The organism is Thermostichus sp. MS-CIW-34 (assembly GCF_054060435.1).
On sequence record NZ_JBSSDE010000027.1, the window covers coordinates 1 to 42991 of the forward strand.

The window sequence follows — 42991 nt, forward strand, 5'->3', positions numbered from 1 at the left end:
ACCAGCCTAGAGGTTCGGGCCTGTTTTGTTCTCTGGTAGAGCAGAGCAGGCTCAGGGCTACTGAAAGCCCGCTCCGTACCGCTTAGCGGTCGGAGTCGGGTAGTTTACAGGTTTAGGCGTATCGACAGGGGCCATCCCCTGTGACAGGATGCGAACAGGATATCGAGGCCGATATTCTCCTGGACTCTGTTTAGCCTTTCTCTGGGCTTGTTGCCTGTGTAGTCTGTCTGTACTCTATCTTTTTCTTGGATGGTCTCATGAGCGATAACTTGTATTCCTGGTTTCCCCGGGCCTTGGTGATTGGCGCTGCGGTTGTGGGGTTGTCGAGCTTGCCTGCAAGGGCTCAGCAAATTACGGATCCCAGCCCAGCTCAAGCGGCCACCAATGTTGAACCTACCTCGCCAATCTCGGCTTCTTTTCGCAGCCAAGATGGCGTCAGCGTGCGTCCGGAAACGGTGAGGGTTTTCCTGGATGGCCAAGACGTCACTTCCCAGTCGGTGATTACCCGCGATTTCTTCACCTATCGCCCTGCCCAACCCCTGCCGCCGGGGCGCCGGGAAGTTCTGCTGGAGTTCACCAATACCCAGGGGGTGACCCGCCGCGTGACCTGGAGCTTCACCGTGGGTAGCCCTGTCCGCGCTTCCATCGACCTGGTGGATCACAATGCCGGCAGTCGCCCCTTGGCAGCCGGGGAAATCCTGCTGGTTACCGTCAAAGGCACTCCTTCCAGCCGGGTGACGGTTTACCTCATCCAAGATGGACGGCAAGTGCAAACCTTGCCGGCTCAGGAAGTTTCCAGCGGCACCTATGTAGTGAACGCCCTAATCGAGGCGAAAGATACCACCCGGGAAGGGATCGTCGTCGCCCGCCTGGAAAATGGTGGCCAAGTGCGCTTCATGACCGCCGAACAACCGGCCCGCCTGATCGAAGGGGCCACCGGGGGCATCCAGCGGCTGACCACCCAAGAGGTTTCCGCCACGGTCAGCGCCCCTGGCCCACTCTTGCCTCAGATCACCAACCTGCGGGATGGGGATCGGGTTTCCGGCTCTTCGTTTACGCTGCAGGGCACTACAGCTCCCAATGCTTCGGTGCGGGTGAATGTAACGGCTTCGACCTCTCTGGGGGGCATCATCAGCGCCCAACAGACCGTGACCAACCAAACGGTGCAGGCAGATGCCCAGGGCCGTTTCACCATCACCGTTCGGCCTCCCATTCCGGCCTCTGGCACGGTGTATCAGGTGAATCTCACGGCCACTTCCGGCAACCAAACCAGCCCAACGGTAACCCTGCGCCTTACCCAGCAGTAGGGGTTCAAGGGATCCCAATCCATCCCGATAGCCTTCCCCCCACCCATCAAGGGATCTGGGCAGCCTTCCATGTCCAGCAGTTCAGACTTCCCTCTCTCCCCTGGGAGAAGGGCTGGGGGTGAAGGCTCTATCATCTTCAATTCCCAGGGATCCCTTGCCGGCTTGTAGGGGAGTTTTGGATAGAGGAGACTGCATTTGCCAGCGCCACAGGAGCCCGGCCACGATCAGGGTGGGCAAAACGATCATCCCGACCACCACTGGCATTTGCTCCGGCAAGGCCAAGTAAGGGCCACCATACTTGATGGCTGTGCTGATCCCGGCAGCAGCCAGCGTCAATTTTAGGGCAAACCAGACTGTTTTTTGATTCATGACTTATGGTCACTAAATTCACGATGGGCTGGGGTTGCTGACCATGGCAGTGAGAATGCCGGCAATGGTTTCTAGCTCCTCAGGTACCCGATACAGCGTTAAGTCTTGTTTGATCATCTGCTGATGGACAAGAATTTGTCCGAACTGCCAGATAGACCCCATCGTCACTGCACCGTAGATCTGAGCCTGCTGCTCCACCTGCGCCAGGGCAATCATTTCTACAGCCATTTGCACAAAGGCCCGCGTTAGATCGTCCTTTTTGGCTTCAACCACCAGCAGGATGTTCTTCCCTCGCAACAGATAATCGAGGCTGCCCTTCAACCAATTGTTGACCATCAGGGGATACTCCAGCCGCAAAGGAACTCGACAATGGAGAGCCACTTCGGTCAGCACAGGAGCCACCAGCAATTCCCGCCGCGCTGTTTCGCTGGTGAGGCTAACCAAAGGTAACAATTGTCGGATCCGATCTTTCAAAACTGGGGTTTGCGGCGGCGCAGGGGCAACAGGCCATGTCCACTCCCCAATTTCCAGTTGATAGCCAAACTGAGCCAAGATTTCATCCGGCTCGTAGGGCATCTCAAAATAAGAGCGAAAAGTATAGGATTCGTCTTCTTTAAGAATGGAGATGTTCAGCATCGGGTTCAGGAGAAACCACGCTCAGTCCGGCACAGCTAGGGCTGCTTCAATCCGCTCTTTCAGGGTGGTCACCACTTGTTCAATGGGAATTTCCGTGGCTTGGCCGCTGGCCCGCTCGCTGAGTTCCACCTTGCCTTGTTTGAGGCTGCGCCCCGTGGTGAGGCGATAGGGGATCCCGATCAGATCCGCATCTTTGAATTTCACCCCGGCCCGCTCGTCCCGGTCATCCCAGAGGGTCTCGATGCCGGCAGCAGCGAGATCTTGCACCAGTTTTTCCGCCACGCTCATCTGCTCGGGGTCGGAGATGTTGGGCACCACCACCACTACGTGATAGGGGGCAATGGCCACGGGCCAGATGATGCCATTGGCATCGTGGGATTGCTCCACCGCCGCCTGGGCCAAGCGGGATACCCCAATGCCATAACAGCCCATCCAGAGGGGCTGCTCGGATCCCTGTTCGTCGGTAAAGGTGGCCCGCATCGGCAGTGAGAACTTGAGACCCAACTGGAAGATATGGCCGATCTCGATGCCACGGGCCGTTTCCAGGATCTGGTCGGGGTTGAGTACAGAACGATCCCCCGCTTGCGCTTTGCGCACATCCACCACTTCCGGCAGGGGATATTGCTCGCCCCAGTTGGCCCCCACCACGTGCTGCCCCACGTGGTTGCTGCCGGTTACGAAGTTCTGCAGCAGAGCTGCCGTCTGGTCGGCCAAGCGCAGGATCTGGGGGGCAAGGTTTTTTTGCCGGCCCAGACAGCTATCCGGCAAGTCGGGGGCAATGTAGCCCACCGGGATGGGATCCCCCTGCCAACTGTTTTGGATCTCGGCATCGGCCAAGGCGAGCTTGAGCAATTTGCTGGCTTGGTAGCGCTCTGCCAGGCGGCTGAGGTGGTTGGCCAGTTTGACCTCATTGACTTCTTGATCCCCACGGATGCTGAGTAGCACTGCCACCCGCAGGCCGTTGTCGTAGAGGGCTTGGTAGAGGACGTTTTTAACGATCAGGGTAGAGGAGATTTTTAGGAAAGCGGCCAGCTTCTCGATGGTTTCGGTTCCCGGCGTATCCAGAACCTGGAAGGCGGTGTAGGGAGACTCTGCCGCTGGCGGCGGGATGGAGACGGCCTTTTCCACATTGGCAGCATAGGAGCCATCGGGCGTGTAGAGGATCTCATCTTCTCCGGCAGAGGCCAGCACCATAAACTCCTGCGAGGCCGCCGATGGCCCCCCGATCGCCCCGGCATCAGCATCCACCACGCGAAACTCCAGCCCACAGCGCCTGAGGATGCGGCTATAGGCTCGGTACATATCCTGGTAGGTCTGGCGCAGGCTTTCCTCGTTGGCATGGAAGGAGTAGGCGTCTTTCATGATGAACTCCCGCCCTCGCATCAGGCCAAAGCGGGGTCGAATCTCATCCCGGAACTTGGTCTGGATCTGGTAGAGCGTCTGCGGCAACTGGCGATAGGAGCGGATGAGATCCCGGGCCAGCAAGGTGATCACCTCCTCATGGGTGGGGCCTAGGGCCTGCTCACGTCCCTGGCGATCCTTAAGGGCAAACATGATCCCTTCCGCCTGGGTGTACACCTCCCAGCGGCCCGACTCCCGCCAGATCTCTGCCGGCTGCAGCTGGGGCAAAAGACACTCCTGAGCGCCGATGGCGTTCATCTCCTCCCGGACAATCTCCGAGATCTTTTGCAGCACCCGCCAGAGGAGCGGCAGATAGGTGTAGATCCCTGGGGAGAGCCGCCGGATAAAGCAGCCCCGCAGCAGCAATTTGTGGCTGGGCAGCTCGGCCTCAACGGGATCCTCCCGCAGCGTTACAAACAGCATCTGGCTCAGTCTCTGGCTCTGTTGCATCCATTCCCCCCTCTGAGGACTCCGTCCCGCTCGCACGATCAGCTCAAATTTTCCCTCCCTGTCTGGGATCCTCTGCCCGAGAACACAGGCCTGACCGGCAGGCCAACCTGAAGTGCCTTGATGAAGCTAGACAGAGGCCAGCGTCCGCCGCTTGGTGACCATCTGGTACACCTCGATGATGTCGCCTTCCTGCCAGGATTGGAACTTGTCGATGCCGATCCCACACTCGAAGCCCGCAGCCACTTCCCGCACATCGTCCTTGAAGCGCTTCAGGGAGTCTAGACGTCCCTCGTAAACTACCTCCCCTCTGCGGCGAACTCGCACCAGAGCATTGCGCTGCACCTTGCCCGAGAGCACATAGCTGCCGGCAACCGCACCGCGCCCGATGGGGATCACCAGGCGCACTTCCGCTTGGCCCAGCGGCTCCTCCACTTCTTCCGGCTCCAGCAAGCCCTCCATGGCCGCCCGCAGATCGTCCAGCAGGTTGTAGATGATGTCGTACTCCCGCACGTCCACACCCTTGTCATCGGCAGCCTGGCGGGCGCCGGGGGCCAGGGTAGTGTTGAAGCCGAGGATGATGGCGTCGCTGGCCGCAGCCAAATCCACGTCGGTTTCCGTGATCTCGCCAGGAGCCGCCAGCAGAACCCGCAACTGGACTTCCTCTTGGGGCAAATCCCGCAGCGCTGTCTGAATGGCCTCGGCGGATCCCTGGACATCCGTCTTGATGATCAAGTTCAACTCCTTGAGCTGACCTTCTTGGGCTTTGGCGGAAACGCTACCCAAGCTCACGCGACGAGACAGCAGCGCCTGTTGCAGACGGGTTTGCCGCAGCACCTCCGCCCGCTCTTGGGCAATGCGACGGGCCTCTTTTTCGTCGGTGTAAACCTGAAACTCATCCCCGGCTGCCGGGACTTCATCCAAGCCCAGCAGTTGTACCGCCGAAGACGGCCCAGCTTCCTGCAACCGCTGGCCGCGATCGTCCATCATCGCTTTGACCCGGCCCAGAACGGCCCCGGCCACCAGGGTGTCTCCGACCCGCAGAGTGCCATTTTGCACCAAGAGGGTAGCCACCGGCCCGCGAGCTTTGTCCAGGTGGGCCTCGATCACCGTGCCGCGAGCGGGACGATTGGGGTTGGCCTGCAGCTCCGCCACATCGGCCACCAATAGGATCATCTCCAGCAGAGCATCCAGGTTACGGCGGGTGAGAGCGCTCACCTCCACCATGGGCGTGTCGCCACCCCACTCCTCTGGCAATAGGCCGTGCTCTGCCAACTGCTGCTTGATGCGCTCTGGCTGGCTGCCGGGCTTGTCGATCTTGTTAATGGCCACGATGATCGGCACCTGAGCCGCCCGCGCATGGCTGATCGCTTCCAGAGTTTGCGGTTGTACCCCATCGTCGGCGGCCACCACCAAAACCGCAATGTCGGTGACGCGGGCTCCCCGGGCGCGCATGGCGGTAAAAGCCTGGTGGCCAGGAGTATCCAGGAAAACGATGCGCCGCTTCTGGCCTTCAAAGTTCACATCCACATGGTAGGCACCGATGCGCTGGGTGATCCCGCCAGCCTCTCCCTGCGCCACTTTGGTGTCGCGGATGGCATCGAGGAGGGTGGTTTTGCCGTGATCCACATGGCCCATGATGGTCACCACCGGCGGACGCGAGACCAGATGGTCGATGTCCTCCACGTCCAGCATTTCGGTTTTTTTGGCCTCGGGTTCTGCCTCGGGTCGGCGAATCTCATAGCCCAACTCTTTGGCCACCGACTCGGCCAGCGACTCATCCAAGACCTGGTTGATGGTCACCATCACCCCTTTGAAAAAGAGGGTTTTGATGATCTCAGTTTCGGCCACGCGCAGGCGATGGGCCAATTCCTGAACGGTGAGGCTGCCATCCAAGAGCAACACCTTCTCTTCGGGCAAGGGCTCTGTCCCGCTGGCGCGATCGGCAGCACCAGCCTCAGCGGAGGTAGGTTGCTGCTGCGAACGAGCAGCAGGGCGGGGGCGGGCGGTGGGAGCAGCCGTTGCCACGGGTGGGCGATAGGAAGGAGGCTTGGCGGTGGGGCGAGCCAAGGGCTTGAGGGCGTTTAGCTCAGCCTGCTTGACCGCTGAAATGATGGTCATGGGATCCAAATCCAAACCATCTCCATCTCCTTCCCCCCGTCTCCGACTGCGTTTGCGTTTGGCTTGGACGCGGGCAGCCCGCCGACTGAGAGCTTGTAGCTCGTCGTCCTCTTCTTCTTCCGTTTTGCGCTTGACCTTGGGTGGGGTAGGTCTTACAGGAGCCTCTACCAACACCGGGCTGGGACGTTCCCCAGGGATCCTCTCTGGCAAGGGAGAGGCAGCATCTGGGTCAGGGGGAGCCGGCTTGGCCACAGGACGGGTAGGGGGCCCCACCAATTCCATCCGCCGCTGCGGACGAGGAGCTTCACCGACTTTGCCGCTGCTGGAACGGTTTTCCTCAGTCACCGGAGAACGCGTGCCAGGGCGAACAGGTGCGCCCACCAGTTGTGGACGGGGGCGCTGCGCAGGTGGAGGAGAAGGAGCTTTTTCTTCCGCAGGCTGAGGAACGCGGGCGTGGCTGGGGGATGGTGCTTCTGAGGGGCTGGGGCGACTGGGCTCGGGAGCTTTTTGCGGCGGTTCAGGCCGCTCTGCCGGCGGTTTTGTCCCGGAGGTAGCTCGTTGAGGGGGCGAGAGTACGATTGGGCGCTTGGCCACAGGACTGGGCTCCGAGCCGCTGGCTTTGGCCGCGGCAGACTCAGAGGGAGTGGGAGGGGTTGCCGGTTGAGAAACAGTCTCCGGCTTTTGGGTGGCCTCAGACGAGCGGACAGGAGGGCTAACTTGCCGCCGCGGTGGGCCTATGAGCTGAGCACCACCGCTGGCAGATCCTTTTTCGGGGGAGACTCGCTCAGGTCGAGACAGCGAGGGCTTGGCAGCCGGCGGAGTTTCAGCAGTCTTGGCTTCGCCAACTGGGGCTTGCTGCTGAACGGGCGTGGGCCGACGAATGCCGACGATCGCGCTAGCGGTGCCGGGAACTTTCTGCTGAGGGCGCTCACCGACTTTGGCTTCAGCAGGAGGCTCCGGCGGCAGGCTTTCAGATGGGAGTTTGGGCCGGGGTCGAGGAGGTTTCACAATGTGGGGGGCGCCCAGCTTGCTGCGCACCAACTCAGCTTGCTCCGGAGAAATGGTGCTGCTGTGGGTTTTGAAAGGGATCCCCAGTTGCTCACAAACCTCCAGCACATCCCGACTGTCACGCCCCATCTCACGGGCAATATCATAAATTCGAACTTTATCGGTCATTCGTCTGCTAGCCTCTGCTCCTTTACTTCTCGTCAGTTTTACTATCCAAACTCAATGGGAACCAAGTTATTGGGTTGAGCCGAACCTTTCGGGCTTGCGGGGGCTTCCTCCGGCGCATCGAGAACAGCTCGGCAATCCTCCGGGGATCCGGCCTGAAGGGAACCCAGGTCTGAAGCTGCTCTGGCAACATCCGCAGGGGACATCCAGTAGGGCAGCCAGGGAAAGAATAGATGGAAACAGCGCCTCCAGAATAACCTCTCTGCAGCTCCTCCAGCCTGACCTCAGTTTTCCGGCCAACTCCCATTCTGACAGTTGAGAGGGGCTGTCGTGTAGTTCGCAACCTGATGAACCTAAAAGGGCGTTTAAATATCTTACCTATGTTTGGGAATACCTCTGAGGCTCAGGCTTTTGGAGGAGATGCCCCTGGCAATCCTGCTCAAGAGAATCCAGCAGCCGTTGAAACAACGAGTCAGGCACCGGTGCCTTGAGAGCTCTGCTGATTTGCTGCTTGCGCCGGGCTGCTTGCAGACATTCCAGCCGCCGACAGACATAGGCAGAGCGCCCCATACCCCCACCCAAAAGCACTTGGTGGGAATCAAATTGTCTGACCAGCCGCCACAGTTGTGAGCGAGGAAACAACTGGCGACACCCTACACAACGACGCAGCGGATCGGCACCCGGCAAGAGACTCTATCCTGCTGGTACACTACAAGCAAGCCCTATCTAGCCTACTCCAAATCCAGCGCCCGCGATCGCATAAACTCAAAGAAATACTCCACCAACTGGGGATCCCGCCACCCTCTGGCTGTTTCTTCCCGCAAAATGTCTATAGCCTCTTGAGCAGTGAAAGCTCGCTTGTAAGGTCGCTCCGAGGTGAGGGCGTCGTAGATGTCGATGATCTGGAAGATACGGGCCACCAGAGGGATCTCTTCCCCCTTGAGGCCGTCGGGATAACCGCTGCCATCCCAACGCTCGTGGTGGTGACGGATGAGGGGCAACACCTCTTTCATGGTGCGTAGCGGGCGGCAGATTTGCTCCCCGATCAAGACATGGGATTTCATCACCTCCCACTCTTCCGGCGTATGCTTGCCTGTTTTACCCAAAATGGCATCGGGTATGCCCACTTTGCCGATGTCGTGCAGGTAACCTCCCCACGTCAGCACCTTGATCAGGGGACGGGGCAGATGCAAAAACTCGCCGAAGCTCTTGGCCATTTGTGCCAGGCGCTCACAGTGATCCCCGGTGGTGGGATCCCGGCTTTCCACACTGCGGGCAATGGCGAACAAAACCTGGGCAGCATGATCCAAGTCTTCATTGAGGTGCTTTTGGCGAACGAGGGAACGCACCCGCGCCAACAATTCCGACTCGTCAAAGGGCTTGCTCAAGAAATCATCTGCCCCAGCTTCAATACCGCGCACGCGATTTTTGCGATCGCTGGCCGCTGTAATCAGCACCACCGGGATCAAACGCGTCTCGTCATTGGCTTTGATGCGCCGACAGACCTCGAACCCATCCAACCCCGGCATCATCACATCCAGCAAGATCAGATCCGGCTGGAAGGTTTTCAACATCTGCAGGGCTTGATTGCCGTTTTCGGCCTCGCTGACCCGGTAGCCAATGCTCTCCAGCAGATCCCCCAGCAGCAGGCGGCTGTTGGGCTGATCATCCACGACCAAAAGGTGACCAGCCTCAGCCTGATCCGCAAAAGGTGTGACAGGGATCCCAGCCGTTACGGGCATCTTGGGCATCTCGAGTTTGGCAAGTTGGGCGCAGGAGGAGCCGGTCACCGCACAATTCCAGTTGCAACACTTCTACAGTAATCCCATCAGAGAAAAAAGAGCATCAGGCTTTACACTGAGCTGCTCTAAGAAAGGGAAGGGGTTTTTCCCACCAATCCAGAACTTTGTGAGCACTTGTACAGAGCCTAGATATCCTGGAAGCCTCTTTCTGTTTAGTCTGATACAGATGCTTCGGAGAGTGGATGCCCCAGTCAACTCCCCAGGCTCCTACGTCAGCTTGCCAGTTGAGTGTCGGGCCCGGTATTTGGCCCCCGGAGTACCGGAGAGTGCTGGGTTCTCTATGAATGCAAAATGAATGCAAAGGCCGAGAATTACGGCCCATCAAGAAATTAAGGGGCACAGCAGCAACACTTCTCTGGGAGAGGGGCTGGGGCTGATGGTCTGTTGAGAACGGGCTTGGAGTGGATGCACCTGAACTGGATGGATCCAATCCTAACTTGGGACTCTCGAATCGATTACTTGTTGAGAAAGTCCCCCAGATTGAGGATGGCGTTTTGCTCGCTGACGATGGCTTGGATGTCGTCGGGCAAGTTGCGGACATACTCGAGCTGGATGACGTTCGGGTTGCTGCGCAGCGCTTCCCCTTTGAGGGCGATGGCTTGGGCCTCACCGCTGGCTTTGACAATCATTCGTTGTTTGATGAGTTGAGCCTGCTCTACGCGAAACACTTCTCTTTGCTTCTCTTGCTCGGCAATTTGTTTGGCTTCGATGGCCGACTGAAACTCTTTGGAAAATTCCACATTGCGCAAGAGCAAGCTCTGCAGCACCAGCCCTTCTGGCTGCATTAGGCGAGAGAGCTCAGCGGCAATTTGTTCTTGGATTTCAGCTCGTTGCTCAGAATAAACGCCAATGGCCGAATAGCGGGCGATAACATTGCGCACCACGGCTTGGGAGGCGGGGCGAATAATTTTGTTCAGGTAATCGGGGCCTACATTGCGATGGATTTCGGGAACCCGATCCGGATCCAGGCGATAGCGCACCGAAACATCCAGATCCACCCGTTGCCCATCGGCAGTGAGAGCGGTGAGGGTATCGTCGGCTTTGACGCTGCGCTCTTCACTTCGGCTGGTCATGTTGTAGGTTTGGGTGCGCACATCGTAAAGGGTGGGGAACTGCAGCACCGGAATCAGCAGATGGATCCCCTCGCGGCGGGGAGTCATTTCCACTCCCGTGAGGCGGTTGAAGATGACGGCTTCGTAGCCGGGTTGGACAACCAGCAGACAACGGGGCAGGAGGGTCAGCAGCGCCAAAAGCAGGCCCAGCAGAGGCAGAAAGCGCGAAGTCTTGCGGTCAAGACTAAATGGTCTAGGGCGTCGCATGCGCATGGGCAAGGGCTCCGGGATCCAAGAGCTTTTTTATCTTAAGGGGTGTGCTGGCTAGCTCAGCACCCAGCGCTGCAGGGCAATGCCCAGCAGCAGGCCAAGGCCGCCGAAGCGTACCACCTGCCAAAAGGTAGCGGGGACAGGATTAAACACCTCTAGCACATAAGCCTGCAGGCGTTGCTCCAGTTGACTGGCTTCAGCTTGGATTTCGGCCCATTGTTCAGGGGAAAGCTGGGCTACGCGCTCCAATTCTCTGAGGTCGGCAAGACGAGCCTGGAGACTCTGGAGTTTTTCCTGCAGAGCCTCGAGAGGATCAAAGGGATCGGGATTGGCCGTCACGGCTGGGCTTTTGTGGGGGGGTAGGCTTGGGGAGAACGGGATCCGGCAAATCCGGTTTGGATCTCGTTGAAGGGTTTGGCTTTGATCACCCCTGGGGGAACGGGATCCAACTTGAAGAGGGCGCGAATAGCGTTTTCCACCTCGGTGATGGGGCGGTTGCCGACGGATTGATAGACGATATTTCCCTCTGGGTCGAAGAGGAGGGTTTGAGGCACTTGTCCGGTGTAGTATTGGCCGCGCTCGTCGCCGGGCAGGAGGGAATCGACGGAATAGGGGATGAAATAGACCCCCAGCCCGTAGCGAACCTGCAGGTTGGCAATGGTGGCGGCGTATTTTTTGCAATCGCTACTGTCATCGATGTAGTACACGAGGAGGGCCGGGATCCCTTGCTCTTTCGCCTGCTTCAAGGAAACGCGGGGGGGGATCATGCCGCCATTGGCCCCGTAGAGGGCAAAGATGTTGCCATCGTAACGGTCGTCGTTGAGCAGGGCGCTGGCGGGAGGGGAAAACCAACCTGTCAAAGCGATGAGCAGAGCCACCAGGAAGATACGAAGCAACAGCATGATCTCATCCTCTTCTGAGAAGGGATCCTCGGCGATCCATCTTTAGAAGTAGGGAACACCCTCATTGTGCCATCTGGCGCTGACGCTGCCCCGTTGCCGTTCAACACTGACGCAACCAAGAGCAGCTACAGCCTCAAGCAGCAAAATGAATGCGCAGGTAGTCTTCTTCCATCTTGGCGCGGGCCGGGGTCATGGCCGCTAAAGTCTGGGGCAGAACCAAGTTGCGGCGGTGGTTGCCGATGCGGATGTTCAGCTCATCCCCGGTTTTGGTCAATTCCACCTGCTCTTTCGGGATCCCGGGCAAGTAAAGATCCAGCCGGTACTGGCCGTTGTCGGTTACCACATTCAGGGTTTGCTCGGCATAGAGCACGTCCGCCGGGTTGCGATCCCCCCAGAGGTCTTTTTTCAGGCGGGCTAGGGCGTCCCATCCCACCAACTCCTCGGAGTACAGCGGGATCTCGAAGACCGGCAGGGGGGCAAAGTTTTCGTGGATTTCCTGGCGATATTTCTGTTGGGCTGCCTTCCAGGCGGCAAAGTAGGGATCCACCACTCCATCGGGCAAGATGCGGTTGGCAATCACCAAATCGGTGGCCACCCCGTAAAGGCTGAGGTAGGCGTGGGCCCGCAGCGATTCTTTGATCACCATCTTTTCGGGGTTAGTGACCAGCCGCACTGAGGTGATGCGGTTGTTGGTGAGGATGCGCTCCAGCCGCTCAATCTTCTGATAGAACTCATAAGGAGCATCCAGCACCTGGTCATTCGGCAGCGGGATCCCGGTCAGCCCCTTCACAATCGGCTCGGCAATAGGACGCAGCATTTGCGCCAGCCCCTGCAGGGGTTTGTAGAACCTGCGCATGTACCAGCCAGAAACATCCGGCAGGCTCAAGAGGCGCAGGGCCGTGCCTGTAGGGGCCGAGTCGATGATCAACACATCGAACTTGCCTTCGTCGTAATGGCGATTCACCCGCACTAGGGCAAAGATCTCATCCATCCCTGGCAAAATCGCCAGCTCCTGTGCCTGCACCCCATCTAGCCCTCGCGCCTGCAACACCTGGGTAATGTAGGTTTTGACGGATCCCCAATTCAGCTCCAGTTCGTTGAGGGCGTCCAGCTCCGCCCCCCAAAGGTTAGGTTTGACCTCGACCGGCTCATGGCCCAAGGGCTGATCGAAGCTATCGGCCAAAGAGTGGGCCGGATCTGTGCTCAGCACCAAAGTTTTCAGGCCAATCTCGGCACAACGCCAGCCGGTCGCCGCCGCCATCGAGGTTTTGCCGACTCCACCCTTGCCGGTCATGAGGATGATGCGTTGCATGAGAGTGCCATTTACATTCTTTTACATCCCTAGCCTAACCGATTTGCTGTGCTCTTCGAGAGGCAGCCAAGGGGCTGAGGTGCAGCCAGCGGGTAAACTATTCATTTGATTACCAAATGATTGCCAAAAAGCTGATGGCAATCATGGCCAAGAAGTCAAGCCTGTTGCAGGCATGTGGGAGGTATGTGATGATCTGTCGCTGGCGGAGTGTGTTGCTGGTTGCCATCCTGACATTGGGGCTGTGGCTGGGATCCCTTTCTGTGCAAGCGGCTGCTGGCCTGCCCCGAGAGCTGCAACAACTGGAGCAACAGGTAGAGCGGCTGCAAAGCCTGGTGGAGGCGGAGGACTGGTTGGAGATCCGCTCCTACATCCACGGGCCGATGGGACTCACTCGTAAGACCTTGACCGGCCTGGCGGCTACCCTGCCAGATAAACAAAAGCGGGAAGTGCTGCGCCTGGCTAAGGAGATGGGCCGCAGCTTAGAACAACTAGACTTTGCCGCCAAAGCCTATGACCAACCCGAGGTGGAGGCAGCCCAGGCCAAGGTGAAAAAGACCTTGCAGGCGCTGGAGGCTGTGTTTTCCTAGTGAGGATCCCTTCTCTCTTTGGCGACTTTGGCGATATGGTGGTTTCAAGTTAGGGTGAGACGCCTAGGCCACTGATCGCGCCAGCAGGACGGAGTCCTTGAAAAGCCTTCTGGCCCTGCGCATTCAAGGTTTTGGGTGCGGATGCAGGGCCCTAGTTTGAATCGAAAACGCAGTCATTTCAAGTAGTGTAGTCATTTTTTAAACAGGTAATGAAACATTTCTGTCGCATTGGTCTCTAACTCCCCTCTCCCTCTGGGAGAGGAGCTGGGGGTGGTCGCGGCAGCGGCGCGGAGCGTTTGGGGAGTGTCTCAATCTAGTTTGAAATGACTGTAATTTACAAACAGGCTGTAACGGCTGCTACTTACAGCGGATGTTGCATCAGCCAGAAGCCGGCGAAAGACTGGGCCCTGAGATCGGTTTGAATGGCAAGAAAGTGGAGCCCCTGGGCCTGCTGCTGGCGCTGGGCAAAGACTTCTGCCTCTGTTCGCAGTGTTTCATCTCTCAATTGTGCAAACAGATAACAATCGTTGAGGCCCGCCTCGAGCAGTAGCCGTCCGTCTGCCACACTCAAGTAGGCGGGTTCCATACCGCTCATCCAGGCTGCCATCGGCAAAGCCCGCTGCGAGGTAATCACCAAGCCGGGAATGAGGGTGCTCCGCACCACTGGTGCCAATGTGTCGGGCGTCAAAGTGTCCCAGGCAACCGGAAAAAGCTCGCCAAATTCTATCGGCCAGGCGTCGGCTTCCCGCAGATCCTCAGCTCGCAAGGTCACGAAGGCCCAGCGTTCTCCCTGCAACTTGTCCGGCAGACGGATGGGATCCGGCGGATCCGGATCCACAGGAGGTTCGGGGCTGTAGGTAAACTGAGTCTCTTGAGGGTAAACCTGCTCTGCCCGTTCTCGCATCCAAGCTTTGAGGGTGTAAACGCGACGACTGGGCAGCATCGGGATCCCAACCGCATCGCAGGCCCGTTGCAGGATGGAACTCATGCGGGCTCGAAACACACGAATGGCCGAGGGAGGCTGGGGAGCCGCTTCGAGGTAGCTCCGCAACTGTCGTGCCACCCAGGTGCTATTCACCTCTTGGTTACTGCAATACTGCGCTTGGCGAAACCGGCCGGTGGGATCGCATACCAACAGCTCCCAAACCCTTCGGTTCTGCTCATCCCGCAGGGGGACGGCGTTGAAATCCATCTGCCAGATAGGGCCGCGCGCGGGGCCAGAACGCAGGGGTTGAGTGGCCAAAGGTTCCTCCTGTTTGCACTACATGCCACTTGAGCGGGCCGGGGATCGTTCGCGCGAGCGGTGGGAAGCACTGTCCCCGACCAAGGCCAACTCCCGCTCCCCAAAAATGGCGGAAGCGTGGCGGTAGTACTTAAACTCCAGCAGGTTGTAGAAGGGATCCTGCAAAAAGAAGGTGCCGTGTTCCAAGGGGGTGTCAACAAAGCGCCAACGCGGCTCCTGATAAAAGGGCAAGGCTCGCTCCAGGGCACGGTCGGCCAGCGCCTGCCAATCCCCTTGGGTAGGGAAGATCAGGCCAAAATGACGAGGGTAGATGCCCCGCTGGGGCGTCAGCTCTTCGTGGGTGAGGTGGGCCACCAGTTGATGGCCGTACAGGTTAAAAATAACGGCAGCAGAGGTTTCTCGACCGATCTCACAGCCCAAGCCATCGCCGTAGTAGGCCTTGGCCAAGGCAATATCGGCAACTGGAAAGGCCAGATGAAAGCGGATGGGTTCCATAACGTCGCTCCTAAAAAGCCACCAAAAGTGCCCCACCAGCCAACATCAGAGCCAGCACCCCGAGCTGTGGGGCTTTTCCCCGGCTAATGGGATCCCCGCTCTTTTCAAGGTAGGCGATCTTAGAGCTGCTGCAAGGTGGGATCCCTTCCCGAGCCCGAGATAGACTATACGCCTTTGCGCAGGAGTGCCAACTGCTCGGATGCTATAACACTAGCTGGGGTGTTACCCCCGTGGCCCAGTCTGCAACAGACAACTCGGTGTGTTGAGAGCGTTGAAGAAAGGAAAGGGCAATCTTGGCTATGACCAGCATCTGGATTGAGCAGCGCCGCCGCGAGGATGAATCTCGCAACTTTTTTTGGATGGTGGCGCTGTCGCTGCTGCTGCACGTGCTGGTGCTGCTGGGATTGCTCCACTTGGGGCGGCTTTGGCTCACTCGCGAGCCAGAACAAGAAGCCATTGAGTTTATCCTTCTGGATCCAGAAGAGCTGCAGCCCCCAGAGGAAGCAGATCTGGTTTCAGAAGTTGATTCCCGCGATGGGGGTGAGCGGGTAGAAGCCCCTCCGTCTCAAGGCAGTCCACCTCAATCTCAGGCCGCCCCTCCCCAGGAGGCCCCTCCGCCGCCGCCGCCAAGACCCCAACCACCGCCACCGCCTGCCCCTGTTCCACCACCACCTGCCCCGGCTGCAGTTGCCCTGGCAACCCCAACTCCAACCCCTCCACCCAAGCCCACGCCTACCCCAACCCCCGCTCCCCCTCAGCCCACCGCGACCCCGACTGCGGCACCGTCCCCTCCCACGCCTGTCCCCAGACCTACTCCGACCCAAACTCCACCGCCTGTGGCGGCTGCTCCCTCCCCAAGGCCCACTCCCCCGCCAACTGCGGAGCCCTTGCCCATACAGCCAAGCGAGCGGGTTTCGGATCCCAGCCAATTGGCTCCCGTTCCGCCCGCTCCGCAACCGGTGACAGAGGTTCTTCCCGCCCAGCGGCCCTCTGACTCTTCCCAGTTGGGGCCTCCGGTCAGTGCCTCTGCTCCCAGCAATGGAGCCGGGATCCAGGGCAGTGGAGCTAGTGGATTGGCCAACCCCACCCAATCCGCTCCCAATCCCCCCAGTGTGGCAGCGCGGGCCAATGTGGATTGGGGTCCTTGGCTGGCCGCTTTGCAGCGAAAAGTGGAGCAAAATTGGATACCTGGGCAGACCGGTACCTCGCGCCGCACAGTGGTGATCTTTACAGTGGGTCGAGCTGGCGATCTGCAGAGCATTCGCCTGGGGCGCACGTCCGGCAGCCAACAAACAGACGATGCAGCGCTGACGGCTATCCAGAGGGCAGCTCCCTTCCTGCCCCTGCCTGAGGCTTATGAGGGCAACTCGGTGACAATTAATTTCACCTTTGATATCAACGTGCTGGGCCAGTTGACTGTAGGGGGATCCGCCAAGTAAACTACCCGACCCTGACTGCTTCGCGGTACAGAGTAGGCTTTTAGTAGCCCTGCAGTTAGTAAACTAACCACGGACCTCTGGGATGGTTTACGACACCCCCAATCGACCGTTACCAGTGCCTTAAACAACCGTTCCTGGTGTCCGCAGTATTATTATATCACAAGTTATATCACAAGGCAAGTGAAGTTGTGTATTCCTCCCGATACTGACTTAATCTGCGCTGGTGCTGCTTTAACCTCCTTTCGCTGCGTCTGAGAAACTTTGGACACTCTACAGAGTTGCCGTTCTGGTCGGTGTAGAAAGCCTTCCAGCCCAAGTCAATGCCAATAACATTGCCTGTGTATTCTCCCTGCTCCTTGCGCTCCACATCCAAGCAGAACTGGGCATAGTACCCATCTGCCCTGCGTATCACCCGCACCCGATTGATTTTGGAGTTTAGGATATGGTGTCTTGCCTCACCATTGCAGTACAAGGCAAATGTTCCTGCGTTGAAGCCGTCGGTGAACGTGATGGACATGCCGTCAGGAGACAGCTTCCAGCCGGACAGCTTGTACTCGACCGACCGACAGTTCTTCTTGAACTGCGGATAGCCTTTCCTTGGCTCTTTGTTCTTGCAACGGCGGTAGAAGTTGGAGAGGGCAGACCAAGCTCTTTCGGCACTAGCTTGACGGGCGGCAGAGTTGAGCTGGCGGGCGAAGGGGAACTCTTTGGCCAAGTCCTTGCAGAGGGAATACAGAACCGCTTTGGTCGCGCCCCGGTTATCCATCCAGTACCGTAGACACTTGTTTTGCACAAACTGCGCAGTGCGAATGGCTTCATCCAGAGCTTGGTACTGCTCTGCTGTGCCGTTGAGCAGCTTGGCTTCTCTGACCAACATATTGCTATTTTAAAGTGCTACGCACCGCTACCGCGAACAGCGTTCCTGAAGGGATAAAACGGTCTGCGCCTTACATCCCTACCCTCAAGGGCAGGGCTTTACGGCGTTTTCTCGGTAAAACCGCAGGGAGCGCTCCAGGTTGCCGACGCGGATCATGGTGTGGAGAAGGCGCATGGCACAAGCTCCGAGAAATGGGCGATGCTGCACTTATTTTAGTCTTTGACCTTTTAGTCTTTAGACCGCTGAGGATCCCTTGATGAGCCAAACGCCTCTGCAACGCACCCCCTTGTTCTCCCTTCATCAAGCTTTGGGGGCGCGATTTGTCTCTTTTGCCGGCTGGGAAATGCCGCTGCAGTATCGGGGAGTGATAGCAGAACATCGGGCAGTGCGGGAGAGGGTGGGGACATTCGACATTTCCCACATGGGCAAGTTCACCCTCTGGGGGCCGGAGCTGGGATCCCACCTCAGCCGTCTGGTTCCCAGCGATCTGAGCGCCGTTCCTGTGGGATCTGGTCGGTACACCGTCCTGCTCAATCCACTGGGGGGCATTTTGGATGATGTCATCTTCTACCGGCATCCACCGGAGGGTGAGCTGGAGCACTGGAGCGTGATCGTCAATGCAGCCACCCGGCAGAAAGATTGGGATTGGCTCAACCACCACTTCCAAGGGATCCCCGGAGTTAACCTGCAGGATCACTCCGATGCTCAGGTTCTGTTGGCGGTGCAGGGGCCGGCAGCCGAACAGGTTCTCCAGCCCTTTTTGGAGGGATCCCTGAAGGCTTTGCGCCGGTTTCAGCACGGTCAGTTTGCCGGAGCGGCGGGAGCCTTGGGAGAGTCTATCTTCGTGGCCCGCACTGGCTACACCGGAGAAGATGGCTTTGAAGTCATGCTCAGCCCCGAAGACGGCATCCGCCTTTGGGAGCAACTGATTCAGGCCGGCGTACAACCCTGTGGGCTGGGCTGCCGCGATACCCTGCGCCTGGAGGCTGCCTTCCATCTTTACGGGCAGGACATGGACGAGAGCACCACTCCCTTAGAAGCGGGCTTGGGCTGGTTGGTGAACAACCCAGGGGACTACATCGGCAAGCCCGCCATCGAAAGCCAACGGCAGCAAGGGATCCCTCGCCACCTGGTGGGGTTTCGCATGCTGCATCCGGCCATCCCCCGCAGCGGCTATGCCATCTACGCTCCCAACTCCCCTGAGCCGATCGGACGGGTAACCAGCGGCACCCATTCTCCCAGTTTGGGCTACGGCATCGGCTTGGGCTATGTCGCTCCGGCTTGGGCCAAGGTGGGATCCCGGCTGGAAATTGAAATTCGGGGGCAGCGCCAGCCTGCCGAAGTGGTGAAAAAACCTTTCTACAGTGCTGCGCACCGCTGACGCAAACGGTTACAGGTTCCCGTTAACCCAGGGTTTGGCAGCTTTGGGCGTGGAGTATTCCTGTTGCAGCCGCCGCAATTTCCGCAAGGCCCGCCGCTCAATTTGTCGGACTCGCTCTCGCGAAAGGCCGATGTGCTCCCCAATTTCCCGCAGCGTTAGGCCCCTCGATCCATCCAGCCCATAGCGAGCCACGATCACCTGTCGTTCTCGTTCACTCAGTTGGCCCACCAGCGCGCGGACTTCCTCTCGACGGGCAAGCTGGGTTAGGTGTTCAACAGGGTCGTTGTCTTCATCTGGGATGAAGTGCTGCAGCTCGGTGCCGTCTTCATCCCCTACCCCCACATTCAAGGAACGCATCTCTGCCATGTGGCGGGTGATCAGCTCCCGGTAGTTATCGCCAATATCCAGAGAATCAAAAACTTCTTCCGCTTGGGGACGGGATCCCCTTTCGGCAGATAACTCGCGGTAGCGCCGCTTCACCTGGGAGACCTTTTCGTACATGTGGGCCGGCAGACGGATCATCCGCCCCTTGTTTTGGATGCCCCGGTTCACGCTTTGCCGGATCCACCAAGTGGCATAGGTGGAGAACTTGTAGCCACGGGTGGGATCGAACTTTTCCACGGCGCGGGTGAGGCCGATGGTGCCTTCCTGAATCAGATCCAGAAACGGCAAGCCTCGATTGCGATAGCGCTTGGCAATCGACACCACCAAGCGGAGGTTACACTCCACCATTCGTTTCTTGGCTGCTTCCCCCTGCCGCAGGATCTGCTGCAGCTCTGCTAAAGGGATCCCCAGCCGCTGGCTCCAACCTTCCACAGACTCATGGGGCTGCCGTTGCTCCAAGAGCGTCACCATCCGCTGCACCTGGTGAGCCAGGCGGAGCTCTTCTTCAGCGGTGAGCAACGAGTAGCGGCCAATCGTCTTTAAGAAACGCCCCACCGCATCTTGCAAGTCAAGACTTTCTGACATATCAAACCCCACACCATAAATTCATGTCCTGTCAGAATCTCTACTTCTCCTGCTGCATCGGGCCCTCTTCCTACACACGAAGCTGACCTTTCTGCAAACAGCACCTTATTCATACCAGCACAAAAGCCTTTTCGTAAAGGCTTTGACTTCGAAAAATCTAATCCAGAACTCGGTGTTTGACTCACTAAATTTATTGAGGCTGCTTCACTAGACACTACCGGCAGTGCTTTAAGTCCTTTTTTATTGAGTAGTAACTCTACCTTAAGTAGGAGGGAAGAGATCAACTATTTTATAAACTCAATCTTAAGTTCTAGATAGATTGAAAAAATTATTCCACTTGCTTGACCAGTTTTTGGTACCAAATCAGATCTTCAAGAGATCTTCAAGAGACAAAAAAGCAATTTTTTCATCCAATTTGTGGGACTAGAGATGAGTATTTTTGTTCGCAGAGCCATCGGAAAAGCTTACTTGGCAAGGCACAGCAAGGGTCATCGGCGGGTTTTTGGAACGGCTTGGGGCTGGTTTGGTACCTCATCGCCGGCAATTCCAGCCGGAGACAGACGAGAACAGATCCCTGTGGGACAGATTTTTGCTGCTGCCTCCAAACATAGTGGAGACTATCGTCAATTCTTGACTTTAGACTCTAGATGTAGATCCAAGATTTCTGTGTTACCGAACACGCCAGGCGCGGATGCCTCAGCCTTGGTGCTCCGTACCGCTATCGCGAATGCCGCAGCGCGCGCCTACATAAGAAGGCAGGTCAGGCCAGCCCAGCGACCCTCCAGGCCCAGGTGTGTTGCACTCCTGCGGGAGAAAGGGGGAGCTGCGTTCCGCTCGCTCGACCCACCGCAGGATGGTTTACATTTCTTCCACCACCCCAAGGGCGCTTTATAGTGAGGATCCGGTCTCCATCGGTCAAAGGATTGGAAGGGCCATGTCTCACTTCACCACCCTGCAAGTGCAAATCAAAGACGCCGATCTCCTGGAAGAGACCCTGAAGGAATTGGGCTACGCCGTGCAGCGGGATACCAGCCTGCGGGGCTATCTCTGGAACCGCACCCGTGCCGACTTGGTGATCCGTCAGAAAAATGGCTTCGACATCGGGTTTCGCCGCAACGGGGATCACTACGAGCTGGTGGCCGATCTGTGGGGGGCGGGCATCGATCCCAAGACCTTCCTGGAGCCGATTTTGCAGCGCTACGCCCACAAAAGTTTGCTGCGCTCAGCCCGTGAGCAGGGCTATACCATCGAGGCCGAAGAAGTGCTGGAGGATGGCACCATCCGCGTGGTGGTGGGGCGTTGGGTATAGCTAGGCCCATCGGCATCCGCCCATGGTAGGTAAGCCTCAGCCGGCTGTCAGGACTGACCAGGGATCCCGGCCCCAACCTTGGGATCTGGTGTTGGGGGGGCAAACGGCAACCGGGAGCGCCCCGGCCCATGCCTTGGTGTTGGGAGGTATCGAGGGGGCGCGGAGACGACTCGCCCATAGCGATGAAGCCGTGCGCTTAGCCACCCTGCCCCAGTTGCTGCAGTACGGGTCGGCGGGCCTGGCCGAACTCATTGAAGCCCTCGCCGGCAATAGCTCTTGGGCAGTCCGCTTGGCAGCTTGGCGGCTGTTGTCTCAGCTTGGCCAGCCGGAGGCAGAACGGGCCTGTCGCACCTACAGCCCTTTTCGCCCGGTGGGGGGAGCGCAAGGGGTGATCGTGGCCTATCGGCGGGGGGAGCGGGATTTTGCCTATGCAGACCTGGAGGGAGCCGACCTTCAAGAAGCACGGCTGGGGGGGATCAACCTGTGGGAGGCCAACCTGAGGCGGGCCAACTTGCGCTTTTGCAACTTCAACGGCGCCCGGCTGCGGCAAACGGATTTGCGCCAAGCGGATTTGCAAGGGGCCAAGCTGAGCGGAGCCGACTTACAGGGAGCCGACCTGCGGGGATCCGACCTGAGGGGGGTAAAAGTTAGCGGCACCAGCCTGCGGGGATCCCAGCTTTCGGAAGAGACCCACCTGGAAGAACGGGTGCGCCACATTTGGCAGTTGCAAAACTGGGGGGGACAGGGACAGGATTTCTCCGGCCAAGACCTGAGCAAAGCCGATCTGCGGGAACTGGTGCTCTGTCAGATCCGGCTGAGGGGAGCGGATCTGAACCGGGCCGATCTGCGCGGATCCAACCTGGAGGGAGCGGACTTGGGGGGAGCCAACCTACAGCGGGCGGACTTGCGGGGGGCCAACTTGCAAAATGCCGACCTGGAAGGGGCCAATCTCAGCGGCGCCGAGCTGCGTCAGGCCCAGTTTCAGGGGGCTAACCTGCGGCGGGCCGATGTCAGCGGGGCCAACCTAACCCAAGCCAACCTGGAAGGAGCTCAGATCGAAGGGTTAAAGCACAGCGGATCCCGGATTGCCGGCCTGATCTTTCCCGACGGCACCCCGATCAAGCCCTGGTGGTGGTAACAGGTGCCTACCGCTCACCCAATGAGCCAAATCCAAAGGAATCCCAAGATCCCCCGGCAATTGGGCAAACCCGGATCACCATAGGAGTAGAGATACCTATGGAGTACAGCTATGGTTCTGGCAGAACAGCTCTCGACAAAACCGCTCACCGCCGACGAGCTTCGCAAAATGGATGCCTACTGGCGGGCCGCCAACTATCTGTCGGTCGGGCAAATCTATTTGATGGACAACCCGCTGCTGCGAGAACCCCTGAAACTGGAACACGTGAAGCCACGCCTGCTGGGGCACTGGGGCACCACACCCGGGTTGAACTTCATCTACGTGCATCTCAACCGCATCATCAAACGGGAAAACCTCAACATCCTCTACATCACCGGCCCCGGCCACGGTGGCCCTGCTCTGGTGGCCAACACCTACTTGGAAGGCACCTACAGCGAGGTGTATCCCAACATCGGCCAAGACGCCGAAGGCATGCGCAAGCTCTTCAAGCAATTCTCCTTCCCCGGCGGCGTGCCCAGCCACGTGGCTCCGGAAACCCCTGGCTCCATCCACGAGGGGGGAGAACTGGGCTATGCCCTGGCCCACGCCTTTGGGGCTGCCTTTGATAACCCCGATCTGCTGGTGGCCTGTGTGGTGGGGGATGGAGAAGCGGAAACCGGCCCCTTGGCCGCTTCCTGGCATTCCAACAAGTTCCTCAACCCCATCCACGACGGAGCAGTGCTGCCGATTCTGCACCTGAACGGCTACAAGATCGCCAATCCCACTGTTTTGGCCCGCCTCAGCCGTGACGAGCTGCAAAATCTGTTTGTGGGCTACGGCTACAAACCCTACTTCGTAGAAGGCTGCGAGCCGGCAGAGATGCACCAGTTGATGGCCGCCACTTTGGACACGGTGATCCACGAGATCCAAGAAATCCAGCAGCATGCCCGCAGCAAAAGGGATCCCACTCGTCCCCAATGGCCGATGATCATCCTGCGCACCCCCAAAGGCTGGACCGGCCCCAAAGAGGTGGACGGCAAAAAGGTGGAAGATTTCTGGCGCTCCCACCAAGTGCCCCTGGCGGATCTGGCCAAAAAACCGGAGCACCTCAAGGCTCTGGAGGACTGGATGCGCAGCTACAAGCCGGAAGAACTCTTCGATGAAAATGGCCGTCTGCTGCCGGAGCTGCAAGAGCTGGCCCCCAAAGGGGAAAAACGCATGGGGGCTTTGCCCCACGCCAACGGCGGCCTGCTGACGCGGGAGCTGAAAATGCCGGATTTCCGTCGCTACGCCGTGCCTGTCCCCCGCCCCGGCACCACCGAAGCCGAAGCCACCCGAGTTCTGGGGCAATTTTTGCGGGATGTGATGAAGCTCAACCCCCACAACTTCCGCCTCTTTGGCCCCGATGAAACCGCTTCCAACCGCTTGGATGCTGTGTTTGAGGCCAGCGACCGCACCTGGGTAGCTCCCATCTACGATTGCGACGAGCACCTCTCCCCCGATGGACGGGTGATGGAGATCCTCAGCGAGCACGTCTGTCAGGGCTGGCTAGAAGGCTATCTGCTGACCGGGCGACACGGGTTCTTCTCCTGTTACGAAGCCTTCATCCACCTGGTGGACTCCATGTTCAACCAACACGCCAAATGGTTGAAAACCACCCGTCACATTCCTTGGCGGCGGCCCATCCCTTCCCTCAACTACCTGCTGACTTCCCACGTGTGGCGGCAGGATCACAACGGCTTCAGCCACCAGGATCCCGGCTTTTTGGATCACGTGGTCAACAAAAAGGCCGAAATCATCCGCGTCTACCTGCCCCCGGATACCAATACTTTGCTCTCGGTGGCCGACCACTGTCTGCGCAGTCGCCACTACGTGAACGTGATCGTGGCAGGCAAACAGCCGGCCCTGCAGTACCTGGATATGGATGCGGCCATCAAGCACTGCACCCAGGGCTTGGGAATCTGGGAATGGGCCAGCAATGATCAGGGTTCAGAGCCGGATGTGGTCATGGCCTGCTGTGGCGATGTGCCCACCATGGAAACCCTGGCGGCGGTGGACTTTTTGCGGCAGCACCTGCCGGACATCAAGATCCGGGTGGTGAACGTGGTGAACCTAATGAAGCTGCAGCCGCCCAGCGAACACCCCCACGGCATTAGCGACAAGGAGTTTGTCAGTATCTTCACCCCCGACAAGCCCATCGTGTTTGCCTTCCACGGCTATCCTTGGCTCATCCACCGCCTCACCTACCGCCGTCCCAACCACCACAACCTGCACGTGCGCGGCTACAAGGAGGAGGGCACCACCACCACCCCCTTCGACATGTGCGTTCTCAACCAGGTGGATCGCTTTAACTTGGCCAACGACGTCTTGGAGCGGGTGGAGCGCTTCAAGTACCGGCGGGATCACGTCCAGCAGCTTATCCGGGACAAGCTGGTGGAGCACAAGCAGTACATCTGCAAACACGGGGAAGATCTGCCGGAGGTGCGCAACTGGAAGTGGCCCTATTGAAGGGATCCCCACTCAACTAACTTTCGCCTCTGAGCTCTGGCAGGATAGAGTTTTTGAGGGTTTGGAGGTTGAGGGTGTGAGGGGTTCAGAAAGAGTGGATGCGGATACACTTCCTGATCTGGAGCTGGAAGAAACAGAGTGGGGCGGGATGGCGCTCTCGCTGGGGCTGGGTTTAGCCCTCTCGGCCCTTGTGATTGGGATCCGCCCCCAGGTGGTCGTTCCTTTTGGATTGAGCGCGTTGGGTTCGGCCCTGCTGGGATCCCCGCTCATCCCCGGGTTGCGGCGCTGGAAGGCGGGGCAAGTGATCCGCCAGGAGGGGCCCCAATCCCACCAGAAAAAAGCAGGCACACCCACCATGGGCGGGATCAGCTTTTTGCCCGTGGGGCTACTGGTGGCGGGGATCTGGAGCGGCTGGGATCCCCATTGGCTGGCCGTCGCGCTGCTCACGCTGGCCTACAGCTTTGTCGGCTGGCTGGACGATTGGCTGGTGATCCGACAGCAATCCAACAAGGGGTTGTCTCCCAAGCACAAGCTGTTGCTCCAGGTGGGGATCGGTCTGGTCTTTTGCGGCTACCTGGCCTGGCAGGGGATCCCGACAACCCTAACGCTGCCCGGAATCGGCACCCTAGCTTTGGGCTGGCTGTTCTGGCCCTTGGCCCTGTTTGTGTTGGTGGGCACCAATAATGCCGTAAACCTCACCGATGGTATGGACGGCTTGGCGGCAGGGGTGGTGGCCATCCTGCTGATTGGGCTGGGGCTCCTTCACAGGGATCCAGAGCTATCGGTGTTGGCTTTCACCCTGAGCGGTGCCTGCTTGGGGTTCCTGGTTCACAACCACCACCGGGCGCGGCTGTTCATGGGCGATACCGGATCCCTGGGGTTGGGGGGCGCTCTGGCCGGGTTGGCGCTGCTGGGGGATCAGCTCTGGGCCTTGGCCCTGATGGGGGGAGTGCTGGTGGCAGAGGCGCTGTCGGTGATGCTGCAGGTGGGCTACTTCCAATACACCAAACGCAAAACCGGCACAGGCAGACGGCTGTTGCGCATGTCGCCCTTGCACCACCATCTGGAGCTGGGGGGCTGGTCGGAGGTGCAGGTGGTGGGATCCCTCTATGGGATAACGGCGCTGCTGGTGGGGCTGGGCTGGGCCTGGTGGCACTGGACCGGAATGTGAGTTCGAGCTGGGGATCCACCGGGATTCCAATGGGGGCCTGACCTCAAACGGGTTGTTCGGCGTGGGAAATGGCCACCGGCAGATCGGCCCCCACCCGCTAAGTCCCGGGATCCCTTCTGTTGTGAGGAAAACGCAAAGATTACTGACCGATGTTTGTTCCCTGTCAAATTTCCAACTGAATCTTTTACATTCACCGTTGCAGATCGGGGATCGCTGTAACGTATAGATATGAACTTAAGTTAACATTGCCTTCCCCTGTAACCCAGTTGGAGGCCTCTAAAAGGAGTGTAATCTCATGATGCCGAGTGGCTCCAAAAATTCCGATAGGCCAGCGGCACAGTCAGGGCACAGCGATTTGGTCTCCGACCCGCCGATGCAAGCGGCTCCTTCTCCGGCAGGTGCTGCTGAGCTTTCCTCTGCGCGGCCGTACGTGGTGTTGCACGGCCATTTCTATCAGCCGCCCCGAGAGGATCCCTGCCTCAACCGCATTCAGCGACAGCCGAGCGCCAGCCCCTTTCACGACTGGAACGAGCGCATTTGGGCGGAATGTTACCGCCCCAACGCCTTTGCCCGCGTTCTGGACGACCAAGGACGGGTGGTGCGCATTGTCAACAACTATGAATTCTTGAGCTTTAACTTCGGCCCTACTCTCCTCTCTTGGCTAGAGGAGCATGACATTGAAGTTTACCAACGCATTTTGGCCGGCGACCGCCTCAGCGCTGAGCGGCTGGAGGGTCATGGCAATGCCATCGCCCAAGTCTACAACCACGTCATCCTGCCCCTGGCCAACGAGCGAGACAAGTACACCCAGATCCGCTGGGGAATTGCCGATTTCCAACACCGCTTCGGGCGCCATCCACAGGGCATGTGGCTGGCCGAAACCGCTATCGATGCAGCAACGGTCACAGCCTTGGTTGAGTGTGGGATCCGCTTCGTCATTTTGGCCCCCAGCCAAGCGCAGCGCATTCGCCCCTTGGGACAAACCGAGTGGATCGATGTCAGCCAAGGCCAGATCGATCCCCGTCGGCCCTACCGCTGCTTTACCCCCGATCGGGAGGGGTACTTGGATATTTTCTTTTTCGATGGCCCCATTTCCCGTGACTTGGGCTTTGGGGATATCGTTTACAGTACTTATTCGCTGGCGGAGCGGATCCGTTCCGCTCTGCGCTCGGACAAAGAGGGGGAAGCCTATCTGGTCAACTGTGCCACCGATGGCGAGACTTTTGGCCACCACAAGCGGGGTGTAGAACGCACGCTGGCCTATGCCTTTTGCGAGGAATTTCCCCGCCGGGGCTGGCAGGTGGGCAACTACAGCCATTTTCTCAGCCAACATCCCCCCACTTGGGAGGTGCAACTGAAACCGGTCACCGCCTGGAGCTGCGCCCACGGGGTAGGACGGTGGTCGCGAGACTGTGGCTGCGGAGCGGTGGGAGGGTGGCACCAACGCTGGCGGCAACCGCTGCGGGAGGCCCTCAACTGGCTGCGGGATCAGCTGGCCGAGATCTACGAGACGGAGGCCAGAGCCTACCTGCGGGATCCCTGGCTGGCGCGGGATCGTTACATCGAGGTGATTTTGGATCGGGAGCGCTGTGATGCCTTTTTGCAGGAGCACCAAAGCCACCGCCTCACCGCCGAAGATCGGGTGCAAGTGCTGCGCCTGTTGGAGATGCAGCGCTACAGCCAGTTGATGTTCACCAGTTGTGGCTGGTTTTTCGAGGAGCTATCCCGTCCTGAAGGGGTGCAGATCCTGCGTTACGCGGCACGGGCTATCCAGTTGGCAGCAGCAGTGGCGGATGTCAACCTAGAAGAGGAGTTTTTGCAGCGCCTGAGCAAGGCCCCCAGCAACCTCGACCTCTACAGAGACGGCAAGGGGGTCTATTGCGCCTTGGTGCGCCCCAGCTTGATCAGCCCGCAACGGCTGGTGGCTCAGCACGCCATGTTTTCCCTGTTTAACGGGATCCCCCGTTCCCAAGGATATGTGCTGGATCAAGTGGATCAAGAGCGCCTGACGATAGGCGGGTCGACACTGGCTATCGGGCGGGTGAAGCTCACTTTTCCCACCACCCGCGAAGAGCACGATCTAATCTACGCCATGCTCCATCTCGGCGGCTGGGACTTTCAATGTGGCGTCAAGCCGTTCGCTGGGCGGCGCATCTACGAGCAGATAAAAGCGCGGCTGCTGGCCGGATCCCACAGTCGGATACAGATGATCCTGACCCTGCAAGACCTATTTGGGCCGGAAACCTTCGACTTGAACGCCCTCGACGACGAAGATCGGCAGCAGATGATGCGCTGGCTCACTCAAGATACCCTAGACCGCCTGGCCCAGCTCTACCGCCAAACCTACCTGGACAATTACGGGGTCTTGATGGCCTTTCGGGCCGACGGCCTGCCGATCCCGGAAGAGTTGTTGGCTGCCGCTCAGATCACCCTCAACCAACGCCTGTTGACCAGTTTGCGGGCGATGGAAATGGAAGAGGGCAAGCGGGATCACCTGCTGGAATTGCGGGCAATTGTGCGCGAGGCCGAGCAGTTGGGGTGTCAGTTGCGGCGGGAAGAGGCAGCCCGGGTTCTGGATCGGCTCCTACAGCGGGGGATGTGGCACCTTGCCCACGCTTTTGAGCCGGAGACCTTCGGCGAACAGCTCTACAACCTGGAAGAATGGCTGCAATTGGCTGCAGACCTGCGCCTGCCCATCAACTTGGATCGCCTGCAAGAGCTCTATCTGACAGCGCTGGAGCGTCAAATTGGCCCGCGTTGCCCAGCTTGGCCCCAAGAAGACTGCCGAGACATTTCTGCCGAAAACCTGCACCGCCTCTTACAGGTTGGGCAGCGAATTCGGGTCAACGTCAATGCCTGGCTGCGTCACCTACACCCCCAAAATTAAACCCCCAAGATTAAGTTGAGAGCTCAGTGAACTTTAAAGCCATCGGGATGACAGGATTCGAACCTGCGACCCCTTCGTCCCGAACGAAGTGCGCTACCAAGCTGCGCTACATCCCGACTGACAGGCCCCTTTAACCGCCCGCCGAAGCTCAACAAGTATAGCACGCCGGCTACGAACAATGAGGACAAGGGATCCCCAGCAGAGAAGGGGATCCAATCTGCGCTAAGCTGCAAAAAATCCCCCCTCTCGTCAGCCCAAGTATGAGTCAGTCTAAGGGTTTCCGCAAATCCAAGCCTGAGAAAAAACCGGCCAGCTCCAACACTGCCAAGCGCAAGGAAGCCGCCAAACGGTACGACGAGCTGAAAGCCAAGGGGATGCCGGAGTTCAACATCTTTGCCCGCCGTCGCCAGCCCGCGCCTGGCCAGCCCAACCCTTGGCTGCCGGTGGGATCCCTGGCAGTGGGGCGTTCCAGCGCCATTCACCAGGCCATTTTCCAAAACGAGGAAGAACTCAAAAAAGCAGCCGTCAGGCTGTTTCCCCGTCTCGGCAAGGTGAAAGATGACCTGGAGTTTGGGTTTCGCCTCAAGGACAAGGACTTCCAAGACGAGCCGATCCAGGTGGCGATCCGTCCCCAGCCTTCACCCCTTCAAGTCTGGATGGCCAAAATCCGAGGTTGGTTGGGCCTCTCCAGCAAAGGAACCTCCAAAAAAGCTTAGACCGCCGCAAAGGCCCTGGGCAGCCAGCCCAAAATCAGAGGGTTGACCACCTCTGGGCGCTCGTCGTGGGGGCAATGGCCTGTATCGGGGATGGGGAGAAACTGGTAGTCGATCCCTTGCACATGGTTTTGAAAGCCGCGACCCCGTTGAATGGGCGTCCAGGGATCCCCTTCTCCCCAGAGCACCAACAGCGGGCAGCGCACCTGAGGCAATAGGGCTTCAGGAGTTGGGCCAGGGGGAGCGGTGAGAATCGAGGCAAACACCTGCTGAGCGCCCACATCACAGGAAGGGGCATAGAGAATCTCCACCAGCTCATCCGTAATGGCGGCGGGGTTGCGGTACACCTGCTTGAGAGTTGCGCGAATACGCTGCCGCTGCCGCACCCGATCGAACAAAAATGGCCCCGTCACCGGAGAAGCCGCCAGAGCGGTGAAAACACCCATGAAAAGGCGAAACATCGGGTTGAGCTCATGGGAGCGATGGTTCAATCCCCCGGCGCAGTTGAGCAGCACCGCCCCTGCTGTTAACTGGGGATGCCGGGCAGCCATCATCAAGCTGAGCAAGGCACCGATGGAATTGCCGATAAATACAGCAGGCTGCTGAATGTGCTGCTGCCAAAAATCCACCAGCAACTCCGCCCACAGATCCAAGGTGTAGGGGAGAGCAGGCTTGGCCGAGCCGCCAAACCCCAGCAAATCCAGGGCATAGACCCGGTATCCTGCCGCAGCCAGCACGGGGATGTTGTGCCGCCAATGGCCGATGGAAGCCCCAAATCCATGCACCAAGACCAGCGGGGATCCGGATCCCTGCACCACATAGCGAATGGCATGTCCGCGCCAGCTCCAGACTTGTGGAGCAAAAGGAGCAATGGCATCAACCGCAGAACCGGCAGGAGAAGCAGTCAGCACAGCCTGAAAACAGACCCAGTTAAAGATGTAGGTAGAAACTCAGAGCCATCCCTGTTCATCATAGCTTCGGAATGCCTTTGTCTCCCGTCTCTACTGCCCTGCCTGCTGCTGCAGTTGCGGGTTCAGGTGCCGCCGAGGTGGGGTTGGGCCGGTCAACATGGGACGAAAGCATGCTGGACTTCTTGGGATCCCCGCCCTTGGCTGGATGGCATAGCACCCGGGGATCAGCTAGAAATCGCAGGAGCCCCGCACTGTACCCGTAGGGTCAGTGTCGGGAGGAATGCGCTTTGATGAAGTACAATGAACTTATGAGCCAAATCCTGACCATCTCCTGCAAGCTCAAGGTGTCCCCGTCGCAAGCCGCTAAATTGGACGTGACGATGGATGCCTTTATGCAGGCACTGAACTGGGTCAACCAGAACACGCCGGAGAAGATCGTCAATGCGGTCAAACTGCAATCCCTTTGCTACTACGAGATTCGCGCCCGATTCGGCTTGTCCAGTAACTTGGCCCAGCAGGTCTGCAGACGGGTGGCCGGCGCCCGCAAAGTGGCGAGACAGCGCAACCGTCCAGTTAAAGAGTTCAAGCGTAGGTTCGCTACCTACGACGCTCGTATCTTCTCGTTCCGCGAGAAAGACTGGACGGTGTCGCTGACCACGGTGGAGGGTCGGGAGCGCTTTGAGCTGTCCATCGGCAACTACCAGCGTGGGATACTGGCGGGTTCCAACCCAAAAGCCGCCACGCTGGTCAAGCGGAAAGACGGCTCCTACTACATCCAGATTTGCGTAGAGGAAAAAACACCCAAGCAACAAGATACCGACAAGGTGATCGGGGTGGACTTGGGGAGGACAGATATTGCCCATACATCGGAAGGAGATAACTGGAATGGACAGCAGTTGAACAGAGTCCGCGACCACTACTCCCGGTTGAGGGCGGTACTCCAACGCAAAGCCAGTAAGGGCACCCGCAGTTCGCGGCGCAGATGCAGAGAACTGTTGCAACGGCTGTCTGGCAAGGAGAGACGCTTTCAAGTGTGGGTCAATCATCGCATCTCCAAAGCTATTGTCTCCAGGGCAAAAGCTACCAACAGCGCTATTGCTCTGGAAGACCTGACAGGGATCCGGGAAAGGGTCAATCAACAGCCACGCAGCAAAGCCGAGCGGCGTAGGACCAACAGTTGGGCGTTCTACCAACTACGTCAGTTTCTGGAGTACAAGGCGAGGGTTGCAGGGGTTTCTCTGATTCTTGTTCCGCCTGCCTACACGTCGCAGACCTGCCACCGGTGTTTGCACATCCATCCCGACCCTGCGCAATCCTACCGCAGTGGTAAGTCGTTCAAGTGTGGGCACTGTGGATGGGAAGGGGATGCGGATTTGAATGGTGCGAATGTGATTGCGCTCTTGGGGGCTGTCGTAAACCAGCCTAGAGGTCCGGGCTTGTTTTGTTCTCTGGTAGAGCAGAGCAGGCTCAGGGCTACTGAAAGCCCGCTCCGTACCGCTTAGCGGTCGGAGCCGGGTAGTTTACCTTTCGACCTCATTTCGACCTCATTATTACCTCATTATTTTGTAGATTTTGTAGCTCGGCTGGGTTGAGCAGAAAGAGCGCTGGGAAGCGCAACCCGTCCAAGGAGGTCGGAGCCGGAAGCCAGTTGGACAGGTTAAGGTGAAGAGACTGTTAAGATTCTTATGGTTTTGCTGTTGCCAAGGCAACACCGCACCAACTAACATCTCGCTACACTGCGACCGCTCATGATTCATCCTCTGCTGCAACGGCTGCACCAATCCACCCTGACCCCGCTGCGGGATATCCACTGGACGCCGGAATTGTTCGGAATCCTCTTGGTGTACTTTGTGCAGGGGGCGGTGGGGCTGGCACGGCTGGCCACCAGCTTTTACCTGAAGGATAGCTTGGGCCTCAGCCCGTCTCAGGTGGCGGCGTTGATGGGCGTTGCCATGAGCCCCTGGATCCTCAAGCCCCTCTACGGCCTGCTGTCGGATACCGTACCGGTGGCGGGCTATCGGCGTCGTCCCTACCTCTTGTTGTCAGGGCTTCTGGGGTGTGGGGCTTGGCTGGGGATGGCCCTGTGGGCACCGACGGCTGGTCTGGCCACCCTGTGGATGGTTTTGGGATCCCTGGCGGTGGCGGTAGGGGATGTAATCGTAGATTCGCTGGTGGTGGAGCGGGTACACGGCAGTGACTGGGCGGGGACGGGCACGCTGCAATCTTTGACTTGGGGGGCAACGGCCTTGGGATCCCTGCTCACCGCCTATTTGGGAGGAGCGCTCTTGGCCCATTATCCGCCGCAGGTGGTGTTTGGGCTGACGGCCTTTTTGCCGTTGTTCATCGCTCTGGCAGCTTGGGTTATCGCCGATCAACCGGTGGTGTTGTCTCAGGGCTGGGATCCCTTGCAACAACAGGTGGGGCAGGTGTGGCGGGCGCTGCGGCAACCCAGCATTTTGCTGCCGGTGCTGTTTGTGTTCGTTTGGCAGGCCACTCCCAGCGCCGATGCGGCTCTTTTTTACTTTGTCACCAACGATCTCGGCTTTGGGCCGGAATTTTTGGGTCAGGTGCGCTTGGTTACCAGCATCGCCAGTTTGCTGGGGGTAGGGATCTTCCAGGTGTACCTGCGGCGGATCCCACTGCGGCCCCTGTTCGGCTGGATGACCGTGATCTCGGCAGGGTTGGGCCTGACCAGCCTCATCTTGGTCTATCACCTCAACCGGGATTGGGGTATCGACGATCATTGGTTTAGCTTGGGGGACAGCCTGGTGCTGACGGTGGCAGGACAAATTGCCTTTATGCCAGTGCTGGTCTTGGCCGCCCGCCTCTGCCCCCCTGGGATCGAGGCCACCCTCTTTGCTCTGCTGATGTCGGCCTTTAATTTGGCGGGGTTTCTCTCCCAAGAGCTGGGATCCCTGCTGATGCATGGGCTGGGGGTAACGGAGACCGATTTCAGCCGGCTGGGGCTGCTGCTGATCCTGACCAACCTTTCCACCCTCTTGCCCCTGCCGTTTTTGGGCTGGCTGCCGGAAGAGAGCATGACCCTTGGCGGAGCAGAACTTGAGGCGGAAGCCCATGCCTCTCTGGAATCCTTTCTGCGGGATGTGCAGGCAGAAGAAGCGGAGACAGCCTTGGCGATGGAAGGGGTCTCTCTGGCCGAAACCGACCCAACCTAAAGAGACTCTGTCTGGCCTCGGGAAAGGCATACAGCCTCGGTGTCCAGCCGCTAAGATGGAGGGATGAGCTGGGTAGCCCCCACAACTCACTCGGATCTTTCACTTCAGGAGGGGACCGTGCTTCATCGTAGGATCTATCAACTCAGCCGCGAAGGCAAGGATGTGTGGATCTATCTGCGGGATCAGGGACGCTGGCTGGAACGGGCCAAGATCCTCGATATCGAAGGGGACACCATCCTAGTTCGCTACGAGACAGAAGATGAGGAGGAGATCTGCTCCTGGGAGGAGATGATTCGCCTGGAAAGCATTGGAGCTGTTGCTCAGCGCCTTTCCACCATTCCCAAGGGGATGCTCAGCACGTCAGATTTGCTCACCTCAGAAGACTGCCCTCCGGCTGAATTGCTGCATCCGCCACTGTTGCCTACCGAAGGAGAAGATCATCCCAGCAGCGAGCGCCTCGTGGAGGATTACTACCTGGATCGGGAGGCTCCTGCCGAGCTGCCGGTGCGCTCCAGTGGGGAAGATCTCAAACGGGCGGATCGTGCCCGGCACGATGCTGAAGGCACGGATTGAGTTCTCCGTTTGCCAGAGCGGCGCAGAAGAGCGCTTGACATCCTCAGGTTCAGACGCCAGCTCAGAAGCCTAGAGGTGGATGGCCCGGCCACGGCCAGAAAAGTTCTCTAGAGTTCACCTTGGCAGATGAAGGGGATCCCAAGGGCGGGATTTACTTTGCCAGGCCCTCAGTTGTGCAGGGTCGGATGGTCAGTGGGCCGTAGAACTCCTCTTGGCACAGCTCCACCTGAGAGCGGGCAGCCATTAGCAGCAATGACCAGAAGACTTGAATGGGGTGAATGGTCCCGCTGCTGCCGTTTTGATAGCTTTTTTGGCAAAAGTGTTGCTGGAGATCGACAAAGCTGATCTGGGTCAGACCCTGCTGCCAAAGCTGAGCCAGCAGAGATTCTAGCTCGGCGGTGGTTTCCAAAAGGTTTTCCGGGTGGGCTAGCTGAGTGATGGCCGACAGCGCTTGCTGGCGAGAAATCCGTTGGGCCAGCGGCTTTGGGGCAGCTTCGGGCTGGTGTTCCAGCAGGGTTTCCAGCTCTTGCAGGTGGGCGATGAGTTCTTTGAGGGTGATGGGCCGGGTACGTTGAAGACGGGGTGCTGCCCTGGGTTGCAACACGCGATCCAAGTGCGCCAAAGACCAGCTTGGCCAGGGATCCACTTCTACCTCCACCGGGCTGGGCTCACTTTCTTCTGCTTCCGGTTCTGCCAAAGCCATCGCCTTAAGATAGACCAACATGGCAGCGTGGAGCAGGGCTTGTCCCGACTCAGACAGGTCATGGCTGCTGCTGGTGGGAGCCATATGGGCCAGAAAGCGATCGATAACCTCGATGACCTGCACATCCCAGGGATCGATCTCGCCTCGTTCTGCCAAATCAATGAGCAGAGCAATTGCCTCTTCGGTCGGTGAGTAGGCCATAGCACCCCACAGCTCCCTGACCCTTACTGTAGCCCTCAGGCCGGATCCCGGCTATCTCTAGCCATCTCCCATGCCGATCCGAATCCTCTGGCTCAATCGCTGACGTGGTAATATAGAGATCCTGCTCTAGTCGATAGCTGCTAGAGTGGTATCTGCGGGCGGTTAGCACAGTGGTAGCGCACTTCCTTCACACGGAAGGGGTCACAAGTTCGAATCTTGTACCGCCCATACCCGCAAACCTGCTCCTGCAGCGAGCTTCAACAGTCCAAGTCCTTCTCCTGGAGGAGAGATACAGGCGGCTAGAAACGACTTTTTCCGCCCCGGGGTCTCCCTGAAGCTCGCCTTAGGGAGAGGGCTAATGGCTGTTGAGAACAACTCCGCTTGAGCTTCCAGCGTCTTTGCTGCCAGGCCAGTGGAGAAAGGGAAGAATGGTAGCCTAATAAAGGGTAGGGTTGAGGCCATGCAAGAATTTCGTCCCGCTAACGCGATCAGAAACCTTCGCTTCATACTCCTGGGCTTGTGGATCTTGAGCCTGCTCGTTCTCCTCATCCAAAACTGGGGATCCCCGGCAAGGGTTGTGGTGGGTGGGCAATCGGGATCCCCGCTTCCTCTATCGTTGGTGCTATTGGCCTCTTATGGGGCAGGGATGGGGCTGGGATTTTTGTATGTAGGCTCCTGGCGATTGCACGACCGGGTGTTCCAGCGACAGGCAATCCGTAAGTTAACTCAGTTGAGCGACCGAGTTCGCTTTTTGGAAGCCCAGCTGATTCCCCCCGACCACTATTTGCCCCAAGATCTGCCGGAGTACGAGCCGGATCCCCAAGCAGGCCGCTATTCCTATTCCAATATCCCGCCGGAACGCATTCGCGATCCCGCTCCTGAGGACGACGATGCGGCAGCAGCTCCCAACTGGCGGATTGTCCAGCGGCCCTACGCCGACGAGGAGGAGGAAGGATGGGATTCCTAAACTGGTGGAAATCGTCTGCCGCTCCTGCGTCTGAGCCCGACCCCCGCCCTGAACCGCGGGGACAGAACAACTATCTGCTCATCGTCCTAGACAGTTGCCGCTTCGACAGCCTGCTGGCGGCCAACCCCAAGCACTTGCTGAAGTTGGGCCCTCTGGAAAAGCGCTGGAGCTACGCTTCCTGGACGGCCCCTGCCCATTACAACCTGCTCATGGGCCTGCTGCCCCACACCAGCCCCATCCACGTTTTTGCGTCCGAGCACTACAAGCAAGATTATCTGCGCTACAACGAGCGGCTCGGCACCCGGCAACCCATTGAGTTCAAGCATCTGCTGCCTCATCTCTATTTGCCGACGCTGCTGAAGCATCAACTGGGCTACACCACCCACGCCATGGTCTCCATGCCGGTGCTCAACCCCAGCACGCTGCTGAATCGGGATTTCGATTCCTACCGCCTCATGCCCCAGCACAACGATATGGCGGCCATGGTGGAACAGTTGCGCTTCGAGCCGGATCGCCCCAGCTTTTACCTGTTAAACGTGGGCGAAACTCACTATCCCTACGCGCTGCCCGATGAGGATCCCAGCTTGTGGCCCCGCATCTCGGGGGTGAATGGGGTGTTGAAGCGGCTGGATGAAGGAGAAGAGGACGGGATCCCCTTTTTCGATTCGGCCCAGTTGGAAGAGCTACGGCAGCGACAGATCCAGGCGGTGCGCTACCTGGATGGGATCTTTGAACAGCTGTTCGACCTGGTTCCCAAAAACACCTACATCACGGTTACAGCCGATCACGGCGAACTGTTTGGGGAGGGAGGCTACTTCGGCCACGGCCCTATCCACCACGAAAAAGTGCTGGAGGTGCCTTTTATCGAGGGCAAGATTCGCTAGGATGAGGCCCTCACCCCCAGCCCCTCTCCCTGAGGACAAGGGTGGCCATCGATAGCCCAGCAACTGGGCTTACCAGGATTGAGCCTCTGTTTGCCTGCCGGTTAACGCGATCGCCTGGATCGCATGGGCAGAGCCTCTTCCCTTTTGGAGCAGCTAGATCTGCTGGGTCTCCGGCTTGGGCAGGGTAGGATCCCGGCGGGGTTCGCCGTTGGCGCTACTCGGACGGAGCCCTTGCGGGGATCCTTTTACACCGGAACCCAACCCATCTTCGGCGGCCAGGTCGGCAGAGCGGGCGATCTCGTAAAGGCTTTTCACCACACTGCTGAGGGGAATGGCGACGATCACGCCCAGGATGCCCCCCAGTTGCGCCCCCACCAACAGGGCAATCAAGATCCACACTGGATTTAGCCCGATCAGCTCTCCCATCAGGCGGGGGGCGATGACCCGATCCTTCACCTGCTGCACGATCAGGGAAACCAGCACCACTTTAAGGCTGAGCCAAATGTCCTGAAAGGCCAGCAACACCGCCGCCGCCCCAATGCCAATCACCCCCCCCACCAGGGGGATGACCTCCAGCAGGCCGATCAGCAGGCCAAACAGGAGCCCGAAAGGTACCCGCAAAAACCCAAAAACCGGCACCAGCATCAGGGCCATGATGAACCCCAACACCAACTGGCTGATGAGGAAGTTCTGAAAGCTGAGGGCTAGGGCTTCGCCAATGCGCGGCCCCCAAGGTTTGGGGAAGAGGCTGAGCAACCCCTGCCAGAACTGGCCCCCGTAGAGCAGCATGTAGAGGGCCAACACCAGCACCAGCACCAAGTCGATCACCTGGTTGAACGTACCCAGAAGGAGATCCAGGGATTGGCCGGCAATTTTCTCGGCGCTGGCCTGCAGGCGGTTGAGAAGGGTATTGACCAGCTCCGTCTGGCCAAGGTTGATGTTGCGCTCGGCGGCCCAAAGGCTAATCTGGTCGAGCCAATTTTGTAAGGTGTCCACCCACTCTGGGATCCGCGCCCCCAGCTGCACCACTTGCTTGGCCAAGACCGGCACCACGGCGATCCCCACCAAGACCAGCAGCACCACCGAGAGAGCAAAGACCAGGGTGACCGCCAAACCTCGACTGACCCGATAGCGCCGCAGCACCTGCACCGGGTAGTTGAGCAAAAAGGCCAGCACCGCCGCTGTCAGGATGGTGGTGAGCAAATGCCCAAACAGCCGACCCACCTGTATGGCCAGCCAGCCGCTGATGACGATCAAGATCCAGGTGAGCAGCAACCGCTGCAAGGGTGAGAAGCGATTCATGCCGGAGCCATCCCCAAGGGATCCCAAAGCGCTTAAAAACCCAGGATGCTATACCCACTATCCACGTAGATCACCTGGCCGGTAATGCCGCTGGCCAGGTCGCTGGCCAGAAAAGCCGCCACATTGCCCACCTCTATTTGAGTGACATTGCGCCGTAGGGGAGCTTTCTCCTCCACAGCATGCAGCATGGCATGAAAATCGGAAATGGCCGATGAGGCCAAGGTGCGGATTGGGCCGGCAGAAATGGCGTTCACCCGGATCCCGGCAGGGCCCAGCTCGGCAGCCAGGTAGCGGACACAGGTTTCCAGGCCCGCTTTGGTGACGGCAGCCATGTTGTAGTTGGGCACCACTCGCACTCCTCCCAAGTAGGTCAAGGTGAGGACACTGCTGCCGGATCTCAGTAGGGGCTTGGCAGCCCGGCAGAGGGCAATCAGGGAGTAGGTGCTCACATCCATGGCCAGGGCAAACCCCTCCCGCGAGATATCGCTGAAGTTGCCGCTCAGCTCCTCTTTTTTGACATAGGCCAGGCAGTGAACCAGAATATCGACCTGACCCCATTTTTCGGTTACCCCCTGAAACAGATCGCTGATCTGCTGATCGCTTTGCACGTCGCAGGGGAGGAGAAAATCTGGCTGCAAGGGATCCGTGAGTTGCTGAACTTTGGTTTTGAAGCGATCCCGCTCGTCCGGCAGATAGGTAACCCCTAGGCTGGCCCCCGCTTTGTGCAGTTGCTGAGCAATGCCCCAGGCAATGGAGCGCTCGTTGGCAATGCCGGTTACCAAGGCTTTCTTTCCCGTCAGCTGTAGCATGGCAAAAAAAGTAGGGGTGTATTCCTTTCTATCCTCCCACAGGTGGGAGCTGGGGCTGGGAGAAGGGATCCCAGGCACTCCTGAACTCCCGTTAAAAAGGCCCGGCTTCCACAATGAAAGTCCTTTTGGTTGAAAAGGAATATTGTCTGCTGGATCTCCGCAGCCCTGTTACCCGTGCCGAAATCATCGAGCACCCGTGGTCGTTGGAAGATACCTCCCTCAACCGGGCTGATAGGTGGAAGCAACGTGCAGTTCCTTGAGCTGCTTCGCCTCAACGCTGGAAGGAGCGCCGGTGAGCAAACATCGCGCCTGCTGGGTTTTGGGAAAGGCGATGACATCCCGGATGGAATCTTCCCCGGCCAGCAACATCACCAGCCGATCCAGGCCGTAGGCAATGCCGCCGTGGGGCGGGGTGCCATACTCAAAGGCTTCCAACAAAAAGCCAAACTTGTCCCGCGCCTGTTCGGGGGTGAGGCCAATCGCTTGAAAAACCTGCTCCTGAATTTCCCGCTGGTAAATCCGCAGGGATCCCCCTCCTACTTCCACGCCGTTCCACACCAGGTCATAAGCCTGGGCCCGCGCCGTTTTCAGGTCGGCCAAGTCGTCGGGGTGGGGGGCGGTAAAGGGGTGGTGCAGGGCTTCCAGGCGATTTTCTTCGGCGTTGAACTCAAACATGGGAAAGTCGGTGATCCAGAGGAGATTCAAGGCGTTCTCTGGGATCAAACCCAGCTCCTGGCCCAGGTGCAGCCGCAGCCGGCCCAAAGACTCGTTCACCACTGCCGCCGGCCCTGCCCCAAACAGCAACAGATCCCCTGGCTTGGCCTGGGTGAGATCCAGCAACCGCTTCTCCTGCTCGGGGCTCAAGCTCTCTTTCAGGGCGCCGATGGTATCGAGGCTGTCGGGCCGCACCCGGATAAAGGCCAAGCCGCCCGCCCCATACTGGGTGACCAGCTTGAACAGATCCCCGCCTGGTTTGATGCGGGTGTTGGAGATCTTTTCATCGCCGCCGGGCACTGGCAGGATTTTGATCAAACCGCCCTCAGCCAGCACTTTGGCGAAGACTTTGAATCGGGATCCCTGAAACACCTCCGAAACATCCACCAACTCCATCCCAAAGCGGGTGTCAGGCTTGTCGGAGCCGTAGCGGGCCATGGCCTCGGCATAGGTCAGGCGCGGGAAGGGACGGGGCAGGTGGATCCCTTTGACAGTTTTGAAGATATGGCAGATCAGTCGCTCGTTGAGCTCCAGGATCCCTTCTTGATCCATGAAGCTCATCTCCATGTCCAACTGGGTGAACTCCGGCTGCCGATCCGCCCGCAGATCCTCATCCCGAAAGCAGCGGGCGATCTGGTAGTAGCGATCCACGCCAGCCACCATCAGCAGCTGCTTAAAGAGCTGGGGCGACTGCGGCAGGGCAAACCACTCGCCGGGGTTGACGCGGCTGGGCACCAGGTAGTCTCTGGCCCCTTCTGGGGTGGAGCGGGTGAGGATGGGGGTCTCCACCTCAATGAAGCCCTCTTCATCCTCTAGGAAACGGCGGATGGCCTGGATGACCCGGTGGCGCAGTTGCAGGTTACGGGACATGCGCTCCCGCCGCAAATCCAGGTAGCGATAGCGCAGGCGGATCTCTTCTCGCACTTCCTCTGCTTCTTCTCCCGAGACGCTGAAGGGGAGCTGCTTGCCGACTGGACTGAGCACTTCCAACTGTTCGGCGTAGATCTCGACCTCGCCGGTGGCCAGGCGAGGGTTGAAGGAGTCGGGGGGCCGTTGCTGGACAGTTCCCGTTACCCGCACCACATATTCGTTGCGCACTTCCCCCGCCAGTGGATATGACTGCGGAGTTTTCTGCGGATCCGCCACCAGTTGCACAATGCCAGAGCGATCCCGCAAATCCAGAAAGATCACCCCCCCGTGGTCGCGGCGGCGGTCGATCCAGCCGTAGAGGGTGACGGTCTGGCCAATGTGGGCCGGGCGGACTTCGCCACAGTAGAGGGTGCGGGCCGGGCGATGGATGGCAGCAGGCATGGAAGAGGTGAGAGAACAAGGGTCTGAGCCCCTATCATACAAAACTCAGACCTCCTGCCTCGACTCAGCTTCTCAAGAGCATTCAGGGGATCCGCCCAGGGCTACCACAATCGTGCAGGTGTTGAGGCGCATCATGGCGATGTAGGTTTCAGCACCGCTGCCTGCTTCCCCCAAAGAATCGGAGTACAGCTCCTGTTCCGCTACCTTGACTCCCGCTTCAGCGGCCACCGTTTGGATCAGGGCCGGGTTGAGGGTGGTCTCGGCAAAGACAGCCGGCACCTGTAGAGCGCGGATCTCGGCCACCAACCGGGCCACTGTCTGGGCGCTGGGCTGTTCTTCGGTGCTGATCCCCAGCAGGGATCCCCCCATTTTCAGGCCGTAGGCTTGGGTGTAGTAGGCAAAGGCATCGTGAGTGGTCACCAAAACCCGGTTGGGAGGGGGGATGGTCTGAATTTGCTCCCCAATCCAGGCATGAAGCTCCTCCAGCTCTGCTCGATAGGCAGCAGCATTGGTTTGGAAGAAGGTCGCCTCGCCAGGCACCTGTTCCGCCAGCTCTTGGGCAATGCGCTCCACCATGAGGATGACGTTTTCCACATTGCCCCACACGTGGGGGTCGGGAGTGGGGATCCCATCCTCCTCATTAGTGACGATGGGATCGAGGATCTCGGCCAAGGCAACCCGCCGCGCTCCTTGGGCCGTGGCTTCGATGAGACGCATCAACCCCGGCTCCAGGTTGTAGCCATTCCAGAACACCAAGTCTGCCTGCTCTAGGGCCACCCCATCCGCCGGCGTTGGCTCGTAGACATGGGGATCCATCCCCGGCTGCAGCAGGCTGGTGAGCTGGATGCGATCTTGGCCCACCTGCTCTACCCAATCGGCGATCAGTGTGGTGGTGGCCACAACGCGGGAACGCGCCCATCCCGAACCGGCCAAGGCCAGAAAACTGCCGTTCCCGTCAGCGAGACAGAGTCCTATTGCCAAGCCGAAGGCTGCTACCCAACGGCGCCGCCCCCAAAGGAAGACAAGACTTTTGTTCATCGTTTCATGGTTTAGATGTCCCTTTAGGGTACACTGGACTTACCGAAAATGAAAGCAAAATGAAAAAGCAATCTGCTCCTCTCCCTCTTCGCCCGGCCAGGGGATCCCTGGTGGTGCGGGATCTGACGGTGCGTTACGGCAGCCTGCAGGTGCTGCAAGGGATCCAGGCTGAAATCGCGCCGGGGCGCATCACGGGCATCCTCGGGCCCAACGGGGCCGGCAAAAGCACCTTTCTCAAGGGGCTGTTGGGGTTGGTGCCGCTGGAACGGGGGGAAGTGCGCTACGGCGGACAAGCGCTGCGGGGAGAGCAAGTGGCCTATGTACCCCAGCGCTCGGCCATCGACTGGTCGTTTCCCGCCACGGTGTGGGATGTGGTGTTGATGGGGCAGGTGAGAGCTGCTGGCTGGTTTCGCCGCATCGGGAAAAAGGGGCAGCAGCGGGCTGCTCAAGCCCTGGAGCGGGTGGGGATGGGGGCCTACCGGGATCGCCCCATTGGAAAGCTGTCGGGGGGACAACAGCAGCGGGTGTTCCTGGCGCGGGCCTTGGCGCAAGAAGCGGAGATCTACGCCCTTGACGAACCCTTTGCCGGGATCGACCAGCCCAGCGAAGCTATTTTGTTCCAGGTGTTGCGGGAGCTGGCAGATGCCGGCCACATCGTGATGGTGGTGCACCACGATTTGGGGCAGGCCCGGGCCTACTTCGACGAAGTGCTCCTCCTCAACCGTGTCTTAATTGCCCAGGGATCCCCGCGGGAGGTGTTGCAGCCAGCGGTGTTGCAGCGGGCCTATGGCCGAGCCCTGCTGCTGGACTCAGCTGCCTAGGGAGCATGCCTCTAACCCCCAAAACCCTGAACTTTGCTGAATTTACTGAGCTTTAGGCGGTTTGGCAAAAGTCATTGAGAGGGATATAGTAGA

General features: G+C 59.0%; 36 protein-coding genes and 2 tRNA genes. 17 read left to right on the forward strand and 21 right to left on the reverse strand.

Features of this window, described 5'->3' with window-relative positions; genetic code table 11:
* The first annotated feature begins 257 nt into the window (after positions 1 to 257).
* On the forward strand, positions 258 to 1307 hold the full coding sequence (locus tag ACVWYY_RS09915) for a hypothetical protein (RefSeq protein ID WP_414344338.1): 1050 nt from the start codon (positions 258 to 260) through the stop codon (positions 1305 to 1307).
* Positions 1308 to 1388: 81 nt separating this feature from the next.
* Here the strand turns inward: ACVWYY_RS09915 and ACVWYY_RS09920 are convergent, their stop codons facing one another.
* The 10 genes from ACVWYY_RS09920 to ACVWYY_RS09965 form a co-directional block, all read right to left on the reverse strand.
* Complete coding sequence (locus tag ACVWYY_RS09920; RefSeq protein WP_457440422.1) at positions 1389 to 1676, reverse strand: hypothetical protein; 288 nt, start codon at positions 1674 to 1676, stop codon at positions 1389 to 1391.
* Positions 1677 to 1694: 18 nt separating this feature from the next.
* Positions 1695 to 2312, reverse strand: a complete 618-nt coding sequence (locus tag ACVWYY_RS09925; protein WP_457440424.1) for a hypothetical protein — start codon at positions 2310 to 2312, stop codon at positions 1695 to 1697.
* 21 nt (positions 2313 to 2333) lie between these two features.
* Entirely contained in the window at positions 2334 to 4163 is a 1830-nt protein-coding gene (locus ACVWYY_RS09930) for a proline--tRNA ligase (protein WP_457440425.1), read from the reverse strand.
* A 126-nt stretch (positions 4164 to 4289) separates the two neighbouring features.
* Entirely contained in the window at positions 4290 to 7457 is a 3168-nt protein-coding gene (gene infB / locus ACVWYY_RS09935) for a translation initiation factor IF-2 (protein ID WP_457440427.1), read from the reverse strand.
* Positions 7458 to 7832: 375 nt separating this feature from the next.
* Entirely contained in the window at positions 7833 to 8141 is a 309-nt protein-coding gene (locus tag ACVWYY_RS09940) for a YlxR family protein (protein ID WP_457440429.1), read from the reverse strand.
* 44 nt (positions 8142 to 8185) lie between these two features.
* Positions 8186 to 9205 carry an HD domain-containing phosphohydrolase gene (locus tag ACVWYY_RS09945; protein ID WP_457440431.1) on the reverse strand — a complete coding sequence of 340 codons (1020 nt, stop codon included), beginning with the start codon at positions 9203 to 9205 and terminating at the stop codon, positions 8186 to 8188.
* 506 nt (positions 9206 to 9711) lie between these two features.
* Positions 9712 to 10581, reverse strand: coding sequence for a prohibitin family protein (locus tag ACVWYY_RS09950; RefSeq protein WP_457440432.1), 870 nt, complete (start codon positions 10579 to 10581; stop codon positions 9712 to 9714).
* A 51-nt stretch (positions 10582 to 10632) separates the two neighbouring features.
* Positions 10633 to 10917 (reverse strand): hypothetical protein, encoded by a 285-nt coding sequence (locus ACVWYY_RS09955; protein ID WP_457384391.1) that lies wholly within the window; start codon positions 10915 to 10917, stop codon positions 10633 to 10635.
* Positions 10914 to 11480: a thylakoid membrane photosystem I accumulation factor gene (locus ACVWYY_RS09960; protein ID WP_457384390.1), complete on the reverse strand. Its 567-nt coding sequence runs from the start codon at positions 11478 to 11480 to the stop codon at positions 10914 to 10916. Before ACVWYY_RS09960 ends, ACVWYY_RS09955 begins: the two co-directional genes overlap by 4 nt.
* A 133-nt stretch (positions 11481 to 11613) precedes the next feature.
* Positions 11614 to 12792, reverse strand: a complete 1179-nt coding sequence (locus tag ACVWYY_RS09965) for a TRC40/GET3/ArsA family transport-energizing ATPase (RefSeq protein ID WP_414332153.1) — start codon at positions 12790 to 12792, stop codon at positions 11614 to 11616.
* A gap of 143 nt (positions 12793 to 12935) precedes the next feature.
* Between ACVWYY_RS09965 and psbQ the strand changes: the two genes are divergently transcribed.
* Positions 12936 to 13379, forward strand: a complete 444-nt coding sequence (gene psbQ / locus ACVWYY_RS09970) for a photosystem II protein PsbQ (protein WP_414349863.1) — start codon at positions 12936 to 12938, stop codon at positions 13377 to 13379.
* A 361-nt stretch (positions 13380 to 13740) separates the two neighbouring features.
* Here psbQ and ACVWYY_RS09975 read toward each other — a convergent pair whose 3' ends face one another.
* Both ACVWYY_RS09975 and ACVWYY_RS09980 read right to left on the reverse strand, forming a co-directional pair.
* Entirely contained in the window at positions 13741 to 14622 is an 882-nt protein-coding gene (locus ACVWYY_RS09975; protein ID WP_011432767.1) for a Tab2/Atab2 family RNA-binding protein, read from the reverse strand.
* Positions 14623 to 14640: 18 nt separating this feature from the next.
* A complete protein-coding gene (locus ACVWYY_RS09980) occupies positions 14641 to 15117 on the reverse strand; it encodes a VOC family protein (protein WP_414424831.1) in 477 nt (158 codons plus the stop codon).
* A gap of 299 nt (positions 15118 to 15416) precedes the next feature.
* Here ACVWYY_RS09980 and ACVWYY_RS09985 point away from each other — a divergent pair, with 299 nt between their 5' ends.
* Positions 15417 to 16556 (forward strand): energy transducer TonB, encoded by a 1140-nt coding sequence (locus ACVWYY_RS09985; protein ID WP_457403400.1) that lies wholly within the window; start codon positions 15417 to 15419, stop codon positions 16554 to 16556.
* Positions 16557 to 16725: 169 nt separating this feature from the next.
* On the opposite strand, the gene ACVWYY_RS09990 is transcribed toward ACVWYY_RS09985, so the two are convergent.
* Positions 16726 to 17433, reverse strand: coding sequence for an RNA-guided endonuclease InsQ/TnpB family protein (locus ACVWYY_RS09990; protein ID WP_011432770.1), 708 nt, complete (start codon positions 17431 to 17433; stop codon positions 16726 to 16728).
* A gap of 256 nt (positions 17434 to 17689) precedes the next feature.
* Between ACVWYY_RS09990 and gcvT the strand changes: the two genes are divergently transcribed.
* Positions 17690 to 18814, forward strand: a complete 1125-nt coding sequence (gene gcvT, locus ACVWYY_RS09995; RefSeq protein ID WP_457403399.1) for a glycine cleavage system aminomethyltransferase GcvT — start codon at positions 17690 to 17692, stop codon at positions 18812 to 18814.
* Positions 18815 to 18823: 9 nt separating this feature from the next.
* Here the strand turns inward: gcvT and ACVWYY_RS10000 are convergent, their stop codons facing one another.
* Entirely contained in the window at positions 18824 to 19783 is a 960-nt protein-coding gene (locus ACVWYY_RS10000) for a sigma-70 family RNA polymerase sigma factor (protein WP_011432772.1), read from the reverse strand.
* 934 nt (positions 19784 to 20717) lie between these two features.
* Between ACVWYY_RS10000 and ACVWYY_RS10005 the strand changes: the two genes are divergently transcribed.
* The 5 genes from ACVWYY_RS10005 (at position 20718) to ACVWYY_RS10025 (ending at position 28775) form a co-directional block, all read left to right on the forward strand.
* On the forward strand, positions 20718 to 21092 hold the full coding sequence (locus ACVWYY_RS10005) for a DUF1257 domain-containing protein (protein ID WP_457440435.1): 375 nt from the start codon (positions 20718 to 20720) through the stop codon (positions 21090 to 21092).
* Between the two features lie 22 nt (positions 21093 to 21114).
* Positions 21115 to 22230, forward strand: coding sequence for a pentapeptide repeat-containing protein (locus ACVWYY_RS10010; RefSeq protein WP_457403398.1), 1116 nt, complete (start codon positions 21115 to 21117; stop codon positions 22228 to 22230).
* 111 nt (positions 22231 to 22341) lie between these two features.
* Positions 22342 to 24717 carry a phosphoketolase family protein gene (locus tag ACVWYY_RS10015; protein ID WP_457403396.1) on the forward strand — a complete coding sequence of 792 codons (2376 nt, stop codon included), beginning with the start codon at positions 22342 to 22344 and terminating at the stop codon, positions 24715 to 24717.
* A gap of 148 nt (positions 24718 to 24865) precedes the next feature.
* Positions 24866 to 25888: a phospho-N-acetylmuramoyl-pentapeptide-transferase gene (gene mraY, locus ACVWYY_RS10020; protein WP_457403416.1), complete on the forward strand. Its 1023-nt coding sequence runs from the start codon at positions 24866 to 24868 to the stop codon at positions 25886 to 25888.
* A gap of 295 nt (positions 25889 to 26183) precedes the next feature.
* Positions 26184 to 28775 carry a DUF3536 domain-containing protein gene (locus ACVWYY_RS10025; RefSeq protein ID WP_457403395.1) on the forward strand — a complete coding sequence of 864 codons (2592 nt, stop codon included), beginning with the start codon at positions 26184 to 26186 and terminating at the stop codon, positions 28773 to 28775.
* A gap of 42 nt (positions 28776 to 28817) precedes the next feature.
* On the opposite strand, the gene ACVWYY_RS10030 is transcribed toward ACVWYY_RS10025, so the two are convergent.
* Positions 28818 to 28891: transfer RNA gene (locus ACVWYY_RS10030), tRNA-Pro, on the reverse strand.
* Positions 28892 to 29035: 144 nt separating this feature from the next.
* Here ACVWYY_RS10030 and ACVWYY_RS10035 point away from each other — a divergent pair.
* Positions 29036 to 29491, forward strand: a complete 456-nt coding sequence (locus ACVWYY_RS10035; RefSeq protein WP_457403394.1) for an HHL1-like protein — start codon at positions 29036 to 29038, stop codon at positions 29489 to 29491.
* On the opposite strand, the gene ACVWYY_RS10040 is transcribed toward ACVWYY_RS10035, so the two are convergent.
* A complete protein-coding gene (locus tag ACVWYY_RS10040; protein ID WP_457403393.1) occupies positions 29488 to 30399 on the reverse strand; it encodes an alpha/beta fold hydrolase in 912 nt (303 codons plus the stop codon). The two genes, ACVWYY_RS10035 and ACVWYY_RS10040, sit on opposite strands and share 4 nt — an antisense overlap.
* Before the next feature lie 308 nt (positions 30400 to 30707).
* Here ACVWYY_RS10040 and ACVWYY_RS10045 point away from each other — a divergent pair, with 308 nt between their 5' ends.
* From ACVWYY_RS10045 to ACVWYY_RS10055, 3 genes are all read left to right on the forward strand, one after another.
* Positions 30708 to 31901, forward strand: coding sequence for an RNA-guided endonuclease InsQ/TnpB family protein (locus ACVWYY_RS10045; protein ID WP_457403392.1), 1194 nt, complete (start codon positions 30708 to 30710; stop codon positions 31899 to 31901).
* A 246-nt stretch (positions 31902 to 32147) separates the two neighbouring features.
* Positions 32148 to 33575 (forward strand): folate/biopterin family MFS transporter, encoded by a 1428-nt coding sequence (locus ACVWYY_RS10050; RefSeq protein ID WP_457403391.1) that lies wholly within the window; start codon positions 32148 to 32150, stop codon positions 33573 to 33575.
* Between the two features lie 117 nt (positions 33576 to 33692).
* The gene (locus tag ACVWYY_RS10055) at positions 33693 to 34148 is read left to right on the forward strand and encodes a DUF6679 family protein (RefSeq protein ID WP_011432782.1); all 456 of its coding nucleotides are present in this window, start codon (positions 33693 to 33695) and stop codon (positions 34146 to 34148) included.
* Positions 34149 to 34299: 151 nt separating this feature from the next.
* Here the strand turns inward: ACVWYY_RS10055 and ACVWYY_RS10060 are convergent, their stop codons facing one another.
* Positions 34300 to 35052, reverse strand: a complete 753-nt coding sequence (locus ACVWYY_RS10060; protein ID WP_457440436.1) for a segregation/condensation protein A — start codon at positions 35050 to 35052, stop codon at positions 34300 to 34302.
* 156 nt (positions 35053 to 35208) lie between these two features.
* Between ACVWYY_RS10060 and ACVWYY_RS10065 the strand changes: the two genes are divergently transcribed.
* The 3 genes from ACVWYY_RS10065 to ACVWYY_RS10075 all read left to right on the forward strand — a co-directional run bounded on the left by ACVWYY_RS10065 (position 35209) and on the right by ACVWYY_RS10075 (position 36903).
* Positions 35209 to 35280 (forward strand) — tRNA-Val (locus ACVWYY_RS10065).
* Positions 35281 to 35578: 298 nt separating this feature from the next.
* Positions 35579 to 36019 carry a hypothetical protein gene (locus ACVWYY_RS10070; RefSeq protein ID WP_238376922.1) on the forward strand — a complete coding sequence of 147 codons (441 nt, stop codon included), beginning with the start codon at positions 35579 to 35581 and terminating at the stop codon, positions 36017 to 36019.
* Complete coding sequence (locus tag ACVWYY_RS10075; RefSeq protein ID WP_011432786.1) at positions 36007 to 36903, forward strand: sulfatase-like hydrolase/transferase; 897 nt, start codon at positions 36007 to 36009, stop codon at positions 36901 to 36903. Before ACVWYY_RS10070 ends, ACVWYY_RS10075 begins: the two co-directional genes overlap by 13 nt.
* A gap of 153 nt (positions 36904 to 37056) precedes the next feature.
* Here ACVWYY_RS10075 and ACVWYY_RS10080 read toward each other — a convergent pair whose 3' ends face one another.
* From ACVWYY_RS10080 to ACVWYY_RS10095, 4 genes are all read right to left on the reverse strand, one after another.
* Positions 37057 to 38205, reverse strand: coding sequence for an AI-2E family transporter (locus tag ACVWYY_RS10080; RefSeq protein WP_414341734.1), 1149 nt, complete (start codon positions 38203 to 38205; stop codon positions 37057 to 37059).
* 32 nt (positions 38206 to 38237) lie between these two features.
* Positions 38238 to 39014 carry an enoyl-ACP reductase FabI gene (fabI, locus tag ACVWYY_RS10085; protein ID WP_011432788.1) on the reverse strand — a complete coding sequence of 259 codons (777 nt, stop codon included), beginning with the start codon at positions 39012 to 39014 and terminating at the stop codon, positions 38238 to 38240.
* A gap of 219 nt (positions 39015 to 39233) precedes the next feature.
* Positions 39234 to 41039, reverse strand: a complete 1806-nt coding sequence (gene aspS / locus ACVWYY_RS10090) for an aspartate--tRNA ligase (protein WP_457403390.1) — start codon at positions 41037 to 41039, stop codon at positions 39234 to 39236.
* Positions 41040 to 41111: 72 nt separating this feature from the next.
* Positions 41112 to 42077, reverse strand: a complete 966-nt coding sequence (locus ACVWYY_RS10095) for a metal ABC transporter solute-binding protein, Zn/Mn family (protein ID WP_457403389.1) — start codon at positions 42075 to 42077, stop codon at positions 41112 to 41114.
* Positions 42078 to 42136: 59 nt separating this feature from the next.
* On the opposite strand from ACVWYY_RS10095, the gene ACVWYY_RS10100 reads away from it, so the two are divergent.
* A complete protein-coding gene (locus tag ACVWYY_RS10100; RefSeq protein ID WP_414381929.1) occupies positions 42137 to 42898 on the forward strand; it encodes a metal ABC transporter ATP-binding protein in 762 nt (253 codons plus the stop codon).
* Positions 42899 to 42991 lie beyond the last annotated feature (93 nt).

What these genes read in the sequence shown, in the direction of transcription:
- psbQ (WP_414349863.1), top strand. Translation starts at nt 12,936, where the DNA reads ATGGCCAAGAAGTCAAGCCTGTTGCAGGCATGTGGGAGGTATGTGATG.
- ACVWYY_RS09915 (WP_414344338.1), top strand. Translation starts at nt 258, where the DNA reads ATGAGCGATAACTTGTATTCCTGGTTTCCCCGGGCCTTGGTGATTGGC.
- ACVWYY_RS09965 (WP_414332153.1), bottom strand. Translation starts at nt 12,792, where the DNA reads ATGCAACGCATCATCCTCATGACCGGCAAGGGTGGAGTCGGCAAAACC.
- fabI (WP_011432788.1), bottom strand. Translation starts at nt 39,014, where the DNA reads ATGCTACAGCTGACGGGAAAGAAAGCCTTGGTAACCGGCATTGCCAAC.
- ACVWYY_RS10095 (WP_457403389.1), bottom strand. Translation starts at nt 42,077, where the DNA reads ATGAACAAAAGTCTTGTCTTCCTTTGGGGGCGGCGCCGTTGGGTAGCA.
- ACVWYY_RS09985 (WP_457403400.1), top strand. Translation starts at nt 15,417, where the DNA reads ATGACCAGCATCTGGATTGAGCAGCGCCGCCGCGAGGATGAATCTCGC.
- ACVWYY_RS10075 (WP_011432786.1), top strand. Translation starts at nt 36,007, where the DNA reads ATGGGATTCCTAAACTGGTGGAAATCGTCTGCCGCTCCTGCGTCTGAG.
- ACVWYY_RS10000 (WP_011432772.1), bottom strand. Translation starts at nt 19,783, where the DNA reads ATGTCAGAAAGTCTTGACTTGCAAGATGCGGTGGGGCGTTTCTTAAAG.
- ACVWYY_RS10100 (WP_414381929.1), top strand. Translation starts at nt 42,137, where the DNA reads ATGAAAAAGCAATCTGCTCCTCTCCCTCTTCGCCCGGCCAGGGGATCC.
- ACVWYY_RS09980 (WP_414424831.1), bottom strand. Translation starts at nt 15,117, where the DNA reads ATGGAACCCATCCGCTTTCATCTGGCCTTTCCAGTTGCCGATATTGCC.
- ACVWYY_RS10050 (WP_457403391.1), top strand. Translation starts at nt 32,148, where the DNA reads ATGATTCATCCTCTGCTGCAACGGCTGCACCAATCCACCCTGACCCCG.
- ACVWYY_RS09945 (WP_457440431.1), bottom strand. Translation starts at nt 9,205, where the DNA reads ATGCCCAAGATGCCCGTAACGGCTGGGATCCCTGTCACACCTTTTGCG.
- ACVWYY_RS10080 (WP_414341734.1), bottom strand. Translation starts at nt 38,205, where the DNA reads ATGAATCGCTTCTCACCCTTGCAGCGGTTGCTGCTCACCTGGATCTTG.
- ACVWYY_RS10060 (WP_457440436.1), bottom strand. Translation starts at nt 35,052, where the DNA reads ATGGCCTACTCACCGACCGAAGAGGCAATTGCTCTGCTCATTGATTTG.
- mraY (WP_457403416.1), top strand. Translation starts at nt 24,866, where the DNA reads ATGGCGCTCTCGCTGGGGCTGGGTTTAGCCCTCTCGGCCCTTGTGATT.
- ACVWYY_RS09930 (WP_457440425.1), bottom strand. Translation starts at nt 4,163, where the DNA reads ATGCAACAGAGCCAGAGACTGAGCCAGATGCTGTTTGTAACGCTGCGG.
- ACVWYY_RS09925 (WP_457440424.1), bottom strand. Translation starts at nt 2,312, where the DNA reads ATGCTGAACATCTCCATTCTTAAAGAAGACGAATCCTATACTTTTCGC.
- ACVWYY_RS09990 (WP_011432770.1), bottom strand. Translation starts at nt 17,433, where the DNA reads ATGTTGGTCAGAGAAGCCAAGCTGCTCAACGGCACAGCAGAGCAGTAC.
- ACVWYY_RS10010 (WP_457403398.1), top strand. Translation starts at nt 21,115, where the DNA reads ATGGTAGGTAAGCCTCAGCCGGCTGTCAGGACTGACCAGGGATCCCGG.
- ACVWYY_RS10015 (WP_457403396.1), top strand. Translation starts at nt 22,342, where the DNA reads ATGGTTCTGGCAGAACAGCTCTCGACAAAACCGCTCACCGCCGACGAG.
- ACVWYY_RS09920 (WP_457440422.1), bottom strand. Translation starts at nt 1,676, where the DNA reads ATGAATCAAAAAACAGTCTGGTTTGCCCTAAAATTGACGCTGGCTGCT.
- ACVWYY_RS09960 (WP_457384390.1), bottom strand. Translation starts at nt 11,480, where the DNA reads ATGCTGTTGCTTCGTATCTTCCTGGTGGCTCTGCTCATCGCTTTGACA.
- ACVWYY_RS09950 (WP_457440432.1), bottom strand. Translation starts at nt 10,581, where the DNA reads ATGCGCATGCGACGCCCTAGACCATTTAGTCTTGACCGCAAGACTTCG.
- aspS (WP_457403390.1), bottom strand. Translation starts at nt 41,039, where the DNA reads ATGCCTGCTGCCATCCATCGCCCGGCCCGCACCCTCTACTGTGGCGAA.
- ACVWYY_RS10035 (WP_457403394.1), top strand. Translation starts at nt 29,036, where the DNA reads ATGAGTCAGTCTAAGGGTTTCCGCAAATCCAAGCCTGAGAAAAAACCG.
- infB (WP_457440427.1), bottom strand. Translation starts at nt 7,457, where the DNA reads ATGACCGATAAAGTTCGAATTTATGATATTGCCCGTGAGATGGGGCGT.
- ACVWYY_RS10025 (WP_457403395.1), top strand. Translation starts at nt 26,184, where the DNA reads ATGATGCCGAGTGGCTCCAAAAATTCCGATAGGCCAGCGGCACAGTCA.
- ACVWYY_RS10005 (WP_457440435.1), top strand. Translation starts at nt 20,718, where the DNA reads ATGTCTCACTTCACCACCCTGCAAGTGCAAATCAAAGACGCCGATCTC.
- gcvT (WP_457403399.1), top strand. Translation starts at nt 17,690, where the DNA reads ATGAGCCAAACGCCTCTGCAACGCACCCCCTTGTTCTCCCTTCATCAA.
- ACVWYY_RS10045 (WP_457403392.1), top strand. Translation starts at nt 30,708, where the DNA reads ATGAGCCAAATCCTGACCATCTCCTGCAAGCTCAAGGTGTCCCCGTCG.